The sequence below is a fragment of the Aeribacillus sp. SP014 genome, from assembly GCF_054055575.1.
The window spans coordinates 205,001-260,922 of the sequence record NZ_JBSRXI010000001.1; the positions used below are offsets into that span (position 1 = coordinate 205,001).

68 protein-coding genes, 2 tRNA genes, 2 rRNA genes, 1 pseudogene and 2 other annotated features (2 of these 75 running past the window's edge) are annotated in these 55,922 nt (G+C 41.1%); of the genes and pseudogenes, 2 read left to right on the top strand and 71 right to left on the bottom strand.

Annotated features, from left to right (window positions below):
* From ACVIJU_RS01035 to ACVIJU_RS01050, 4 genes are all read right to left on the bottom strand, one after another.
* Nucleotides 1-593 (bottom strand): 23S ribosomal RNA (locus ACVIJU_RS01035); it reaches 2,339 nt to the left of the window's first position.
* Between the two features lie 177 nt (nt 594-770).
* Nucleotides 771-846, bottom strand: a tRNA-Ala gene (locus tag ACVIJU_RS01040).
* A gap of 16 nt (nt 847-862) precedes the next feature.
* A tRNA-Ile gene (locus ACVIJU_RS01045) sits at nt 863-939 on the bottom strand.
* 137 nt (nt 940-1,076) lie between these two features.
* Nucleotides 1,077-2,630: ribosomal RNA gene (locus ACVIJU_RS01050) — 16S ribosomal RNA — on the bottom strand.
* Together the 16S and 23S rRNA genes with 2 tRNA genes alongside form the textbook arrangement of a ribosomal RNA operon.
* Nucleotides 2,631-2,978: 348 nt before the next feature.
* Between ACVIJU_RS01050 and pdaB the strand changes: the two genes are divergently transcribed.
* Nucleotides 2,979-3,749, top strand: coding sequence for a polysaccharide deacetylase family sporulation protein PdaB (gene pdaB, locus ACVIJU_RS01055; protein WP_063387199.1), 771 nt, complete (start codon nt 2,979-2,981; stop codon nt 3,747-3,749).
* Between the two features lie 87 nt (nt 3,750-3,836).
* Here the strand turns inward: pdaB and ACVIJU_RS01060 are convergent, their stop codons facing one another.
* On the bottom strand, nt 3,837-4,454 hold the full coding sequence (locus tag ACVIJU_RS01060; RefSeq protein WP_063387198.1) for a KinB-signaling pathway activation protein: 618 nt from the start codon (nt 4,452-4,454) through the stop codon (nt 3,837-3,839).
* A 148-nt stretch (nt 4,455-4,602) separates the two neighbouring features.
* Here ACVIJU_RS01060 and gerD point away from each other — a divergent pair, with 148 nt between their 5' ends.
* Nucleotides 4,603-5,205, top strand: a complete 603-nt coding sequence (gerD, locus tag ACVIJU_RS01065; RefSeq protein ID WP_063387197.1) for a spore germination lipoprotein GerD — start codon at nt 4,603-4,605, stop codon at nt 5,203-5,205.
* Nucleotides 5,206-5,222: 17 nt separating this feature from the next.
* Here the strand turns inward: gerD and ACVIJU_RS01070 are convergent, their stop codons facing one another.
* From ACVIJU_RS01070 to ACVIJU_RS01395, 66 genes and pseudogenes are all read right to left on the bottom strand, one after another.
* Complete coding sequence (locus tag ACVIJU_RS01070; RefSeq protein ID WP_063387196.1) at nt 5,223-6,266, bottom strand: Mrp/NBP35 family ATP-binding protein; 1,044 nt, start codon at nt 6,264-6,266, stop codon at nt 5,223-5,225.
* A 99-nt stretch (nt 6,267-6,365) separates the two neighbouring features.
* Nucleotides 6,366-7,079, bottom strand: coding sequence for an N-acetylmuramoyl-L-alanine amidase CwlD (cwlD, locus tag ACVIJU_RS01075; protein WP_063387195.1), 714 nt, complete (start codon nt 7,077-7,079; stop codon nt 6,366-6,368).
* A gap of 463 nt (nt 7,080-7,542) precedes the next feature.
* The gene (locus tag ACVIJU_RS01080) at nt 7,543-9,879 is read right to left on the bottom strand and encodes an Ig-like domain-containing protein (RefSeq protein WP_456687176.1); all 2,337 of its coding nucleotides are present in this window, start codon (nt 9,877-9,879) and stop codon (nt 7,543-7,545) included.
* A 611-nt stretch (nt 9,880-10,490) separates the two neighbouring features.
* Complete coding sequence (locus ACVIJU_RS01085; RefSeq protein WP_063387192.1) at nt 10,491-10,928, bottom strand: DUF2521 family protein; 438 nt, start codon at nt 10,926-10,928, stop codon at nt 10,491-10,493.
* A gap of 114 nt (nt 10,929-11,042) precedes the next feature.
* Nucleotides 11,043-11,435: a 30S ribosomal protein S9 gene (rpsI, locus tag ACVIJU_RS01090; protein ID WP_063387191.1), complete on the bottom strand. Its 393-nt coding sequence runs from the start codon at nt 11,433-11,435 to the stop codon at nt 11,043-11,045.
* Nucleotides 11,436-11,456: 21 nt separating this feature from the next.
* Nucleotides 11,457-11,894 (bottom strand): 50S ribosomal protein L13, encoded by a 438-nt coding sequence (rplM, locus tag ACVIJU_RS01095; protein WP_063387190.1) that lies wholly within the window; start codon nt 11,892-11,894, stop codon nt 11,457-11,459.
* 145 nt (nt 11,895-12,039) lie between these two features.
* Nucleotides 12,040-12,780, bottom strand: a complete 741-nt coding sequence (truA, locus tag ACVIJU_RS01100) for a tRNA pseudouridine(38-40) synthase TruA (RefSeq protein WP_117017134.1) — start codon at nt 12,778-12,780, stop codon at nt 12,040-12,042.
* An 11-nt stretch (nt 12,781-12,791) separates the two neighbouring features.
* Entirely contained in the window at nt 12,792-13,589 is a 798-nt protein-coding gene (locus tag ACVIJU_RS01105) for an energy-coupling factor transporter transmembrane component T family protein (RefSeq protein ID WP_063387188.1), read from the bottom strand.
* Entirely contained in the window at nt 13,579-14,454 is an 876-nt protein-coding gene (locus ACVIJU_RS01110; protein WP_117017135.1) for an energy-coupling factor ABC transporter ATP-binding protein, read from the bottom strand. The genes ACVIJU_RS01105 and ACVIJU_RS01110 overlap by 11 nt, the downstream gene beginning before the upstream one ends.
* The gene (locus ACVIJU_RS01115; RefSeq protein ID WP_094244885.1) at nt 14,430-15,272 is read right to left on the bottom strand and encodes an energy-coupling factor ABC transporter ATP-binding protein; all 843 of its coding nucleotides are present in this window, start codon (nt 15,270-15,272) and stop codon (nt 14,430-14,432) included. The genes ACVIJU_RS01110 and ACVIJU_RS01115 overlap by 25 nt, the downstream gene beginning before the upstream one ends.
* 183 nt (nt 15,273-15,455) lie before the next feature.
* Nucleotides 15,456-15,851: a 50S ribosomal protein L17 gene (gene rplQ, locus ACVIJU_RS01120; RefSeq protein WP_063387185.1), complete on the bottom strand. Its 396-nt coding sequence runs from the start codon at nt 15,849-15,851 to the stop codon at nt 15,456-15,458.
* Nucleotides 15,852-15,904: 53 nt separating this feature from the next.
* Nucleotides 15,905-16,849 (bottom strand): DNA-directed RNA polymerase subunit alpha, encoded by a 945-nt coding sequence (locus ACVIJU_RS01125; protein WP_063387184.1) that lies wholly within the window; start codon nt 16,847-16,849, stop codon nt 15,905-15,907.
* 183 nt (nt 16,850-17,032) lie between these two features.
* Complete coding sequence (rpsK, locus tag ACVIJU_RS01130) at nt 17,033-17,422, bottom strand: 30S ribosomal protein S11 (RefSeq protein WP_063387183.1); 390 nt, start codon at nt 17,420-17,422, stop codon at nt 17,033-17,035.
* Nucleotides 17,423-17,442: 20 nt separating this feature from the next.
* Nucleotides 17,443-17,808, bottom strand: a complete 366-nt coding sequence (gene rpsM / locus ACVIJU_RS01135; protein ID WP_063387182.1) for a 30S ribosomal protein S13 — start codon at nt 17,806-17,808, stop codon at nt 17,443-17,445.
* Between the two features lie 23 nt (nt 17,809-17,831).
* Entirely contained in the window at nt 17,832-17,945 is a 114-nt protein-coding gene (rpmJ, locus tag ACVIJU_RS01140) for a 50S ribosomal protein L36 (RefSeq protein ID WP_003156543.1), read from the bottom strand.
* Between the two features lie 35 nt (nt 17,946-17,980).
* The gene (gene infA, locus ACVIJU_RS01145) at nt 17,981-18,199 is read right to left on the bottom strand and encodes a translation initiation factor IF-1 (RefSeq protein WP_003178377.1); all 219 of its coding nucleotides are present in this window, start codon (nt 18,197-18,199) and stop codon (nt 17,981-17,983) included.
* Nucleotides 18,177-18,517, bottom strand: a pseudogene (locus ACVIJU_RS01150) (KOW motif-containing protein). The gene infA and the pseudogene ACVIJU_RS01150 overlap by 23 nt, the downstream one beginning before the upstream one ends.
* 9 nt (nt 18,518-18,526) lie before the next feature.
* Nucleotides 18,527-19,273, bottom strand: coding sequence for a type I methionyl aminopeptidase (gene map, locus ACVIJU_RS01155; RefSeq protein WP_094244884.1), 747 nt, complete (start codon nt 19,271-19,273; stop codon nt 18,527-18,529).
* Nucleotides 19,270-19,923 carry an adenylate kinase gene (locus ACVIJU_RS01160; RefSeq protein ID WP_063387179.1) on the bottom strand — a complete coding sequence of 218 codons (654 nt, stop codon included), beginning with the start codon at nt 19,921-19,923 and terminating at the stop codon, nt 19,270-19,272. The genes map and ACVIJU_RS01160 overlap by 4 nt, the downstream gene beginning before the upstream one ends.
* 58 nt (nt 19,924-19,981) lie before the next feature.
* Nucleotides 19,982-21,274, bottom strand: a complete 1,293-nt coding sequence (secY, locus tag ACVIJU_RS01165; protein WP_340732355.1) for a preprotein translocase subunit SecY — start codon at nt 21,272-21,274, stop codon at nt 19,982-19,984.
* Nucleotides 21,274-21,714 (bottom strand): 50S ribosomal protein L15, encoded by a 441-nt coding sequence (rplO, locus tag ACVIJU_RS01170; protein ID WP_063387177.1) that lies wholly within the window; start codon nt 21,712-21,714, stop codon nt 21,274-21,276. Before rplO ends, secY begins: the two co-directional genes overlap by 1 nt.
* Nucleotides 21,715-21,737: 23 nt before the next feature.
* Nucleotides 21,738-21,920: a 50S ribosomal protein L30 gene (gene rpmD / locus ACVIJU_RS01175; RefSeq protein ID WP_063387176.1), complete on the bottom strand. Its 183-nt coding sequence runs from the start codon at nt 21,918-21,920 to the stop codon at nt 21,738-21,740.
* A 13-nt stretch (nt 21,921-21,933) separates the two neighbouring features.
* Nucleotides 21,934-22,434, bottom strand: a complete 501-nt coding sequence (rpsE, locus tag ACVIJU_RS01180) for a 30S ribosomal protein S5 (protein WP_063387175.1) — start codon at nt 22,432-22,434, stop codon at nt 21,934-21,936.
* Nucleotides 22,435-22,455: 21 nt separating this feature from the next.
* Nucleotides 22,456-22,818 carry a 50S ribosomal protein L18 gene (gene rplR / locus ACVIJU_RS01185; RefSeq protein WP_063387174.1) on the bottom strand — a complete coding sequence of 121 codons (363 nt, stop codon included), beginning with the start codon at nt 22,816-22,818 and terminating at the stop codon, nt 22,456-22,458.
* 31 nt (nt 22,819-22,849) lie between these two features.
* Nucleotides 22,850-23,386, bottom strand: coding sequence for a 50S ribosomal protein L6 (rplF, locus tag ACVIJU_RS01190; protein WP_063387173.1), 537 nt, complete (start codon nt 23,384-23,386; stop codon nt 22,850-22,852).
* Between the two features lie 29 nt (nt 23,387-23,415).
* On the bottom strand, nt 23,416-23,814 hold the full coding sequence (gene rpsH / locus ACVIJU_RS01195) for a 30S ribosomal protein S8 (protein ID WP_063387172.1): 399 nt from the start codon (nt 23,812-23,814) through the stop codon (nt 23,416-23,418).
* Nucleotides 23,815-23,844: 30 nt separating this feature from the next.
* The gene (locus ACVIJU_RS01200) at nt 23,845-24,030 is read right to left on the bottom strand and encodes a type Z 30S ribosomal protein S14 (RefSeq protein WP_063387171.1); all 186 of its coding nucleotides are present in this window, start codon (nt 24,028-24,030) and stop codon (nt 23,845-23,847) included.
* 20 nt (nt 24,031-24,050) lie between these two features.
* On the bottom strand, nt 24,051-24,596 hold the full coding sequence (gene rplE, locus ACVIJU_RS01205; RefSeq protein WP_063387170.1) for a 50S ribosomal protein L5: 546 nt from the start codon (nt 24,594-24,596) through the stop codon (nt 24,051-24,053).
* A 20-nt stretch (nt 24,597-24,616) separates the two neighbouring features.
* Nucleotides 24,617-24,928, bottom strand: coding sequence for a 50S ribosomal protein L24 (gene rplX / locus ACVIJU_RS01210; RefSeq protein ID WP_063387169.1), 312 nt, complete (start codon nt 24,926-24,928; stop codon nt 24,617-24,619).
* A 35-nt stretch (nt 24,929-24,963) separates the two neighbouring features.
* Nucleotides 24,964-25,332: a 50S ribosomal protein L14 gene (gene rplN, locus ACVIJU_RS01215; RefSeq protein WP_063387168.1), complete on the bottom strand. Its 369-nt coding sequence runs from the start codon at nt 25,330-25,332 to the stop codon at nt 24,964-24,966.
* Nucleotides 25,333-25,373: 41 nt separating this feature from the next.
* Nucleotides 25,374-25,637: a 30S ribosomal protein S17 gene (rpsQ, locus tag ACVIJU_RS01220; protein WP_063387167.1), complete on the bottom strand. Its 264-nt coding sequence runs from the start codon at nt 25,635-25,637 to the stop codon at nt 25,374-25,376.
* A gap of 21 nt (nt 25,638-25,658) precedes the next feature.
* Nucleotides 25,659-25,859, bottom strand: a complete 201-nt coding sequence (gene rpmC, locus ACVIJU_RS01225) for a 50S ribosomal protein L29 (protein WP_063387166.1) — start codon at nt 25,857-25,859, stop codon at nt 25,659-25,661.
* The gene (gene rplP, locus ACVIJU_RS01230) at nt 25,849-26,283 is read right to left on the bottom strand and encodes a 50S ribosomal protein L16 (RefSeq protein ID WP_063387165.1); all 435 of its coding nucleotides are present in this window, start codon (nt 26,281-26,283) and stop codon (nt 25,849-25,851) included. Before rplP ends, rpmC begins: the two co-directional genes overlap by 11 nt.
* Before the next feature lie 2 nt (nt 26,284-26,285).
* Entirely contained in the window at nt 26,286-26,942 is a 657-nt protein-coding gene (gene rpsC / locus ACVIJU_RS01235; protein ID WP_063387164.1) for a 30S ribosomal protein S3, read from the bottom strand.
* A gap of 3 nt (nt 26,943-26,945) precedes the next feature.
* Nucleotides 26,946-27,287, bottom strand: a complete 342-nt coding sequence (rplV, locus tag ACVIJU_RS01240; protein ID WP_063387163.1) for a 50S ribosomal protein L22 — start codon at nt 27,285-27,287, stop codon at nt 26,946-26,948.
* A gap of 20 nt (nt 27,288-27,307) precedes the next feature.
* Nucleotides 27,308-27,586 (bottom strand): 30S ribosomal protein S19, encoded by a 279-nt coding sequence (gene rpsS / locus ACVIJU_RS01245; protein ID WP_063387162.1) that lies wholly within the window; start codon nt 27,584-27,586, stop codon nt 27,308-27,310.
* 57 nt (nt 27,587-27,643) lie between these two features.
* The gene (rplB, locus tag ACVIJU_RS01250; protein ID WP_063387161.1) at nt 27,644-28,474 is read right to left on the bottom strand and encodes a 50S ribosomal protein L2; all 831 of its coding nucleotides are present in this window, start codon (nt 28,472-28,474) and stop codon (nt 27,644-27,646) included.
* Nucleotides 28,475-28,501: 27 nt separating this feature from the next.
* On the bottom strand, nt 28,502-28,789 hold the full coding sequence (rplW, locus tag ACVIJU_RS01255; protein ID WP_063387160.1) for a 50S ribosomal protein L23: 288 nt from the start codon (nt 28,787-28,789) through the stop codon (nt 28,502-28,504).
* Nucleotides 28,789-29,412 carry a 50S ribosomal protein L4 gene (gene rplD, locus ACVIJU_RS01260; RefSeq protein ID WP_063387159.1) on the bottom strand — a complete coding sequence of 208 codons (624 nt, stop codon included), beginning with the start codon at nt 29,410-29,412 and terminating at the stop codon, nt 28,789-28,791. Before rplD ends, rplW begins: the two co-directional genes overlap by 1 nt.
* Before the next feature lie 28 nt (nt 29,413-29,440).
* The gene (gene rplC, locus ACVIJU_RS01265) at nt 29,441-30,070 is read right to left on the bottom strand and encodes a 50S ribosomal protein L3 (protein ID WP_063387158.1); all 630 of its coding nucleotides are present in this window, start codon (nt 30,068-30,070) and stop codon (nt 29,441-29,443) included.
* A gap of 39 nt (nt 30,071-30,109) precedes the next feature.
* Nucleotides 30,110-30,418, bottom strand: coding sequence for a 30S ribosomal protein S10 (gene rpsJ, locus ACVIJU_RS01270; protein ID WP_063387157.1), 309 nt, complete (start codon nt 30,416-30,418; stop codon nt 30,110-30,112).
* 272 nt (nt 30,419-30,690) lie between these two features.
* Nucleotides 30,691-31,878: an elongation factor Tu gene (tuf, locus tag ACVIJU_RS01275; RefSeq protein WP_063387156.1), complete on the bottom strand. Its 1,188-nt coding sequence runs from the start codon at nt 31,876-31,878 to the stop codon at nt 30,691-30,693.
* A gap of 131 nt (nt 31,879-32,009) precedes the next feature.
* Nucleotides 32,010-34,088, bottom strand: coding sequence for an elongation factor G (gene fusA / locus ACVIJU_RS01280; protein ID WP_063387155.1), 2,079 nt, complete (start codon nt 34,086-34,088; stop codon nt 32,010-32,012).
* Nucleotides 34,089-34,135: 47 nt separating this feature from the next.
* Complete coding sequence (gene rpsG, locus ACVIJU_RS01285) at nt 34,136-34,606, bottom strand: 30S ribosomal protein S7 (protein ID WP_063387154.1); 471 nt, start codon at nt 34,604-34,606, stop codon at nt 34,136-34,138.
* Nucleotides 34,607-34,648: 42 nt separating this feature from the next.
* The gene (gene rpsL, locus ACVIJU_RS01290) at nt 34,649-35,062 is read right to left on the bottom strand and encodes a 30S ribosomal protein S12 (RefSeq protein ID WP_063387153.1); all 414 of its coding nucleotides are present in this window, start codon (nt 35,060-35,062) and stop codon (nt 34,649-34,651) included.
* A 101-nt stretch (nt 35,063-35,163) separates the two neighbouring features.
* Nucleotides 35,164-35,412, bottom strand: coding sequence for a 50S ribosomal protein L7ae-like protein (locus tag ACVIJU_RS01295; RefSeq protein WP_063387152.1), 249 nt, complete (start codon nt 35,410-35,412; stop codon nt 35,164-35,166).
* A gap of 111 nt (nt 35,413-35,523) precedes the next feature.
* Nucleotides 35,524-39,126, bottom strand: a complete 3,603-nt coding sequence (gene rpoC, locus ACVIJU_RS01300) for a DNA-directed RNA polymerase subunit beta' (protein WP_063387151.1) — start codon at nt 39,124-39,126, stop codon at nt 35,524-35,526.
* A 42-nt stretch (nt 39,127-39,168) separates the two neighbouring features.
* The gene (gene rpoB / locus ACVIJU_RS01305; RefSeq protein ID WP_063387150.1) at nt 39,169-42,747 is read right to left on the bottom strand and encodes a DNA-directed RNA polymerase subunit beta; all 3,579 of its coding nucleotides are present in this window, start codon (nt 42,745-42,747) and stop codon (nt 39,169-39,171) included.
* A 254-nt stretch (nt 42,748-43,001) separates the two neighbouring features.
* On the bottom strand, nt 43,002-43,604 hold the full coding sequence (locus ACVIJU_RS01310) for a class I SAM-dependent methyltransferase (RefSeq protein ID WP_063387149.1): 603 nt from the start codon (nt 43,602-43,604) through the stop codon (nt 43,002-43,004).
* A gap of 104 nt (nt 43,605-43,708) precedes the next feature.
* Complete coding sequence (rplL, locus tag ACVIJU_RS01315) at nt 43,709-44,074, bottom strand: 50S ribosomal protein L7/L12 (protein WP_063387148.1); 366 nt, start codon at nt 44,072-44,074, stop codon at nt 43,709-43,711.
* Between the two features lie 54 nt (nt 44,075-44,128).
* Complete coding sequence (rplJ, locus tag ACVIJU_RS01320; protein ID WP_063387147.1) at nt 44,129-44,629, bottom strand: 50S ribosomal protein L10; 501 nt, start codon at nt 44,627-44,629, stop codon at nt 44,129-44,131.
* 43 nt (nt 44,630-44,672) lie between these two features.
* Nucleotides 44,673-44,816, bottom strand: a sequence feature (ribosomal protein L10 leader region).
* A 55-nt stretch (nt 44,817-44,871) separates the two neighbouring features.
* Nucleotides 44,872-45,570, bottom strand: a complete 699-nt coding sequence (gene rplA, locus ACVIJU_RS01325) for a 50S ribosomal protein L1 (protein WP_063387146.1) — start codon at nt 45,568-45,570, stop codon at nt 44,872-44,874.
* 103 nt (nt 45,571-45,673) lie between these two features.
* Entirely contained in the window at nt 45,674-46,099 is a 426-nt protein-coding gene (gene rplK, locus ACVIJU_RS01330; RefSeq protein WP_063387145.1) for a 50S ribosomal protein L11, read from the bottom strand.
* Between the two features lie 180 nt (nt 46,100-46,279).
* Nucleotides 46,280-46,813: a transcription termination/antitermination protein NusG gene (gene nusG, locus ACVIJU_RS01335; protein WP_063387144.1), complete on the bottom strand. Its 534-nt coding sequence runs from the start codon at nt 46,811-46,813 to the stop codon at nt 46,280-46,282.
* Between the two features lie 116 nt (nt 46,814-46,929).
* Nucleotides 46,930-47,112 (bottom strand): preprotein translocase subunit SecE, encoded by a 183-nt coding sequence (gene secE / locus ACVIJU_RS01340; RefSeq protein WP_063387143.1) that lies wholly within the window; start codon nt 47,110-47,112, stop codon nt 46,930-46,932.
* 34 nt (nt 47,113-47,146) lie between these two features.
* A complete protein-coding gene (rpmG, locus tag ACVIJU_RS01345) occupies nt 47,147-47,290 on the bottom strand; it encodes a 50S ribosomal protein L33 (protein WP_082830258.1) in 144 nt (47 codons plus the stop codon).
* A gap of 63 nt (nt 47,291-47,353) precedes the next feature.
* Nucleotides 47,354-48,007 carry an RNA polymerase sporulation sigma factor SigH gene (sigH, locus tag ACVIJU_RS01350; RefSeq protein ID WP_117017140.1) on the bottom strand — a complete coding sequence of 218 codons (654 nt, stop codon included), beginning with the start codon at nt 48,005-48,007 and terminating at the stop codon, nt 47,354-47,356.
* A gap of 79 nt (nt 48,008-48,086) precedes the next feature.
* Complete coding sequence (locus ACVIJU_RS01355; protein ID WP_456687177.1) at nt 48,087-48,602, bottom strand: NYN domain-containing protein; 516 nt, start codon at nt 48,600-48,602, stop codon at nt 48,087-48,089.
* A gap of 3 nt (nt 48,603-48,605) precedes the next feature.
* Nucleotides 48,606-49,349: a 23S rRNA (guanosine(2251)-2'-O)-methyltransferase RlmB gene (rlmB, locus tag ACVIJU_RS01360; protein WP_327857008.1), complete on the bottom strand. Its 744-nt coding sequence runs from the start codon at nt 49,347-49,349 to the stop codon at nt 48,606-48,608.
* A complete protein-coding gene (locus ACVIJU_RS01365) occupies nt 49,339-49,767 on the bottom strand; it encodes a Mini-ribonuclease 3 (protein WP_456687178.1) in 429 nt (142 codons plus the stop codon). The genes rlmB and ACVIJU_RS01365 overlap by 11 nt, the downstream gene beginning before the upstream one ends.
* Before the next feature lie 2 nt (nt 49,768-49,769).
* Entirely contained in the window at nt 49,770-51,167 is a 1,398-nt protein-coding gene (gene cysS / locus ACVIJU_RS01370; RefSeq protein ID WP_339198292.1) for a cysteine--tRNA ligase, read from the bottom strand.
* A complete protein-coding gene (gene cysE, locus ACVIJU_RS01375) occupies nt 51,164-51,844 on the bottom strand; it encodes a serine O-acetyltransferase (protein ID WP_327863047.1) in 681 nt (226 codons plus the stop codon). Before cysE ends, cysS begins: the two co-directional genes overlap by 4 nt.
* A gap of 35 nt (nt 51,845-51,879) precedes the next feature.
* Nucleotides 51,880-52,113: a binding site (T-box leader), on the bottom strand.
* Between the two features lie 42 nt (nt 52,114-52,155).
* Nucleotides 52,156-53,616 (bottom strand): glutamate--tRNA ligase, encoded by a 1,461-nt coding sequence (gene gltX, locus ACVIJU_RS01380; RefSeq protein WP_063387136.1) that lies wholly within the window; start codon nt 53,614-53,616, stop codon nt 52,156-52,158.
* Nucleotides 53,617-53,687: 71 nt separating this feature from the next.
* Entirely contained in the window at nt 53,688-54,167 is a 480-nt protein-coding gene (ispF, locus tag ACVIJU_RS01385) for a 2-C-methyl-D-erythritol 2,4-cyclodiphosphate synthase (RefSeq protein WP_063387135.1), read from the bottom strand.
* The gene (gene ispD, locus ACVIJU_RS01390; RefSeq protein WP_063387134.1) at nt 54,164-54,856 is read right to left on the bottom strand and encodes a 2-C-methyl-D-erythritol 4-phosphate cytidylyltransferase; all 693 of its coding nucleotides are present in this window, start codon (nt 54,854-54,856) and stop codon (nt 54,164-54,166) included. Before ispD ends, ispF begins: the two co-directional genes overlap by 4 nt.
* 15 nt (nt 54,857-54,871) lie before the next feature.
* Nucleotides 54,872-55,922 carry the 3' portion of a PIN/TRAM domain-containing protein gene (locus ACVIJU_RS01395; protein ID WP_063387133.1) on the bottom strand. The gene runs 44 nt beyond the window's last position, so only the last 1,051 of its 1,095 coding nucleotides appear in the window; its start codon lies beyond the right edge, outside the window; the stop codon is at nt 54,872-54,874.

Here is a 55,922-nt window from a genome sequence, read left to right on the forward strand (position 1 = left end):
GTTAATGGGCTCTGACTACTTGTAGGCACACAGTTTCAGGTTCTCTTTCACTCCCCTCCCGGGGTGCTTTTCACCTTTCCCTCACGGTACTGGTTCACTATCGGTCACTAGGGAGTATTTAGCCTTGGGAGATGGTCCTCCCTGCTTCCGACGGGATTTCACGTGTCCCGCCGTACTCAGGATCCACTCGGGAGGGAACGGAGTTTCGACTACAGGGTTGTTACCTTCTCTGACGGGCCTTTCCAGACCTCTTCGTCTACCCCGTTCCTTTGTCACTCCTTAATCGAGTGTCCTACAACCCCAAGAGGCACGCCTCTTGGTTTGGGCTGTTCCCGTTTCGCTCGCCGCTACTCAGGGAATCGCTGTTGCTTTCTCTTCCTCCGGGTACTTAGATGTTTCAGTTCCCCGGGTTGCCCTCCATACCCTATGGATTCAGGTATGGATACTGCCCCATTACGGACAGTGGGTTCCCCCATTCGGACATCTCCGGATCGACGCTTACTTACAGCTCCCCGAAGCATTTCGGTGTTTGTCCCGTCCTTCATCGGCTCCTAGTGCCAAGGCATCCACCGTGCGCCCTTTCTAACTTAACCGTTTCTTCCTAACATGAGCGATCTATTCGTGAATGTCTTTCCGTTATCCAGTTTTCAAAGAACAATGCTTTTTCTTTCAATGAGCTCCCTTGCTGCTTGAGTTGCTTCGAGCCGAACATCCGATCCTTCGAATGGGCTCTCGCATAGGAGCAATGCTTCCAATATTCATCAAACTTATGGTGGAGCCTAGCGGGATCGAACCGCTGACCTCCTGCGTGCAAAGCAGGCGCTCTCCCAGCTGAGCTAAGGCCCCAGGATGGTCTTATTTATGGTGGGCCTGAGTGGACTTGAACCACCGACCTCACGCTTATCAGGCGTGCGCTCTAACCGGCTGAGCTACAGGCCCATCCTGTATTTTTTTATTCAGCTTCTATTCGCTGGGAAATCGACTTTGCGAATTCACCAGCAAACGGGGAAGGATGTGATCCTTCAAAACTAAACAAAACGGAAAAGCGTACCCTATTTCAATGTATATATCCTTAGAAAGGAGGTGATCCAGCCGCACCTTCCGATACGGCTACCTTGTTACGACTTCACCCCAATCATTTGTCCCACCTTCGGCGGCTGGCTCCCGTAAGGGTTACCCCACCGACTTCGGGTGTTACAAACTCTCGTGGTGTGACGGGCGGTGTGTACAAGACCCGGGAACGTATTCACCGCGGCATGCTGATCCGCGATTACTAGCGATTCCGGCTTCATGCAGGCGAGTTGCAGCCTGCAATCCGAACTGAGAGTGGTTTTTTGGGATTCGCTCCACCTCGCGGTTTCGCTGCCCTTTGTACCACCCATTGTAGCACGTGTGTAGCCCAGGTCATAAGGGGCATGATGATTTGACGTCATCCCCACCTTCCTCCGACTTTTAGCCGGCAGTCACCTTAGAGTGCCCAACTGAATGCTGGCAACTAAGGTCAAGGGTTGCGCTCGTTGCGGGACTTAACCCAACATCTCACGACACGAGCTGACGACAACCATGCACCACCTGTCACCCTGTCCCCGAAAGGGGAACGCCCTATCTCTAGGGTTGTCAGGGGATGTCAAGACCTGGTAAGGTTCTTCGCGTTGCTTCGAATTAAACCACATGCTCCACCGCTTGTGCGGGTCCCCGTCAATTCCTTTGAGTTTCAGCCTTGCGGCCGTACTCCCCAGGCGGAGTGCTTAATGCGTTTGCTGCAGCACTAAAGGGTGGATACCCTCTAACACTTAGCACTCATCGTTTACGGCGTGGACTACCAGGGTATCTAATCCTGTTCGCTCCCCACGCTTTCGCGCCTCAGCGTCAGTTACAGGCCAGAGAGCCGCCTTCGCCACTGGTGTTCCTCCACATCTCTACGCATTTCACCGCTACACGTGGAATTCCGCTCCCCTCTCCTGCACTCAAGTTCCCCAGTTTCCAATGGCCGCTCGCGGTTGAGCCGCGAGATTTCACATCAGACTTAAGGAACCGCCTGCGCGCGCTTTACGCCCAATAATTCCGGACAACGCTTGCCACCTACGTATTACCGCGGCTGCTGGCACGTAGTTAGCCGTGGCTTCCTCGTCAGGTACCGTCAAGGTACCGCCCTGTTCGAACGGTACTTGTTCTTCCCTGACAACAGAGCTTTACGATCCGAAGACCTTCTTCGCTCACGCGGCGTTGCTCCGTCAGACTTTCGTCCATTGCGGAAGATTCCCTACTGCTGCCTCCCGTAGGAGTCTGGGCCGTGTCTCAGTCCCAGTGTGGCCGGTCACCCTCTCAGGTCGGCTACGCATCGTCGCCTTGGTGAGCCGTTACCTCACCAACTAGCTAATGCGCCGCGGGCCCATCCTGCAGTGACAGCTAAAAGCCGCCTTTCAACCGAAAACCATGCGGTTTTCGGTGTTATCCGGTATTAGCTCCGGTTTCCCGAAGTTATCCCAGTCTGCAGGGCAGGTTGCCCACGTGTTACTCACCCGTCCGCCGCTAACCTAAAGGAGCAAGCTCCCTTCGGTTCGCTCGACTTGCATGTATTAGGCACGCCGCCAGCGTTCGTCCTGAGCCAGGATCAAACTCTCCAAAAAAAGTTTGTCACCAAATGCTCTTGTCAGAATCAACAGGCACGCTTTTCGTTTTGTTCAGTTTTCAAGGATCATGTAACTACTTCGACGAAATAACATTATAACAAAACAATTGTGTCCAGTCAATGTTTTTTATTTTTTTTCACAATGACTTTCATAATATATCATGGCGTCAAAATGTTTGTCAATACATTTTTTAAAACACTTAACAAACAGCGACGATTAATAATATATCAACTTTAAACTATTTCGTCAACACCTTTTTAAAATTATTTTTAATTCTCCATCCTTATTCATAATTAAAAGTTCAATTCATACAATTTTACAAGATAAGGACAAGGAGGAGCATCAATGAACCGTTTTTACATCATCCATATTAAAAAAATCAAACAATTACTTTTTTTAATCATAATCGCTTTTTTTACTGCTGTCTTTATGTACTTTCAAACAATACCAAATATCCCAGTTTTCACTACAAAGAACGGGCCGAAAGCAATTTATAAAGGAGACGGAAGCGGTAAGAAAGTTGCCTTGACATTTGATATTAGCTGGGGAGATGAAAAAGCAATTCCAATTTTAAATACTTTGAAAAAATATGGACTAACCAATGCAACATTTTTTGTATCCGCCTCATGGGCCGAACGCCATCCTGAAGTAGTCAAAAGAATTATCGATGACGGTCATCAGCTCGGCAGCAAAGGATATGCTTATAAAAACTATACTGAGTTGGACACTAACGAAATTAAGCGTGATTTATCTTTAGCCCAGCATACATTTCAAAAGCTTGGTATCAAGGATATAAAATTGCTGCGGCCTCCAACCTGCCAATTCGATCAAAACGTTTTAAATATTGCTGAACAATATGGATTAACTGTCGTCCATTACAGCGTAAATTCAAATGACTGGCAAAACCCGGGAGTCAACAAGATTATCCAAAATGTTACGAAACACTTAAAACCAGGTGATATTATCCTGCTTCACGCATCAGATTCAGTTAAACAAACTAACCAAGCGTTGCCGGCGATTATTCAACATTTGAAACAAAACGGCCTTAAAAATGTAACCGTACAAGAATTAATTGAAAACAGCAATGCAAGAACGAAAGAACTATCATTCAAATGAAAAGAACTTTGGAAGTAAATTCAAACCAATCGTTTTCAATATTTTGGAAATCAATAAGCATTTTAAAGAGCTATAAGGAAAACTCCTTCAGCTCTTTTTTGCTTTTGGCGAGTCATTTGTCATTTTCGGCAAAATCAACAATTGGTAAGCATTGCAAATTAAAATTGGAAACAGCATTAAATACAGCCAATCTCTATCATTGACACGAAGGGCCGGCATCCACTCAATCACTGAAACAACAACCATAAAAAACAATGCAGGGACAAACGCATCTTTATTCGTCTGTTTTTGCTTAAAATAAGCAATTACAGCAGAAAACAACAAAATGACAACAGCTACTAAAATATACGGGACAATGGAATCTCCAGTTTGCGCAAAAAATTGATATCGAAAATAAACTAAATCAAACAACACAAAAATGATTAACAAGATTTGAACAGAGTTCCATAACGAAACTGAGCGAAAAATGCCTAGGCCAAACCTGTGCACAGTCAAATAAGCGAAAAAGCCCATTTGGCTGATGATGCTGAAAATAAAACCTACTCCGATCAGCCAAAACAATACTGCAACAATTTCAACAATATTAAAAGACAAAAACAATTTTTCATACTCGCTCCATCTTAAGATAAAACCAACAATACTTGTCGCAACTCCACCTACAATGAGAGTAGAAAGGAAAAATCGTACCCAATTTCGGCTTTTCACTGCCAACCCCTCCATATTTCGTAAAATATCATATGATTTTATCAATCCAACTTGTATATTACCATATGGCAAAACTTTTTTCGCATAAAAAACAGTTGGTTTCTCAACATAATGGTAGAAGTTATTATTGAAAGGAGCTAAATGAAATATGAGAGGTAGAAATTGTTCGCTCCTCATCATGATGCTTATATGGATGATCGTTGCAGGATGTGCGGATCGGCAGCAAAGTGAACCAATGAATTATGATGAAACAAAAAAAATGGTTGTAGACATATTAAAATCTGACGAAGGAAAAAAAGCCGTTCAAGAAATTATGAAAGATGAAGAAGTTCAACGAAACCTCATTTTAGATCAAAAAACCGTCAATAATACGATTGAAAAAACGTTAACATCAGAAAAAGGGAAGGAATTTTGGAAAAATACATTTGAAGATACAAAATTTGCGGAAGGATTTGCGAAAACATTGCAAACAGAACATGAAAAAGTGATCAAACGTTTAATGAAAGATCCGGAATATCAAGGAATGCTTATGGATGTGCTGAAAAATCCTCAAATGGAAGAAGAACTATTGAAGGTTTTAAAAAGCAAAGAATACCGCCAATATTTACAGCAGCAAATTACAGATGTTCTATCAAGTCCGCTCTTTCAACCGAAAATTGAGGAGGCGCTATTGAAGGCTGCTCAGCAAGCTCAAAGTAAACAACAAGGCGGGGGCAGCTCCGGAAACGAAGGCGGGGGCGGAGGCCAATAGACCTCCTCTCCCTTCCTTTACTTTTCTGTTATCTCAATCACTTTTCTTGCTATATCTAAATAAATTTTCCCTATTGGATGGTTTTCATTATAAACAGACGGAGCAAAGTCCTCTTCATCCCAGTCCGGCTGCTCAAGCGGAATTTGCCCTAATAGAGGGACCTGCAAATCCTCTGCAAGCTTCTGACCTCCGCCTTTCCCAAATACATACTCTTTTTGGCCTGTTAATTTACTTTCAAAATAGGACATATTTTCAATAACTCCTAAAATTTCGTGCTCCGTTTTAATGGCCATTGCACCAGCCCTTGCAGCAACAAATGCAGCTGTTGGATGAGGCGTAGTTACAATGATTTCTTTACTAGTTGGAAGCAATGTATGCACATCTAATGCAACATCACCTGTACCAGGAGGCAAATCAAGGAGTAAGTAGTCCAACGATCCCCATTCAACTTCTTGGAAAAAGTTATTCAGCATTTTTCCGAGCATCGGACCTCTCCAAACAACAGGCGCATTATCTTCAACAAAAAAAGCCATTGATATGACTTGCACACCAAACCGCTCAACTGGAATAATTTTATCCCCGCGAACGATCGGCCGGTTCATGATCCCCATCATATCAGGAACGCTAAAGCCGTAAATATCTGCATCAATAAGACCAACTTTTTTTCCTAGACGAGCAAGGGACACAGCCAAGTTGACAGATACGGTTGATTTGCCGACCCCGCCTTTTCCGCTTGCTATTGCAATAAAGGTTGTTTTTTCATTCGATAAAATGGAAGGGCTTGTACTATCAGAATAATACTTTTGGACAATTTCCTTTGGAAGCTCCGAAAAACGCAGCCCAACAGTCTCGGCACCCGCTTGTTTAAGCTTTGCAACAATTTGCTGCTGGAGTGTTAACTGCTCGCTTGTTCCCGTTTTGGCAATTGCTATTTTTAAACTAATATGTTTTTTTTCGGGCTTGATTTTTATTTCTTCAATCGCATTCAATTCTTTTAAAGATTTATGTAAAAATGGATCTTCCAACTGTTCGACAATGGACCTTACATCTTCTTCCCGCATCGTATCCACAACCACCTTTTTTCCATAAGACTTTTAATAGTATATAGTATAACACATTTCCAACAGTCCATTGAAAATAGATGCCTGAGAAGAATCCATTTATTCCGGTATTTGCTGTTCATTGGAAAAATAACGCAAAACCCCGTTGTAAATGGCGGCTGCCACTTTTTTCTGATATTCTTCAGAAGCAAGAAGCTCTTCCTCAGAAGGATTGGATAAAAATCCTACCTCCACAAGCGCACCCGGTTTTTTTGCATGCTTTAGTAAATAGACACCGCTTATTGGCTTTGCTTTTCGATCTGTATTTCTTAAATTTTTCCTTAATTCATCTTGGATAAATTTCGCAATAGCTTCATTCTCCTGATATTTTCCGTCATAAAATGTTTGCGCTCCCCTCCATTTTGGAGATGGAATAGCATTTAAATGGATGCTCAAAAACAAATCGGCGTCTGATTCATCAATTAGGCGAACGCGCTTTCGAATATCTTCTGATTTTCTCCGGCTATATCCGTGTGTATCGTCCGAAGCCAAATCTTCATCTTTTTCTCTTGTCAATAACACTAACGCTCCCTGCTCTTGTAAATAATCTCGAGCAATATTGGCAATTTTTAAAGTTATATCTTTTTCCAGTAGTTTTTTTCCTACTGCTCCTCCATCGGGACCTCCGTGACCGGGGTCTAAGTAAATGATTTTTCCTGATAACGGAAGATTCCATGATTTCCATGAATTGAAAAGGGAGAATTGATATTGAATGATAAATACGAGAATTAGAAACCCAGCAATAAACAGTGCCCATTTCAGCTTTTTTTTCACTCCTCATCCCTCCTGCTCGTCCCTTCAATTCAATATATGGAAAAGCATAAGGATTTATGATTACTGCAATTTTAATTTATATCTCTTTTTTCCAGCCAATTCCCACCAGAAAATTGGCGCATTCAAAATTTAACTAATCTGCTCAAACTCGTCATTCTCCCCAACAGATAATATAGCTGTAGAAGCCGTCAACTTTCTGCCATACAGCTGTTTGTGCTTTAATGATAAATCGCCTTATCACTTTTCGGTCCTAGATATGAAGTTTAAATTAGGGGCAATTGGGGATAATGGAATGCTTCACTTGAAAATAAAATTGTATGTCTGATTCAGTTTTTATACAGCGCTTTTTTTCAAAAAGAAACATTTTAAGAGTCATAAAAAAAGCTCCCGCAAATATGGGAGCTAAGATGAATGTTGCGTTTCAGTTATAACGAGACCGATCAGGCTGGCACGGTCAATTTTATTATTTGTATTTGACGGTAACTTTCGTGCTTTTTCCTACATTTCCAGCCTTATCTTTTGCATACACTAGGAGAACTGTTCCGGCTTTTTGTTTTTTGATTGAAACGGAGAAATTTCCGTTTTTATTCGCTTTGCCCGAACCGATTACTTTCTTTCCTGCTTTGACATACACCGTTGAATACGCCTCTGCTTTTCCTGTCACCGAGGAAGATTTTCTTGTTACTTTGTTCACTTTAGGAGCACCCGGCGGTATTTTATCGAGTACCGTCACTTTTCGCGCCGGACTCACATTCCCCGCTTTATCCGTCGCTGTTACGTAAAGAATTGTTCCGGCTTTTTGAGCCGTTTTTAACGAAATTGCGAATTTCCCATTTTTATCTGTCGTGCCGGTGCTCAATACTTTGCTGCCGGCCTTTATTGTTATTTTTGATCCTGCCTCCGCTGTCCCTCTGACCGTTTTATCTTTATTGCTGACCGAATTTACACTCGGAGTACGCGGCGGTGTTTTATCAATTACCGTCACTTTTCGCGCCGGGCTCACATTCCCCGCTTTATCCGTCGCTGTTACGTAAAGAACTGTTCCAGCTTTTTGAGCTGTTTTTAACGAAATCGTGAATTTCCCATTTTTATCTGTCGTGCCGGTGCTCAATACTTTGCTGCCGGCCTTTATTGTTATTTTTGATCCTGCCTCCGCTGTCCCTCTGACCGTTTTATCTTTATCGCTGACCAGGTTTACGCTTGGAATGCTAGGAGGCGTTTTATCGAGCACCGTTATTTGAACCGACTCGCTTTTATTTCCTTCCTGACTCTTGGCATATACGCTTAAGACAGTTCCAGCTTTTTGTTTACTGATGGAAATGCGGAAGGATCCATTACGATCAGCCGCTGCAGTCTTCAATATCTTTGAACCAAGCTGGACATAAACAGTCGTTCTTGGATTAGACAGGCCATTTATAAATGTATCCCTATCACTTACCGGGTTTACTATCGGTTTTGGAGGAGTGTAAGGATTTTTTTCATCTAAAAAAGTATAAGTGATGTCATTTCCTTTAGATGCAGGAACAGTTTCATTACCAACAGCCCGTTTTACTATGGCTCCGCCGCCCCGCAAGCTGGCATATTCTCCCGAAAATATTTTTGGAATTAATAAATTAAAGCCTTCTTCTCCTTTAAAGCCATATTTTCCCGTATCTTTCTTCAGTAAAAGGGCACTGCGGAAGTTCGTCATCAATTCTCCAAATGTAAGGGAAGAGTTGATATATTTTTTCGCTACATTTTCTACTGCTTTATAATCATTATGAGTATCTGTTAAAATCTCTTTGAAAATCTTGTTTCCTTGATTCGCTTGAATTCTGACATATTGTCCAAAAAGATAGGACAAGGAATAGTTTGACAAAGTATCGCCATAATAATCCCAATACAATAATGAATGACCATTTGTAATGGAGGTAGAAATATTGTAGTAATAAATGTAATTCGTTAAAGGTTTTCCCGTATATATATGTTCAGCTGCCATAGACAATGCTTCATCTAGCCATGTATCCATTTGGGAGCCGTTTTCTATAAATACATTTTGGTTAAAATTCACCATATGTTGAAATTCATGTACCAATGTTTCGTATGCAGCACTTACATCCTTTTCCGTCCCTGTTCCCATTAAAGGATACGTATCAATATAAAAAATCTCTGATTTGTTGGAGTATGGAATATCATGCAAATCTCCTCCATAAAAGTAACCAGCAATATACCCCCCGAATCCTGCAAAACCATCTTGTATATCATAACAAAGAATGTGAATTTTCCCGTTTCCGTCCACATCGGATTCGCTGGCAAAATTTTGTGTGATGAGCGGATAAATTTTTTGATCAAATTCTTGCCCTAATTTTTGCGCATCAGCTTCTGTAATTTGATTATCATAAACCCATACGTTCGCTTTTGTACCTGAATAAAGCAGCTTGGCGCTAATTTGTTTATCTTCATTGGTCGTAAAATCATGCACCCAAAATGTCTTAGTATCGCCAACTTTATTGAGAAACTTTTTGGAGAGAGATTTTTGTTGAAGTTTCTTGTCTTCATGTTTTTCTATATCAAAAGGTCTATTTACATCCAGTTTATAAGCATCCAATCCTATTTTTTTGTTTATCGTATATTGATCATTATTGATTTTGAACTTTCCAGTGGATTGAGGTTTATATACGACGACGGACTCGTTGCTGATTAATATGTATTTATTTCCTCCAGATGCTGTGCCTGAACTTCTTTCCTGTGCAAAACCGCTAGCTGGCACCAATAATAAAAAAATAAGAACAAGGCATAACGACTTTTTCAACCAACCCATTTCTCCACCTCTTTATTTATAAAAAATTGATAGAAATATTATAATGGATGATTTTGTATAAAGCACTAAAATTTTTTGAACAGTCACAAAAGTTTTAAGCCTATTCGCTTAAACGAAAAGTGCTAATAAAATCTTTGTGGTAAAGAGAAAAGAAACGTGTCAAAGCTCAGCAAAAAAAGACAAATAAAAGCTGATTTCCTCACCTGCGTTACACAATTGGAGGTTTGCTCGGCAAATGATAAAAGCTTTTTCTATCTTCGAAAATCTGGAATCGTTGAAAAGACATTCATATCGAGATGAACATTTTGAAAACCGCAATTTTTTGTTTTTTAAAAGTTTTCATAACATAGCCACAGTGCATGGATGTCGCCCAAATTGTCCTTACGAGTAATATTTCACATAAGAAATAAAAACCATTTTGCTTCATTCTTCCTTGCAAAAAATAAGCAGCACTGCCAATAAATCCTGAACTTTTCCTTTTTGAAATAAAAAAGCCAATCAAAAGGCGAATTCAGCAATGGCCCCCGTCAAATCATTTTTTCACAAGCCGTTTTTAGGCATAAAAAAAGCCCGTTCCAACGAAGTTGAAATGAGCCATGCATGAACTGCTTTTAAAGCTTTAGTTTGTATCTCTTTTTTCCAGCTAAAAACCCTTCTTCCCACCAATAATGAATAAAGTGCTGGCATGTCAAATAGATGGATTCCATAACAAAATCATCATTTGATTCCCTTGCCAAATAAAGAATATTGTCAAATAAATTGTTAATAAGCTCTTGTTCTTCCTGTATACAACGTGTATTGGCCTGCTCCATCGATTCCCCGTAATATCCGAACCGGCTGTAGGCCGCTCCCAGCAAAAAAGATTCAATGGCCGAGTGGACACACTCTTCTTCCATTGCAGTTTTATGGAAGCGTTTTTGAAAAAAAGGATTAAACCATTCATCAATCATATTTTTCAATTTGCGAATTGGGAGATCTTTTAACATTTTTCGCTCAGTGAGAAGCTTTTTTTCCTGCCGTCTTTCATTAAAGTCTGTAATTACATTCATCAAAATCTCCTCCTTGTTTTTATTTTTTTCAGTTCACGCTGTTCCATTCAACCACTCCTTTCCAATTGCAAATAAAAAACCACAACGATTTGTTGTGGTTTAAGGTTCGAATCATTAACGTTTTGAAAATTGCGGTGCACGGCGTGCTCCTTTAAGACCGTATTTCTTACGCTCTTTTACGCGAGCATCTCGAGTTAATAAGCCTGCACGCTTTAACGTTCCGCGATATTCTGGATCAGCTTGTAAAAGTGCACGAGCAATTCCGTGGCGAATAGCGCCTGCTTGACCAGTGAAACCGCCACCTCTAACATTTACTAGTACATCATAATTGCCAACTGTCTCTGTTAAAACAAGCGGTTGTTTAATATCTTCAATCAAAGCTTTTGTTGGAATGTAATCTTCAATGTTCCGTTTATTAATTACGATACGGCCTTCACCAGGAACTAACCGAACACGGGCAACAGAGCTTTTGCGACGACCGGTACCGTAGTATTGAACCTGTGCCAAAATGATAACCTCCTTATTAAATTATCCGCGAAGTTCATAAACTTCTGGTTTCTGTGCTTGATGAGGATGTTCGCTTCCTCTGTAAACATGCAATTTTTTAAACATTTGGCGTCCAAGGGAACCTTTTGGAAGCATTCCGCGAATAGCAAGTTCCAGCATTTTTTCAGGATAGTTGTTTCGCATTTCTAATGCAGTTCTTGATTTTAAACCACCAGGATGCTGGCTGTGGCGATAATAAATTTTGTCTGTTAATTTTTTTCCAGTTAATTCAATTTTTTCAGCATTAATAATAATTACGTGGTCACCTGTATCTACATGCGGTGTAAACGTTGGTTTGTGTTTTCCGCGTAAGATAGATGCAACTTCGCTTGCTAGACGTCCTAAAGTTTTGCCAGCTGCATCAACAACATACCATTTGCGCTCAACTTCATGCGGCTTTGCCATAAACGTTGTACGCATTGTTTTCCCTCCTTAATCGTTCATGTCGAAAAGTCTATTTCAAAAACACGATTATTTTCCGGGGCTAATCGTGGGGCTTGAAATACATACCATATGTTATCTTATCTTTTTAAGATATGAATGTCAAGAAAATGTTACACCTGGATTAGTTGTCATAATAAACTTTCCAAAGATATAGACCGCATCCAGAAACTGTTTTCCCGGCTCTTGATCTATCTTTGGCTGCGATAATTTGTTTTATTTCTTCCGGCTTGCGCTTCCCTTCTCCTACTTCAATCAATGTTCCGACTAAAATGCGAACCATATTGTAAAGGAAGCCGCTTCCGACAAAACGGAACGTAATTTCATCTCCTTCTTCCCATATATCCGCTTCATAAATAGTTCTCACTTTATTTTCCGTTTCTGTTTTAGAAGAGCAAAAGCTTGTAAAATCATGTGTTCCAATAATGAAACGGGAGGCAGCTCGAATCGTTTCAATATTTAACGGATTTGGAAAATGGTATGCATAATGACGCCGGAACACATCTCGTTGAAAACTGCGATACAAACGGTAGCGGTATTCTTTCTTCTTTGCAGAAAATCTAGCATGAAAATCTTGATCGGCAAGCTCTGCATTTTGAATGGAAATATCTTGAGGAAGCAGCGTATTCAAAGCAATCGGCCATTTTTCCATCGGAATTTTGAGGCTTGTATCAAAATGAAATACTTGGCCAACAGCATGCACGCCGACGTCTGTTCTGCCGGAAGCAGTAATTTTTATCCGCTCCCCTTTGTGGATTTTCATTAATGCTTCCTCAATTTCTCCTTGTACTGTCCGGAGGCCGGGCTGGCGCTGATAACCGCTAAATCCTGATCCATCATACGAAACTGTACATTTAATCCTCATTTTTAAAACTCCTAGGCACGCAATAGTAATAAAATAATTGATAACAGCAGGATAGAGGCCATCATAATGGAATCAATCGCTCCCCATTTCAGCTGCCTGATTTTCGTACGTCCTTCACTTCCGCGATACCCCCTGGCTTCCATAGCGGTAGCAAGCTCTTCCGCCCGCTTAAAAGCGCTGATGAAAAGTGGTACAAGCAAAGGAACGATTGCTTTTATTCGCTCTTTTACAGGCCCTGATGTAAAATCTACCCCTCTTGCCATTTGCGCCTTTAAAATTTTTTCTGTTTCCTCCAGCAGAGTCGGTATAAAGCGAAGAGAAATAGACATCATTAATGCTAGTTCATGGACAGGAAGTTTAAATTTTTTAAAAGGCTTTAACAGACTTTCCATTCCATCCGTTATTTCGATAGGCGTTGTTGTTAAGGTCAATGTCGTTGTCATAAAAATTAAGAAAATGAACCGAAGAGAGATGAAAAACCCTTGCCGCAAGCCTTCTTCATAAATGGAAAAAAAGCCGAAGCGGAACAGCATGTCCCCTTCTTTTGTTACTAAAATGTGCAGCAAAAATGTAAACCCAACGATCCATATAACAGGTTTTAAACCGTTCCATAAGAAAGAGAACGGAAGCTTCGTCAGCAAAATAATGATGAACGTAAATAATCCTAATAAAAAGTAAGTGATTCCGTTATTGGCAAAAAAGACGATAAAAACATATAAAAAAATCGTTAGCAGTTTTGCACGGGGATCCATTCGATGAATGACTGTGCTGCCAGGAACATATTTTCCGATGATGATATTATCGATCATATACGACACCTTCTTTTAAAAGGGCTTCAATGAAATCGGCCGTTTCCTCTAAAGTCAATGGCTTGTCTTCAACCGTTAAAGAAAATTTTTCTTCAAGCTTCATGACAAATTTAATTGATTCCGGCAAATCGAGCCCAAGCTGCTCCAGTTCCCCAGTCAACCGGAATATTTCCTTTGGCGACCCTTTCATCTTTAATTCCCCTTGGTGCAAAACGGCAATTTCATCAGCGTACTTGGCTGCATCTTCCATGCTATGCGTTACTAATATCGTTGTTAATTTTTTTTCTTTATGGAGACGATAAAAAAGCTCCATGATCTCATTTCGGCCTTTTGGATCCAATCCTGCAGTCGGTTCATCTAAAACGAGCACCTCCGGCTCCATCGCTAAAACACCTGCAATCGCCACTCTTCGCATTTGTCCCCCGCTTAGCTCAAACGGGGATTGATGAAGGATTTCTTCTCCTAGACCGACAAGCGGCAGCACTTCTTTTACCTTTTTTTTCGCTTCTTCAAACGATGCGCCAAAATTCATTGGACCGAATGCTATATCTTTTTCGACGGTTTCTTCGAATAATTGATGCTCTGGGAATTGAAAGACAATTCCGACCTTTTTTCGGATAGATTTCAAGTTTTTCTGTTTTTCTCCTGCCTTAATCAGCCGGTCTCCAAGTTGAATAGAGCCTTTCGTTGGCAAAAGCAGGCCGTTTAAATGCTGCAAAATCGTTGATTTTCCCGATCCGGTATGCCCAATCACGGCCAAATATGTTCCTTCATGGATATCCATATTGATATCACACAAAGCGAGCCGTTCAAAAGGAGTGTTCATTTGGTAACGATGTTCTAATTGTCGGATTTTAATGTCCATAATTCGTCCACCAGGCTTTCTACATTAAGGTGTCGCGTCGCTAAAGGCACTCCTTTTTCAAGAAGCCGTTTGCTCAGCTTGTAAGAAAACGGAAGATCTAAACCGATGCTTACCAGCTCCTCTTCCAAGCGAAACACTTCTTTCGGAGTTCCCTCCACAAATTTTTTGCCTCCATTCATTACAATCATCCGATCTGCTTTGGCCGCCTCTTCCAAATCATGGGTGATGGAAATGACCGTCACAAGCCCTTTTTCTTTCAATGACCAAATGGTTTCAATTACTTCCCGGCGTCCAATTGGATCAAGCATTGAAGTCGCTTCATCTAAAACAATAATGCTTGGTTGAACAGCCAAAACGCCTGCAATCGCGACCCGCTGCTTTTGTCCGCCAGAAAGATGATGAGGTTCCCGTTCTAAAAATTCATTCATTTTTACAATTTTCGTCGCCCATTCGATTCGTTTTACCATCTCTTCTCTCGGTATACCTATGTTTTCCATACCAAAAGCGACATCGTCCCGTACAGTGGCGCCGACAAATTGATTATCTGGGTTTTGAAACACCATTCCAATCCGTTTTCGAATATCCCAAATGGTTTTTTCTGATAATGTGATTCCTGATACAGTAACGGTTCCTTCGTCAGGCAGCAGCAGACCGTTTAGCATCCGGGCCAATGTTGATTTCCCTGATCCATTGTGTCCGACGATGGCCAGCCATTCCCCTTCATACACATCAAAGGAAACATCCGTTAGTGCAGGCTTTTCACTTTCTTTATTATAGCGGTATGTTACATGTTGAACTTGAATGATCGACCGTTCCACAGATGCCCTCCTCCCGCCTCAAGTACAGATGAAGTAAACGCGAATATCATGTCTATAAATATGAGATGCAGAGGCTGCCAAAAGAAAATCAATCCGCTTTGTAAAGTACTTGAAGATAAATAAAAAAGGGCATAGATGCAGTCATTACAACTGTCCCGCCCTTGAAGTTCATTTATATCTAAATTACACGAATTCAATGATAACCATTGGTGCTCCGTCACCACGGCGAGGACCCATTTTCAAAATTCGTGTGTAGCCGCCTTGACGATCTTGGTAACGTGGTGCCACTTCATCAAATAATTTTTGCAATGCATAGAAAGGTTTTTCTTTTTCCTTTCCGTCTTGGCCTGAAACTGTCACAGTTTTCGCAACCTCATTGCGAATAAACTGTGCTGCTTGGCGACGAGCATGCAAATCACCACGTTTACCTAAAGTAACCAGCTTCTCTACAACAGCACGAAGCTCCTTTGCACGGGCTTCAGTCGTTTCAATTCGTTCGTTAATAATTAAGTCCGTTGCTAAGTCACGGAGCATTGCTTTACGCTGCGCACTAGTACGTCCTAATTTTCTATAAGACATGTGATGTTCCCTCCTTTGTTGGAAGTTGATCTATATAGACTTTGAAAAATCAGTTAATCATCTTTTCGTAAACTCAAACCAAGGTCTTCTAATTTTTGTTTTACTTCTTCTAGCGATTTGCGTCCTAAATTACGCACCTTCATCATGTCCTCTTCTGTTTTGTTCGCAAGTTCTTGAACTGTATTAATACCTGCACGTTTCAAACAGTTATAAGAACGAACAGAGAGGTCAAGTTCCTCAATCGTCATTTCAAGCACTTTTTCTTTTTGGTCCTCTTCTTTTTCAACCATGATTTCAACATTTTGCGCTTCATCTGTTAAGCTAACGAAAATGTTTAAGTGCTCCATCAAAATTTTAGAGCCAAGTGCGATAGCTTCCTTTGGACCGATGCTTCCATCTGTCCAAACATCAATTGTCAGCTTATCATAATCTGTCACTTGACCAACCCGTGTATTTTCCACTTGATAAGAAACTCTAGAAACGGGTGTGTAAATCGAATCGATTGGGATGACACCTATTGGTTGATCTTCCCGTTTATTTTCTTCAGCCGGGCTGTATCCTCTCCCGCGCTTCGCCGTCATTCTCAGCCGCAAATGAGCATCTTTCGCAAGAGTTGCAATATGAAGATCAGGATTTAATATTTCAACATCGCTATCGTGAGTTATATCTGCTGCCGTAATGGGCCCTTCACCTTGTACGTCAATTTCTAGCGTCTTCTCTTCTTCTGAATAAATTTTCAGAGCAAGCTTTTTTAAATTTAAAATAATCGTTGTAACATCTTCGACGACACCATCAATAGTAGAAAATTCATGGAGGACGCCGTCAATTTGAACAGATGTTACAGCGGCACCAGGGAGTGAGGATAATAGGATACGACGTAAGGAGTTACCCAAAGTTGTACCATATCCACGCTCAAGTGGCTCGACAACGAATTTCCCATATTTCGCGTCATCACTGATTTCAACCGTTTCGATTTTTGGTTTTTCAATTTCAATCATTCTAAATAAAACCCTCCTTCAAAACGTCGAAACCCCGGCTAGACAAAGAAGAGAAAACGCGTCTAACCGAAATTCCCCAATCATAAAGTCCCGAATGTGCACAAACAACATCTTATAAATGCTAGAATCTATAACTGTATCATAACCCATTATTGACAGGGTTACAAAATATATACAGATAAATTACACACGACGACGTTTTGGCGGACGGCATCCATTATGTGGAACAGGTGTGACGTCTTTAATAGATGTCACTTCAAGACCTGCTGCTTGAAGAGCACGAATCGCAGCTTCGCGGCCTGCGCCAGGTCCTTTTACAGAAACCTCTAATGATTTCATTCCGTGCTCCATAGAAGCTTTAGCAGCTGCTTCAGCTGCCATCTGTGCAGCAAACGGAGTTGACTTACGAGAACCTTTAAATCCTAATGCACCGGCACTTGACCAAGCAATTGCATTGCCGTGCACATCAGTAATAGTGACAATCGTGTTGTTAAAGGTTGATCGAATATGTGCGATGCCTGTCTCAATATTCTTTTTTACGCGGCGTTTGCGAGTATTTGTTTTACGAGCCATTTACAGTTAACCTCCTTTACTTATTTTTTCTTGTTAGCAACCGTACGGCGCGGTCCTTTACGAGTACGTGCGTTGTTTTTCGTATTTTGGCCTCGAACAGGCAAACCACGGCGATGGCGGATACCACGGTAGCAGCCAATTTCAATGAGACGCTTAATGTTTAGAGAAACTTCCCGTCGAAGATCTCCTTCCACTTTATAAGTGTCGACAATGTCACGAATTCTCCCTAATTCTTCTTCTGTTAAATCACGAACACGAGTATCTTCGGAAACTCCAGCTTCAGCTAATATTTTTTGAGCTGTTGAACGACCGATTCCGTAAATATAAGTTAAAGAAATGACAATGCGTTTATCGCGTGGAATATCTACACCAGCAATACGCGCCATAATATGAGCACCTCCTTCAAAAATTAACCTTGTTTTTGTTTATGTTTTGGATTTTCGCAAATAACCATAACTTTTCCTTTTCTGCGAATGACTTTACATTTTTCGCATATAGGTTTCACTGATGGTCTTACTTTCATGTTTATCCAACCTCCTTAATAATCCGGAGTGCAAATTATTTATATCGATACGTAATTCTTCCGCGGGTTAAATCATATGGTGATAATTCAACCGTTACTTTATCACCCGGCAAAATACGAATAAAATGCATTCTAATTTTTCCAGAAACATGAGCCAGCACGGTATGACCATTTTCCAACTCTACTTTAAACATCGCGTTAGGCAACGTCTCAACAACGGTACCCTCTACTTCAATGACATCGTCTTTCGCCATTCAATTGTCTCCCTTCCTCAAATCAGTAACTTGTTCATTGACAAATCGGCTTATTGCATATCGAAGTTTGCCATTTGTCACACGGCCAGTTTCCAATATACTGTTCTGAACTTCCGGAGATACGCAATCAAAAAATTCAAGATGATGGATGTTTTTTTTCTTTGGAGAATGAAACTTTCGCTTTTCTCCATCGGCAATCAATACGAATCGATCATCGAGAATTTTCACGACAATCGCATATTTGCCAGCTTCTCTCCCTTTCGTAATCAAGACAAACTGACCTATTTGCGGACTCGACTCAGGATCACTCACGCACATCACCTTCACTTAGGGTGTTGTTAAAATTTCATAACCTGTATCAGTAATGGCAATTGTATGTTCAAAATGAGCACACATTTTGCCATCTACAGTCACGACAGTCCAATTATCAGCTAACGTTCTGACATAACGGCTTCCCGCATTGACCATAGGCTCAATCGCTAAAACCATACCGGGCTTCAGCCTTGGCCCTTTGTTCGGTGGACCATAATGCGGAATTTGAGGATCCTCATGCAAGTCTTGCCCTACGCCATGACCTACGTATTCACGAACAATGGAAAAACCGTGAGATTCGACGTAAACTTGAATGGCATGAGAAATGTTCGAAAGTCTTCCCCCTGGTTTTGCTTCTTCTAATCCTTTATATAAAGATTCTTTTGTAACATCAAGCAATTTCTGTGTTTCTTCGGAAATTGTACCGACAGGATAAGTCCATGCAGAGTCCCCGTGATAGCCGTTGTATTTCGCACCAATGTCAATACTAATAATATCTCCATCACGCAATACACGGTCTCCAGGTATTCCGTGAACAAGCTCTTCATTCACGGAAGTGCAAATACTGCCGCGAAAACCATTATACCCTTTAAATGAGGGGATTGCATCATGTTCACGTATAAACTTTTCAGCAATATTGTCCAGTTCTTTTGTTGTAATACCAGGCTGAATATATTTCTGGAGTTCTTGGTGAGTTAAAGCAACAATCCGTCCAGCCTCGCGCATAATTTCAATTTCGCGCTTTGTTTTGCAAATAATCATTCACCCAAGCCTCCAAGCAAGTTGCAAATATCTTCAAATACTTTGTTAATCTCTTGCTGACCGTCAATATTTTTCAAATAGCCTTTAGATTTATAGAAATCAAGCAGCGGTTTCGTCTGCTTCAAATTCACTTCCAAACGGTTTCCAACGGTTTCAGCGTTATCATCAGCTCGTTGATATAAATTTCCTCCGCACTTATCACAAATTCCTTCTTCTTTTGGCGGATTGAATACAAGATGGTACGTTGCACCGCAATTTTTGCAAATTCTTCGTCCTGTTAGCCGTTCCATTAAAATTTCTTGGTCAACATGAATGTTGATAACATAATCAATTTCTTTATTAAGCTCTTTTAAAATTTGCTCCAAAGCCTCCGCTTGAGCAACGGTGCGCGGAAAACCATCCAATAAAAAGCCTTTATCAGTATCATTCTTGCCTAATCTTTCCCGAACAATACCAATCGTAACTTCATCCGGCACTAATTCGCCTTTATCCATATAAGACTTCGCTTGTAACCCTAACTCGGTTCCATCTTTTATAGCTGCTCTGAACATATCTCCTGTTGAGATATGCGGGATATTGTATTTTTCAACAATTTTTTCAGCCTGTGTTCCTTTTCCTGCCCCAGGCAGCCCCATTAATACTAAATTCATGGACTCTCCCCCTCAAACGCTTTTCGAGGGAATGGGACATTCATCGCCCCACAACCTCTTATTTCATAAAACCTTTGTAATGACGTTTGACAAGCTGGCTCTCAAGCTGCTTCATAGTTTCCAAAGCGACACCGACAACGATCAAGAGACTTGTTCCACCTATTTGTGCTGAAGAAGGCAAGTCAGCAAATTTTATAAAAAAGACAGGAAGTATTGAGACAACTGCTAGAAAAATAGAACCGACAAATGTTAAACGGTATAAAATTTTCGTTACGTACTCTTGTGTACTTTTTCCTGGTCTTATACCCGGTATATAGCCGCCTTGCTTCTGCAAATTTTCAGCCATTTGCTCCGGGTTCACTTGAACAAATGTATAGAAATAAGCGAAAGCGATAATTAATGCAACGTAGATGATCATCCCGATAGGTTGCGTGTAATCAAATGTTTTTTGAATCCATCTTGTTACATCATTTGGTCCAAAGAACGATGCAATCGTAGTGGGGGTAACAATAAACGATACTGCAAAAATGACTGGAATGACTCCAGCAGAGTTAACCTTCAATGGGAGATGCGTTGAATGTCCCCCAACCGGACTTCTACCTGCAAGCCGCTTTGCATACTGAATCGGAATTTTTCGGAATGCTTGTTGAACGAAAATAACAGCTACAACAACTAATAAAACGGCAAGAACAAGCAAAACGACAGTTACAATTCTTAAAAATAGCTGATCGCCAACATCCGCAAATTGTTGAGCATAAATTTGGTTTACTGCCGTTGGAATGCCGGCAGCAATCCCAGCAAAGATAATAATAGAAATACCGTTCCCAACGCCTTTTGCGGTAATTTGCTCACCAAGCCACATTAAAAAGGCTGTTCCCGCAGTTAAAACAAGTGCGATCAACAAATAGTATCCAATGCCAGGGTTTATGATTAACAGACCGCCGGCCATATTATTAAAGCCATATGACATTGCCAGCGCTTGAATAAATCCTAAAATAATTGTTAAATAACGCGTGAATTGGGCAAGCTTTCTGCGGCCTACTTCACCCTGCTTCGACCACTCTGTAAATTTCGGTACAACGTCCATTTGCAGAAGCTGAACAATGATTGAAGCAGTAATGTAAGGCATAATCCCCATTGCTAAAATGGAGAAGTTTTGCAATGCCCCGCCTCCAAAAATGTTCAAAACGCCAAATACGTTCAATTGGTCTTGTGCTTTTAGTACGTCTGCGTTCACACCCGGGACAGGGATAAAAGTGCCGATCCGGAAAATTACCAGCATAAGAAGGGTGAACAAGATTCGATTGCGAATGTCACCCACGCGCATAAAATTGGAGATTGCCTTGAACATTAAATCACCTCAGCAGAACCGCCGGCGGCTTCAATTGCCTCTTTTGCTGAAGCAGAAAATTTGTGTGCTTTAACCGTTAATTTTTTCTCTAATTTACCGTCTCCAAGCACTTTAATACCTGCTTTCAGTTTGCTTACAACACCTGTTTCCAAAAGAAGCTCTGGAGTAATTTCCGTACCGTCTTCAAAACGATTCAATTTGTCCAAGTTCACAACTTGATATTCTTTGCGGTTAATGTTTGTAAACCCACGTTTTGGCAAACGACGGAATAGAGGAGTTTGACCGCCTTCAAATCCAGGCCGAACTCCACCGCCAGATCGGGCATTTTGTCCTTTTTGACCACGTCCAGCAGTTTTTCCATTACCTGAACCAATACCGCGACCAACACGATTCCGCTCTTTACGAGAACCTTCTGCCGGTTTTAATTCATGAAGCTTCATAACCTTGGCACCTCCTTATTTGATTATTGTTCTTCCACTTTCACGAGATGTGACACTTTATTGATCATTCCGCGAATTGCCGGATTGTCATTATGAACAACTGTTTGATGCAATTTCCGCAAGCCTAATGTTTTAACGGTTATTCTTTGGTCTTCAGGACGACCAATTACACTCTTTTTGAGGGTAATCGCCAATTTTTTTGCCATTGTCTTTCCCTCCTTATCCTAACAGTTCTTCAACCGTTTTTCCACGAAGTTTAGCAACATCTTCTACACGCTTCAGCTGCTTTAACCCGTCAACTGTTGCCCGAACCATATTAATCGGTGTATTGGAGCCTAAAGATTTAGATAAGATATCGTGAACACCTGCTAATTCAAGTACTGCACGGACAGGTCCTCCAGCGATAACCCCCGTACCTTCAACAGCAGGTTTCAAGAGAATCTTTCCTGCACCGAATTTACCGATTACTTCGTGTGGAATGGACGTACCTACAATTGGTACTTCAATTAAGTTTTTCTTTGCATCTTCAATTGCTTTGCGGATAGCATCAGGAACTTCTTGCGCTTTACCAGTTCCGAAACCTACATGACCGTTTTTGTCTCCGACAACAACAAGAGCAGCAAAACGGAAACGACGGCCACCTTTTACTACTTTTGCAACACGGTTTACGGTAACAACACGTTCTTCAAGTTCAAGTTTGCTTGGATCAATACGACGCATCACTTTTCCCTCCTTTGTCAATTAAAATTCAAGGCCAACTTCGCGAGCTGCATCAGCTAAAGCCTTCACACGTCCATGATATAAATATCCACCACGGTCAAACACAACAGATTTAATACCTTTTTCAAGCGCACGTTTTGCAACAAGTTCGCCGACCTTTTGAGCAGCTTCTACATTCCCAGTTGATTCCAAGTTAAGCTCTTTATCCAAAGTAGAAGCACTCACAAGCGTTTGGTGATTTGTATCATCAATCACTTGAGCATAAATGTGCTTGTTGGAGCGGTATACGTTTAAACGCGGGCGAGCGGCTGTACCGGAAACCTTTGAACGCACGCGTGCATGTCTAGTTTTGCGAACCGCATTTTTACTAGGTTTTGTAATCATCTACGTCACTCCTTTCTTTCTTTATGCGACATTACTTAGCAGTCTTACCTTCTTTGCGGCGCACATATTCTCCTTCATAGCGGATGCCTTTTCCTTTATATGGTTCAGGCGGACGAACCGCACGAATATTTGCAGCGACTGCGCCAACACGCTCTTTATCTGTACCTTTAACGACAATTTTTGTTTGAGAAGGAACGTCGATTTCAATGCCTTGTTCAGGTTCATATTCGACTGGATGAGAGTATCCGACATTCAATACTAGTTTCTTTCCTGATTTTGATGCACGGTATCCGACCCCGATCAGTTCTAAACTTTTTTCAAAGCCTTTGGAAACACCTTCGACCATATTGGCAAGAAGGCTGCGAGTCGTCCCGTGAAGAGCACGGTGCTCTTTATTGTCAGATGGACGAGTAACAGTTAATACTTGATCTTCAACTTTTATATCCATATCTGGATGAAATGTGCGGGTTAATTCTCCTTTTGGTCCTTTTACTGTTACTGTATTTCCATTAATCGTAACAGTGACACCTGAAGGAATTTCAAGCGGTTTTTTCCCTACACGTGACATGAATGACACCTCCATTTCGTGTTAAAAAATTACCAAACGTATGCGAGCACTTCTCCGCCTGTTTGCTTCGCGCGCGCTTCTTTATCAGTTAAAACGCCTTGAGAAGTCGAAACGATTGCTATTCCTAATCCATTCAACACACGTGGCACTTCATTAGCTTTTGCATAAACGCGCAAGCCTGGTTTGCTGATTCGTTTAAGGCCAGTTATAACACGTTCGTTGTTAGGCCCGTACTTTAAGAAAATGCGCAAAATACCTTGTTTATTATCTTCAATATATTCATAATCGCGAATAAACCCTTCACGCTTTAAAATTTCAGCAATTTCCCGTTTAATTTTGGAAGCAGGAACTTCCAGTTTTTCATGACGAACCATGTTCGCATTGCGAATGCGAGTAAGCATATCTGCAATAGGATCTGTCATCACCATTATAAATAACCTCCTTCCCATTTATCGATACTACCAACTAGCTTTTTTCACGCCAGGGATCTGACCTTTGTAAGCAAGTTCACGGAAACAAATACGGCAAAGCTTAAATTTGCGGATGACTGCATGCGGACGGCCGCAGCGTTCACAGCGTGTGTATTCACGCACTTTAAATTTTTGCTTGCGTTTTTGTTTCGCAATCATTGACTTTTTAGCCACATTTTCGCCTCCAATCTAAATTAGCGATTATTTTGGAACGGCATGCCGAACAGAGTTAATAGCTCGCGAGCCTCTTCATCGGTTTTTGCTGTTGTAACGATTACGATATCCATACCTCTTACTTTATTTACTTTATCGTAATCAATTTCTGGGAAAATAAGTTGTTCTCTAATACCAAGCGTATAATTGCCGCGGCCATCAAATGATTTTTTAGATACACCACGGAAGTCGCGCACACGTGGCAAAGAAACGGAAATCAATTTGTCAAAGAAATCGTACATACGCTCTCCACGAAGCGTAACTTTGCAGCCGATCGGCATTCCTTCACGAAGCCGGAAGCCGGCAATGGATTTTTTCGCACGAGTCACTACAGGTTTTTGACCAGAAATGAGAGTTAATTCTTCAACAGCACTGTCCAGCGCTTTCGCATTTTGGACTGCATCACCGACGCCCATATTGATGACAATTTTTTCGATTTTAGGAACTTGCATAACAGATTTATAGTTAAACTTGTTCATTAGTGCAGGTATGATTTCTTTTACGTATTTTTCTTTAAGGCGGTTCATAAATAGACCTCCCTTCCAAATTATTTATCTAAAATTTCACCTGATTTTTTTGCTACACGCACCTTTTTGCCGTCCACAATTTTATAACCGACACGAGTCGGTTCACCTGTTTTTGGATCTAATGGCATTACATTTGATACATGAATAGGCGCTTCTTTACTGATAATTCCGCCTTGTGGATTATCTTGAGAAGGCTTCGCATGTTTTTTCACGATGTTCACGCCTTCCACAAGCACGCGGTTCTTTTTCGGATATGCTGCAAGGATCACGCCTTGTTTTCCTTTATCTTTTCCGGCGATCACCATTACTTTGTCACCCTTCTTAACATGCATCGATTACACACCTCCTTGGTAAGCCAAACTCATAATTAAAGTACTTCTGGAGCAAGAGAAACGATTTTCATAAAGTTTTTATCGCGAAGTTCACGCGCAACCGGTCCAAAAATACGAGTACCTCTCGGGCTTTTGTCTTCGCGGATGATGACGCATGCGTTTTCGTCAAAACGAATGTACGAACCGTCAGGACGGCGCACACCACGTTTTGTACGCACAACAACAGCTTTTACTACATCACCTTTTTTAACAACGCCTCCTGGTGTTGCTTGTTTAACCGTACCGACAATAATATCACCGATATTTGCTGTTTTACGACCAGATCCGCCAAGAACTTTAATTGTTAACAATTCACGTGCACCAGAGTTATCAGCAACTTTTAAACGAGATTCTTGTTGAATCATGTTCGTGACCTCCCTTCGGAATTTTTTTCATCCGAACCAAATTAAATAATAACTGCTTCTTCTACAATTTCAACTAAACGGAAACGTTTTGTTGCAGATAGCGGGCGAGTTTCCATAATGCGAACGATATCGCCGACTTTCGCTTTGTTTTGCTCATCATGAGCTTTGAACTTTTTAGAATATTTCACGCGTTTTCCATAAAGCGGGTGTTTTTTATAAGTTTCAACAAGAACAGTGATGGTCTTATCCATTTTATCCGACACGACGCGTCCAGTATAAACTTTGCGCTTGTTGCGTTCACTCATTTGGCAAACCTCCTCTCACGATTATTTGTTTGCAGCAATTTCTCTTTCGCGAATAATAGTTTTCATTCTAGCAATCGTTTTGCGTACTTCACGGATGCGGGCAGTATTTTCAAGCTGACCAGTCGCAAGCTGGAAGCGCAAGTTAAACAATTCTTCTTTTAAAGATTTCACTTTTTGTTCAATTTCGGCAGTGGTTAGATCACGAATTTCTTTAGCTTTCATTTGATTCACCACCAATTTCTTCACGTTTTACAAATTTTGTTTTGATTGGTAATTTATGAGATGCAAGACGCAGTGCTTCACGTGCAACTTCTTCAGAAACACCCGCAACCTCGAACAATACTTTACCCGGCTTCACTACAGCAACCCAGCCTTCAGGTGCCCCTTTACCGGAACCCATCCGTACTTCTAAAGGTTTAGCCGTGTATGGTTTAGACGGGAAAATTTTAATCCAAACTTTTCCGCCACGTCTCATATAACGCGTCATCGCGATACGTGCTGCTTCAATTTGTCTGTTGGTGATCCAAGCAGGCTCAAGAGCTTGAATGCCATATTCACCGAAATGAACTTCAGTGCCGCCTTTTGCACGTCCGCGCATTTTCCCGCGATGTTCTCTACGATATTTTACGCGTTTAGGCATTAACATAATTATTTGCCTCCTTCCTCATTGTTCTTTTTAGCTGGAAGAACTTCTCCACGATAAATCCAAACTTTTACGCCCAATTTTCCGTACGTTGTATCCGCTTCTGCAGTTCCGTAATCGATGTCTGCACGAAGAGTATGAAGCGGTACCGTTCCTTCACTGTAATGTTCAGAACGTGCGATATCTGCACCACCAAGACGGCCGGATACCATTGTTTTAATACCTAATGCACCTGCGCGCATTGCACGTTGGATCGCTTGTTTTTGAACACGACGGAACGAAGCGCGGTTTTCTAGCTGACGTGCAATATTTTCCGCAACAAGTTTTGCATCTAAATCAGCTTTTTTAATTTCTAAAATATTAATGTGCACACGTTTGCCAGTTAGTTGGTTCAAAGCCTTTCTTAAAGCTTCGACCTCTGTACCACCTTTACCGATAACCATTCCTGGCTTAGCTGTGTGGATAGTGATATTTAAACGGTTTGCCGCACGTTCAATTTCAATGCGGGAAACGGATGCATCGCTTAAACGTTTATTAATGTATTCACGAATTTTGAGGTCTTCATGTAACAGGTCTGCATAATCTTTTTCTGCATACCATTTCGATTCCCAATCACGAATGATGCCAATTCGAAGACCGACTGGATTTACCTTTTGACCCACTAATTATCCCTCCTTTTTTTCCGAAACAATGATCGTAATATGGCTTGTGCGTTTGTTGATTTGGCTCGCTCTACCTTGTGCACGTGGTCTAAAGCGTTTCAAAGTTGGTCCTTCATCAACATAAGCCTTTTCAATATATAAATTGTTTCCGTCCATGTCATAGTTATGCTCTGCATTTGCAACAGCCGATTTTAACACTTTTTCAATAATTGGTGAAGCAGCTTTAGGTGTATGGCGAAGAATGGCAATTGCCTCACCAACTTGCTTTCCTCGGATTAAGTCAATAACTAAACGAGCTTTACGAGGAGCAATTCGTACTGTTCTCGCAACAGCTTTAGCCTGCATCCTAAAATCCTCCTCTCATATTAGCGTTTTGTCTTCTTGTCATCGCCGGCATGGCCTCTGTAAGTACGAGTTGGAGCAAACTCTCCAAGCTTATGTCCTACCATGTCTTCAGTAATGTATACCGGAACATGTTTTCTTCCATCATAGACCGCAATGGTATGACCGATGAAAGATGGGAAAATAGTTGAACGGCGAGACCAAGTTTTGATGACTTGTTTGCTTCCAGTTTCATTTAATTTTTCGATTTTTTTCATTAAATGATCATCGCAGAATGGTCCTTTTTTTAAGCTACGACCCATAATGTTACCTCCCTTCGTGATTGCGCTACGGTTCTGATGAACCGTAGAACAACCCCGTTATTTTTTACGACGGCGAACGATAAATTTATCGGATTTGTTTTTCTTTTTGCGAGTTTTAAACCCAAGAGTCGGTTTACCCCAAGGCGTCATAGGAGATTTACGACCAATAGGTGCTTTTCCTTCTCCCCCACCGTGCGGGTGATCGCTAGGGTTCATAACAGATCCGCGAACTGTTGGACGTTTGCCTAACCAGCGGGAACGTCCTGCTTTACCAATATTAATTAATTCATGCTGCTCATTCCCTACTTGGCCGACAGTGGCACGGCAAGTTGCCAAAATCATGCGGACCTCACCAGAAGCTAAACGAACTAATACATATTTTCCTTCTTTACCAAGCACTTGAGCTGAAGTACCTGCAGAACGAACCAATTGTCCGCCTTTTCCTGGTTTTAATTCGATGTTATGAATGACAGTACCTACTGGGATATTTTGAAGAGGAAGTGCGTTTCCAACTTTAATATCAGCTGTAGGTCCTGACATTACTTCCATTCCTACTTTTAAGTTTTTAGGAGCCAGAATATAGCGTTTTTCTCCGTCAACATAGTTAATTAATGCAATGTTTGCGGAGCGGTTTGGATCGTACTCAATAGTAGCAACGCGTCCTGGTATTCCATCTTTATCGCGCTTAAAATCAATAATACGATATTGACGTTTATGGCCTCCGCCTTGATGACGAACAGTTAGCTTACCTTGGTTGTTGCGTCCTGCTTTTTTATGAAGCGGAGCAAGCAACGACTTTTCCGGCTTGTCAGTAGTGATTTCAGCAAAATCAGATACTGTCATGCCGCGGCGACCGTTAGAGGTTGGTTTATATTTTTTAATCGCCATCTCAGTTTCCCTCCTTCACTTTCAAAATTATGCTTCGAACAATTCGATTTCTTTGCTGTCTGCCGTTAATTTCACGATTGCTTTTTTACGGCGATTTGTCAAACCGCTGAACCGGCCAACACGTTTAAGTTTTCCTTTGTAATTCATAATGTTGACTTTTTCAACTTTGACATCGAAAATTTTTTCAATAGCGTCCTTCACTTCTGTTTTGTTTGCTTTCACATCTACTTCGAATGTATATTTTTTGTCAGCTACTAGATCCATTGAACGTTCAGTGATGATGGGGCGCTTAATAATATCTCGAGGATCCTTCATTATCCAAGCACCTCCTCTACTTTTTCCACCGCTGCTTTTGTAATAACAAGTTTATCATGGCTCAACACATCCAACACGTTGATTCCATTAGCCGTAACAACTGTTACACCTGGAATATTGCGTGCAGACAGGATTACATTTTCGTTTTCGTCTCCTGTTACAATCAGCGCTTTTCTGTCAACGGAAAGCCCTTTGAGAATTCCAGCCATTTCTTTCGTTTTTGGAGCTTCCAACACTAAATCTTCTAATACAACAATATTGTTCTCTTGAACTTTAGAAGATAAAGCTGATTTGATTGCTAAGCGGCGGACTTTTTTCGGTAATTTGTATGCATATGTGCGAGGTGTTGGTCCAAATACTGTCCCACCTCCGCGCCATTGAGGTGAACGGATGGATCCCTGACGTGCGCGTCCTGTACCTTTTTGACGCCATGGCTTACGGCCACCGCCACTAACTTCAGAACGGTTTTTTACTTTATGAGTGCCTTGTCTTTGAGAAGCTCTTTGCATAATGACAGCTTCAAATAATACGTGTTTATTCGGCTCAATACCAAAAACAGAATCATTTAATTCGATTTCGCCAACTGCTGATCCGTTTTGGTTATATAACGTAACTTTCGGCATTTTTCCGTTTCCTCCTTTCCTGTTGAAATTACTTCGCTTTTACTGCAGATTTAATAATAACTAATGATTTTTTCGGTCCCGGAACATTCCCTTTGATTAAAAGAAGATTGCGTTCAGCATCTACTTTTACAACTTCAAGATTTTGAACGGTTACGCGTTCACCGCCCATTCTTCCAGGAAGTTCTTTTGATTTAAAAACACGGTTTGGTGCAATGGCTCCCATTGAACCAGGACGACGGTGGTACCGTGAACCGTGAGACATTGGGCCACGTGATTGTCCGTGACGTTTAATCGCACCTTGAAATCCTTTCCCTTTAGAAATACCTGTCACATCAACAAGTTCCCCAGCAGAAAAAATGTCTACTTTAACCTCTTGACCAATTTCATACTCGTCTACATTAGCACCTCTAACTTCACGAATGAAGCGCTTAGGAGCAGTATTTGCTTTTGCAGCGTGACCTTTTTCCGGCTTGTTTGCAAGCTTTTCACGCTTGTCTTCAAAACCCAGTTGAATAGCATCGTAGCCGTCTGTTTCAACAGTCTTCTTTTGAAGAACGACGTTTGGGGATGCTTCAACTACAGTAACAGGAATTAATTCACCGTTTTCTGCAAATACTTGCGTCATTCCAATTTTTCTTCCTAAGATTCCTTTGGTCATGAGTCACACCTCCTAAATTTCAAATGTTTTAATCTATCGTTACAGTTTAATTTCAATGTCTACACCAGAAGGCAAATCTAAACGCATTAACGCATCAACCGTTTGCGGTGTAGGGTTGACAATATCGATTAAACGTTTATGTGTACGCATTTCAAATTGTTCACGAGAATCTTTATATTTGTGCACTGCTCGAAGAATTGTATAAACTGTTTTTTCAGTCGGTAGCGGAATTGGACCAGAAACATTTGCTCCCGAACGTTTTGCAGTTTCTACAATTTTTTCGGCAGATTGATCAAGGATTCTGTGATCATACGCTTTTAATCGAATTCGAATTTTTTGTTTTGCCATTATTTTCCCTCCTTTTCGCCTACTTTCCATAGACAATTCTCCACGAGAATTTCCTGTACGCCCGCCATGGCAAAGCGGCCGGGTGTATCAGCAACCTCCCGCTTCATCGCAGTCAAAGACCAACGTTATACATTATATAAAAAACAGGTGTCTAATGCAAGAAAAATTCAGGATTTCCTATAAAATTTAGTGTTGTTTCTTTAAAAGTTAAAGCGTTGCAGACTTCATATTTATAATAAAAAAAGCGAGCCTATTCGACTCGCTTTTTTCAATTAGTCAAGGATAGCTGAAACAGATCCTGCACCTACAGTACGACCGCCTTCGCGGATAGAGAATTTCGTACCGTCTTCAATCGCAACTGGAGAAATGAGTTCAACAGTCATTTCAACGTTATCTCCAGGCATTACCATTTCTACGCCTTCTGGAAGAGTGATAATTCCAGTTACGTCTGTAGTACGGAAATAGAATTGTGGACGGTAGTTAGAGAAGAATGGAGTATGACGTCCACCTTCTTCTTTAGAAAGAACGTAAACTTGTGCTTTGAATTTTTTGTGCGGTGTGATAGAACCAGGTTTTGCTAAAACTTGACCGCGTTCTACTTCGTCACGTGCGATACCGCGAAGTAAAGCACCGATGTTGTCTCCAGCTTCAGCTTGATCAAGAAGCTTACGGAACATTTCAACACCAGTAACAGTTGTTTTCTTAGATTCTTCAGCTAAACCAACGATTTCTACTTCGTCACCAACTTTTACAACGCCGCGTTCTACACGACCAGTTGCAACTGTACCGCGACCAGTGATAGAGAATACGTCTTCAACAGGCATCATGAAAGGTTTTTCTGTATCGCGTTCTGGAGTTGGGATGTATTCGTCAACTGCGTTCATTAATTCAATGATTTTTTCTTCCCATTCAGCATCTCCTTCAAGTGCTTTAAGCGCAGAACCTTTGATAACAGGTACATCGTCGCCAGGGAAGTCATATTCAGAAAGAAGGTCACGAACTTCCATTTCAACTAGTTCTAATAATTCTTCGTCGTCTACCATGTCGCATTTGTTTAAGAATACAACGATGTAAGGCACACCTACTTGGCGAGATAAAAGAATGTGCTCACGAGTTTGCGGCATAGGACCGTCAGCAGCAGAAACAACTAGGATAGCGCCGTCCATTTGAGCAGCACCAGTGATCATGTTTTTAACATAGTCTGCGTGTCCAGGGCAGTCAACGTGTGCATAGTGGCGGTTGTCAGTTTCGTATTCTACGTGTGCAGTTGAAATCGTGATTCCGCGTTCACGCTCTTCTGGAGCACCGTCAATTTGATCATATGCACGAGCTTCAGCTTTACCTTGTTTTGCAAGAACAGTAGTAATAGCTGCAGTCAAAGTAGTTTTACCATGGTCAACGTGGCCGATTGTACCAATGTTAACATGTGGTTTAGAGCGTTCATATTTCGCTTTAGCCATAAGTAATTTTTCCTCCTTAAAAAAATATGTTTCATTTTAAATAAATATATAGAATACTTGGAGGCGGCGCAAGTGCATCCGCATCCAAGGGCTACATAAGTATTTATACTTGAACAATGGTTGAAAATCAATTATTCGCCTTTATTTTTTTTGATAATTTCTTCTGCAATGTTTTTAGGCACCTCTTCGTAATGATCGAAGTGCATCGTAAATGTACCGCGTCCTTGTGTATTGGAACGAAGTGCGGTTGCATAACCAAACATTTCAGCAAGTGGAACCATTGCTTTTACAACTTGTGCATTTCCACGTGCTTCCATTCCTTCCACACGTCCACGGCGTGAAGTGATATCACCCATGATGTCTCCCATGTACTCTTCAGGTACAATTACTTCAACTTTCATAATTGGCTCAAGGAGTACCGGGTTACATTTTTGAGCAGCATTTTTAAGGGCAAGTGAAGCGGCAATTTTAAACGCCATCTCACTTGAGTCAACATCGTGGTAAGACCCATCAAAAAGTTTAGCTTTAATGTCAATTAACGGATAGCCTGCAAGCACACCGTTTTGCATTGCATCTTCCAAACCAGCCTGAACCGCTGGGATGTACTCGCGTGGAACGACACCACCGACAATTGCGTTTTCGAATTCAAATCCTTTTCCTTCTTCATTTGGACTGAATTCGATCCAAACGTGACCGTATTGTCCGCGTCCGCCTGATTGACGTACGAATTTACCTTCAACTTGTGCGGATGAGCGGAATGTTTCGCGATACGCAACTTGTGGCGCACCGACATTACACTCAACTTTAAATTCACGTTTCATACGGTCAACGATAATGTCAAGGTGAAGTTCACCCATACCGGCAATAATTGTTTGGCCAGTTTCCGGATCCGTATGCGATTTGAATGTTGGGTCTTCTTCAGATAGTTTTTGCAATGCTGTTGACATTTTGTCTTGGTCTGCTTTTGATTTAGGTTCAATCGCAACTCTGATAACAGGCTCTGGAAACTCCATCGATTCTAAAATAACCGGATGGTTTTCATCACATAGAGTATCTCCAGTTGTTGTATCTTTTAAACCAACTGCAGCAGCAATATCACCTGCATATACCATTGGAATTTCTTCGCGGTGATTCGCGTGCATTTGTAGAATACGTCCAATCCGTTCACGTTTACCTTTTGTGGAATTGGATACGTATGAACCGGAACTTAATGTTCCTGAATATACGCGGAAGAAAGTTAATTTTCCTACATATGGGTCTGTCATTACTTTAAACGCCAATGCAGCAAATGGTTCATCGTCGCTTGATTTGCGAACTGTTTCTTCCTCTGTATCAGGGATGACGCCTTTTATCGGTGGCACATCGATTGGCGATGGCAAGTAATCAATTACCGCATCCAGCATTAGCTGCACGCCTTTGTTTTTGAAAGCTGAGCCGCATAAAACAGGATAAAACTCAACGTTACAAGTACCTTTACGGATAGCTGCTTTAAGCTCGTCAACGGAAATTTCCTCTCCTTCAAGGTACTTCATCATCAATTCTTCATCAAGCTCTGCAACTGCTTCAATCAATCGAGTGTGCAGCTCTTCTGCTTGTTCTTTATACTCGTCTGGAATTTCACGAGCTTCCGAACGCGTACCTAGATCATCCAGATAGTAATATGCTTTCATTTCCACAAGGTCAATGATACCTTCAAATTGATCTTCTGCTCCAATCGGGAGCTGAATAGGGTGTGCGTTAGCCTCTAAGCGATCGTGAAGTGTTTTGACAGAGTATAAAAAGTCTGCGCCGATTTTATCCATTTTGTTAACAAATACAATGCGCGGCACTCCGTATGTTGTTGCTTGGCGCCAAACTGTTTCCGTTTGCGGCTCAACACCAGACTGAGCATCAAGAACTGCAACTGCTCCGTCTAGGACTCTCAAAGAACGTTCAACTTCAACCGTGAAGTCTACGTGCCCTGGCGTATCAATAATATTGATCCGATGTCCCTTCCATTGAGCTGTTGTAGCGGCAGATGTAATGGTAATACCGCGTTCTTGTTCTTGCTCCATCCAGTCCATTTGGGAAGCTCCTTCGTGAGTCTCCCCGATTTTGTGAATGCGGCCTGTATAGAACAAAATTCTCTCAGTTGTTGTCGTCTTACCAGCATCAATGTGCGCCATAATACCGATATTGCGAGTTTTTTCTAAGGAGAACTCTCTTGGCATCGGGTAATTTCTCCTTCCTTCATGGGTATTGATAAATATTATGTTTATTACCAGCGATAATGTGCAAATGCTCTATTCGCTTCAGCCATTTTATGTGTATCTTCACGCTTTTTCACTGCCGCACCTGTGTTGTTTGCTGCGTCAATGATTTCAGCCGCAAGACGTTCTTCCATCGTTCTTTCACCACGAAGGCGGGCATAGTTTACTAACCAGCGAAGACCCAAAGTTGTGCGGCGTTCAGGACGAACCTCTACAGGTACTTGGTAGTTTGCGCCCCCTACTCGGCGTGCACGAACTTCTAATACTGGCATAATATTTTTCAATGCTTGTTCAAACACTTCCATTGGATCTTTGCCAGTTCGTTCTCTCACGATATCAAATGCATTGTAAAGAATTTTTTGCGCTTTGCTTTTTTTACCGTCAATCATGATTTTATTAATCAGACGAGTTACTAATTTTGAATTGTAAATTGGATCTGGTAGTACGTCACGTTTTGGTACAGGTCCTTTACGTGGCATCACTAAATTCCTCCCTTCATTCTGTATTTATTATATTATCTTTTAGTTTTTAGGACGTTTCGTTCCATATTTGGAACGGCCTTGCTTACGGTTTTCAACTCCAGCTGTGTCAAGAGCTCCGCGTACGATATGATAGCGGACACCAGGCAAGTCTTTTACACGTCCGCCGCGGATTAGCACAACGCTGTGCTCTTGCAGGTTATGTCCGATCCCCGGAATATAAGCTGTTACTTCAATTCCGTTTGACAAGCGGACACGTGCATATTTACGAAGAGCTGAGTTTGGTTTTTTAGGTGTCATTGTTCCAACACGTGTACATACTCCTCGTTTTTGCGGCGAAGATAAATTTGTTTGTTCTTTTTTGAAGCTGTTGTATCCTTTGTTTAACGCAGGAGATTTTGATTTTACTACTTTGCGCGTGCGGCCTTTTCGCACTAATTGGTTAATTGTAGGCATATACATTTCCTCCCTTCAAACGTTTTTTCAAACCCACACATCCAGGCGGTTCATAATTTGGTAAAAACAATTGTTTTTGCAGAAATCTACAAAAACAATGTTTATTTTATAATTGCAACAGCTGCCGCTCCAACTTCTATTCCGCAAGCTTTTCCGAGCTTCTTCATAGAATCGACCTTAATTAAAGGAACTTCTTTCTCTTCAGCCAGCTGAACCACTTTGTTTGTCACTTTCGGGTCAGCATCCACTGCAATGATAACTTCCTTTACAGTGTCATTTTTCAGAGCTTTCACTGTTTGCTTTGTACCAATAATAATCTTTTCAGCCTGTGCTACTTTTTCATAAGACATATTTCATATCCTCCAAAGTGACAGGTGATATTTACACACCTTGATAATATTAACATTGGAAAAGATGGATGTCAACTGTGCATTTTACGGCATCCATCTTTTCCCCGACAATTATTCAACCGAAATCGTTTCGTCAACGGATTTTTTATTCATGACCGGTTTTATTTTTCTATAGAGCTGCATTCCTGTTCCAGCCGGAACAAGCTTACCGATAATAACATTTTCCTTCAAGCCTAACAGTTCATCCCGTTTTCCTTTAATGGCCGCATCCGTTAATACGCGTGTTGTCTCTTGGAATGATGCGGCAGACAAGAAGGACTCCGTTTCAAGCGATGCCTTCGTAATACCGAGCAATACCGGCCGTCCTGTTGCAGGGCGTTTTCCTTCCAAAAGCACCTTTTTATTCGCTTCTGTAAATTGATGAACGTCAAGGAGTGTTCCCGGCAGAACATCCGTATCGCCGGAATCGATGACACGGACTTTCCGCAGCATTTGCCGCACCATTACTTCAATATGCTTATCGCCGATTTCCACACCTTGCATTCTGTACACTTTTTGCACTTCACGAAGCAAATATTCTTGAACGGCTAAAATGTCTTTTACTTTCAACAATTCTTTTGGATCTATTGAACCTTCCGTAATTTCTTGGCCGCGCTCTACACGATCCCCCACAGCTACTTTTAAGCGGGCGTTAAATGGCGCCGTGTATGTGCGTGTTTCCACTTCACCGCGGACGACAATTTCTTGCTGCTTATCTCTCACTTCATTAATTTCAGCAACTACCCCGTCAATTTCTGAAATAACCGCTTGCCCTTTTGGATTACGGGCTTCAAACAATTCTTGAACACGCGGCAAACCTTGGGTAATGTCGTCGCCGGCAACCCCACCGGTGTGGAAAGTACGCATCGTCAGCTGTGTACCCGGCTCTCCGATCGATTGAGCTGCGATAATTCCTACCGCTTCGCCTACTTCGACATCAGTGCCGGTAGCCAAGTTCCGTCCATAACATTTTTTACATACACCATGTCTTGTATTACATGTGAATGCAGAGCGAATCCAAACTTCTTCTATCCCTGCATTGATAATTTGAGCTGCTATGTCTTCGGTAATCATTTCATTTTCCCTGACAAGCACTTCACCCGTTTCAGGATGAATAACCGATCTTCTTGCATATCGTCCGATAATCCGTTCCTCGAGTTTTTCGATAACTTCTGAACCGTCTTTCAGCGCTCTCGCTAAAATTCCTCTGTCTGTTCCGCAGTCTTCCTCACGAATAATCACATCTTGCGCAACATCTACAAGGCGGCGTGTTAAATAACCGGAGTCAGCAGTTTTTAATGCTGTATCTGCCAGACCTTTTCTGGCACCATGGGTCGAGATGAAGTATTCTAACACTGTCAAACCTTCTCTAAAACTCGATTTAATCGGAAGCTCAATAATTCGTCCAGCAGGGTTAGCCATCAGTCCGCGCATTCCCGCAAGCTGCGTGAAGTTAGATGCATTTCCGCGAGCTCCTGAATCGCTCATCATGAAAATCGGATTCCGCTTATCTAATGAATTCATCAACTTGCTTTGAATGGTGTCTTTAGCAGCACTCCAAATAGAGATAACACGATCGTACCGCTCATCTTCAGTGATTAATCCGCGTCTGAATTGCTTCAAGACATTGTCAACTTTAGCTTGCGCCTCTTTTAAAATTGCTTCTTTTTCCGCCAACACAACAATATCAGAAACACCGATTGTAATTCCGGCTTTAGTCGAATATTTAAAGCCTAAATCTTTTAAGCGGTCAAGCATTTTCGATGTTTCAGTAATATGGAATCTCTTAAAGACTTCGGCAATAATTTTTCCTAAAATTCCTTTTTTAAATGGCGGAATGATTTCTTGGTTTTTAATGTGCTCCCGCACATCTACCTGTGCCGGATCAACAAAATATTTATCAGGCGTGCATTCTTGAATGTTCTTAGTTGACGGCTCATTAATATACGGGAACGAATTCGGCAGTATTTCGTTGAATATTAATTTTCCTACCGTTGTGATCAGAAGCTTTTTATTTTGTTCTTCTGTAAATGTTTCGTTCTTTAAGGAACCGGCATGTACTGCAATTCGTGTATGCAAATGTACATGGCCGTTTTGATAGGCAATGAGCGCCTCATCAGGATCTTTGAAAATTTTCCCTTCTCCGATCGCTCCTTCACGTTCCATTGTTAAGTAATAGTTCCCCAACACCATATCTTGTGAAGGCGTAACAACCGGTTTTCCGTCTTTCGGATTTAAAATGTTTTGAGCCGCAAGCATTAACAGCCTTGCTTCTGCTTGTGCTTCTGCCGATAACGGAACGTGAACAGCCATTTGGTCACCGTCGAAGTCAGCATTATAGGCTGTACATACCAACGGATGTAGACGAATGGCACGCCCTTCGACTAACGTCGGTTCGAACGCTTGGATTCCTAATCTGTGCAAAGTCGGTGCCCGGTTAAGCAGAACCGGATGTTCTTTAATGACTTCCTCCAACACATCCCAAACTTCAGGATGGACGCGTTCAATTTTCCGTTTGGCGCTTTTAATGTTATGTGCCAGCCCTTTTTCAACAAGCTCCTTCATGACAAAAGGCTTAAAGAGCTCAAGCGCCATTTCCTTTGGCAAACCGCATTGATACATTTTCAGATTTGGGCCGACAACGATAACGGAACGTCCAGAGTAGTCAACCCGTTTTCCTAACAGGTTTTGACGGAAGCGTCCTTGCTTTCCTTTCAGCATATGAGAGAGTGACTTCAGTGGACGATTTCCCGGTCCAGTAACTGGACGACCACGGCGTCCATTGTCAATAAGTGCGTCAACAGCCTCTTGAAGCATCCGTTTCTCATTTTGCACGATGATACTTGGCGCTCCAAGATCCAACAATCTTTTTAAACGATTGTTTCGGTTAATAACACGGCGATACAAATCGTTCAAATCGGAAGTTGCAAAGCGTCCGCCATCCAATTGAACCATCGGCCGCAATTCAGGCGGAATGACAGGAAGTACATCCAACACCATCCATGAAGGGTCATTTCCGGAATTTCTGAATGCCTCCATCACTTCAAGGCGTTTAATCGCTCTTGTGCGCCGCTGGCCTTGAGAAGATTTAAGCTCTTCTTTTAACGCTTCTACTTCTTTATCAAGATTGATATCTTGCAATAATTTTTTAATTGCTTCCGCACCCATTGATGCTTGGAAGGCATTTCCGTATTTCTCGCGGTATGTGCGATACTCTTTTTCAGATAAAAGCTGTTTCTTTTCAAGTGGTGTGTCCCCAGGATCTGTCACGACGTAAGAGGCAAAATAAATAACTTCTTCCAATGCTCGAGGTGACATGTCAAGAACTAGTCCCATACGGCTTGGAATCCCTTTGAAATACCAAATATGAGAGACAGGGGCTGCAAGTTCGATATGCCCCATTCTCTCCCGACGCACTTTTGCTCGCGTAACCTCAACACCGCATCGATCGCATACTACGCCTTTATAGCGAACCCGTTTATATTTTCCGCAGTGGCATTCCCAATCTTTTGTCGGACCGAATATACGTTCACAAAACAAACCGTCTTTTTCAGGCTTTAAAGTACGATAGTTGATCGTTTCTGGTTTTTTCACTTCACCATATGACCATGAACGAATTTTATCAGGTGAAGCAAGACCGATGTGCATATACTCAAAATTATTTACATCCAGCAAGGGGCCTACCTCCCTTTTTATCTTCCGTAGCAAAAAATTCCTTTACTCTTTGGCAACTGCATCTTTTTCTTCTTTATCAACAATTTCCTCTTCGATTGTATCAGTCGTTAAAGAGAGGCCATCTGACTGGGTGGAATTTACCTCATCTTCCAATTCTCTCATTTCGATTTCTTGTTCATCGCTTGAAAGAATTTTAACATCCAGTCCTAAGCTTTGAAGCTCCTTAATTAATACTTTGAAAGATTCAGGAACTCCAGGTTCAGGCACATTTTCGCCTTTTACGATTGCCTCGTATGTTTTTACACGACCAACAACATCGTCTGATTTTACAGTAAGGATTTCTTGCAATGTATATGCTGCTCCATAGGCTTCTAAAGCCCAAACCTCCATTTCTCCGAACCGCTGTCCACCGAACTGTGCTTTACCGCCGAGCGGTTGCTGTGTAACAAGCGAGTATGGACCTGTGGAACGAGCATGCAGTTTATCGTCAACCATGTGCGCCAGTTTGATCATATACATGATTCCGACAGACACGCGATTATCGAAAGGTTCCCCAGTGCGGCCGTCGTAAAGGACCGTTTTCGCATCACGGGCCATCCCAGCTTCTTCAATTGTTGACCATACATCTTCTTCTGTCGCACCATCGAATACCGGAGTTGCAACATGAATGCCCAACTTCTTAGCCGCCATTCCTAGGTGCAATTCCAATACTTGCCCGATGTTCATCCGGGAAGGTACTCCTAATGGATTTAACATGATGTCAACTGGTGTTCCATCCGGCAAAAACGGCATGTCCTCCTCAGGGAGAATTCGGGAAATAACCCCTTTGTTTCCATGGCGGCCTGCCATTTTATCTCCTTCAGAGATTTTACGCTTCTGTACAATGTATACACGCACCAGCTGGTTGACACCTGGAGGCAGTTCATCTCCGTCTTCACGGTTAAACACTTTTACATCAAGAACAATACCTCCGCCCCCATGCGGAACACGAAGTGATGTATCACGAACCTCACGTGCTTTTTCTCCAAAAATAGCGTGCAATAATCGTTCTTCAGCAGTCAGTTCTGTAACTCCTTTTGGCGTTACTTTCCCAACAAGCAAGTCGCCGTCTTTAACTTCTGCTCCAATGCGGACAATGCCTCGTTCATCCAAGTTGCGAAGAGCGTCTTCTCCGACATTTGGAATATCACGAGTTATTTCTTCAGGACCCAATTTTGTATCACGGGATTCAGACTCATATTCTTCAATATGGATGGAAGTATAGACGTCTTCTTTTACAAGACGCTCGCTCATGATGATGGCATCTTCATAGTTATATCCATCCCATGTCATAAAGGCGACAAGTACATTTCGGCCTAAAGCAAGCTCTCCCTTTTCCATGGAAGGACCGTCAGCTAAAATTTCGCCTTTCTCGACTTCGTCTCCAACAGATACAATTGGGCGCTGATTGTAGCACATTCCTTGGTTGGAACGGACGAATTTCAACAATTTGTACTCGTCGAGATCACCTTTAACCTTTTGGCCGTCCACTTCTTCATAACGGCGAACTAAAATTCTGTTGGCTTCAACTCGTTCAACAACGCCTGCGTGCTTGCAGATGACAGCTGCTCCAGAGTCTCTAGCCGATACATACTCCATTCCGGTACCAACAATAGGCGCTTCTGGTTGAAGCAAAGGAACAGCTTGGCGCTGCATGTTCGCACCCATTAATGCACGGTTGGAGTCATCGTTTTCCAAGAACGGGATACAAGCTGTTGCTGCTGATACAACTTGTTTAGGCGAAACGTCCATGTAGTCGACACGGTCTTTTTTCACCACTATGTTTTCCCCGCGGAAACGGGCAACAATATTATCTTCTAAAAACGTGCCATCCTCTGCTACTGGCACGTTAGCCTGAGCAACAACATAGTTATCTTCTTCGTCAGCTGTCAAATAGTCAATTCGGTCTGTTACCTTCCCTGTTTCAGGGTCAACTCTTCTATACGGTGTTTCAATAAAACCGAAACGGTTTACTTTTGCATATGTTGATAATGAGTTAATCAATCCGATATTTGGACCTTCAGGCGTTTCAATTGGACACATGCGTCCATAATGGGAATAATGGACGTCGCGAACTTCAAAGCCTGCTCGTTCACGTGTGAGTCCACCAGGTCCCAATGCAGATAAACGGCGCTTATGCGTCAGTTCTGCAAGAGGATTTGTTTGATCCATGAATTGGGACAATTGGGAGCTGCCAAAAAATTCTTTAATGGCCGCAATTACTGGACGGATGTTGATTAATTGCTGCGGAGTAATCGTATTGGCATCCTGAATGGACATTCTTTCCCTCACAACACGCTCCATCCGTGAAAGTCCGATTCGGAACTGGTTTTGCAAAAGCTCCCCTACCGAACGAAGACGGCGGTTTCCTAGATGGTCAATATCATCTGTATTTCCTACTCCATATAGCAAATTAAAGAAGTAGCTGATGGACGCAATAATGTCTGCTGGCGTAATGTTTTTTACACTTTCATCAATGTTTGCGTTGCCAACAACGTTGAGAATTTTTTCTCCATCCGGATCGTTTGGAGCATAAATTTTAATAGATTGGTACGTGATGTCTTCATCAACTACTCCACCATCAGGAGTGAATTTTTTAAACCCTATTCCTTTTTCAAGGTAAGGCAAAATTTTATCCAGCGTTCTTCTATCAATAATAGTTCCTTTTTCAGCAATGATTTCTCCAGTTTCAGGGTCGACTAGAGTTTCTGCTAATCGTTGATTAAAGAGTCGGTTTTTGATATGAAGTTTCTTGTTAATTTTATATCTGCCGACACTTGCTAAATCATATCTTTTTGGATCAAAGAAACGGGAGATCAATAAGCTTTTTGCGTTTTCAACTGTTGGCGGTTCACCAGGACGCAGGCGTTCGTAAATTTCAAGAAGCGCCTTTTCTGGGCTTTCGGTATTGTCTTTATCCAACGTATTTCTTAAATATTCATTTTCTCCGAACACATCGATGATTTCTTGATCAGAGCCAAACCCAAGGGCACGTAAAAGAACCGTAACTGGTAATTTGCGAGTGCGATCAATGCGGACATATATAACATCTTTTGCATCTGTTTCGTACTCTAACCAAGCGCCACGGTTTGGAATGACGGTAGCTGTAAAGCCCTTTTTACCGTTTTTATCAATTTTGTCGCTGTAGTAAACACTAGGTGAACGGACTAATTGGGAAACAATTACTCGTTCTGCACCATTGATCACAAATGTGCCGGTTTCCGTCATAAGCGGAAAATCGCCCATAAATACATCTTGATCTTTCACTTCGCCTGTTTCTTTATTAATTAGGCGCACTTTTACCCGCAGCGGGGCAGAATAAGTAACATCGCGTTCTTTTGCTTCTTCAACGGAGTATTTCGGTTCACCTAAGCTGTAGTCAATAAACTCAAGCGAGAGGTTACCAGTGAAATCTTCGATAGGAGATATGTCTTGAAACATTTCACGAAGACCCTCATCAAGAAACCACTGATACGAAGAGGTTTGGATTTCAATAAGATTAGGTAATTCCAACACTTCTTTAATACGCGCATAACTTCTGCGTTGGCGGTGTCGTCCGTACTGAACTAGTTGACTTGTCAACTGAGTCACCCCTCAAATCAGCATAATAATATCTTGTAAATAGCATTCCATGTTTTATATAATAAAATAAATACTATTACAAGTAAAAAGAAAAAGGATTTTCTTTATGAAAAAAGAAAACCACTGCGCAGAAATAGTTGATTTTATTATTTTTTCCTTAATGGATTGGTTCTATACATCCAAGAAAAAATTTAGCTACAAATGGAAAATAATATATTGGCATTTTATAATGTTAACATATCCTGGATTGCAGGTCAATCTTTTTTTGCTTTAAAAATATAATAGCCTTTTTTTCTCTCTGCCACTTCCACCGAACGAAACAGAGTCTCCAGCTTTTGTTTAGCAGAAGGAGCCCCCTGCTTTTTTTGGATAACGATCCAAAGCTCTCCATGGTCTTTTAAATGATCAAAGCTTTTTTCAAATATATGATGGACGACTTGTTTTCCAGCCCGAATGGGAGGGTTTGCTAAAATAGCAGCATACCATTTCCCTTCCAGCTTTTCAAACAAATTGCTTTGAAACACGCGGACATTTTGAATGTTGTTTATTCGAGCATTCAGTTCTGCAAGTTCGACTGCTCTTTCATTTATATCGATCATATCAATCATTCTATCGGGTTCCGATTTTGCAATTGACAATCCGATCGGTCCGTATCCGCAGCCTACATCCAAAATATCTCCTGGAATTTCGGGAGCAGCGAAAGTTTCAATTAATAGCTGCGTTCCAAAATCAACCTCCCGTTTTGAAAAAACTCCGCGGTCGGTCATAAACGCAAATGGATGATTTCTCAACGTGCACTCAATTTTTCTCCTATTGCTTTCCACTTCCGGTTTTTCCGAAAAATAATGTTCGCTCATTTTCTGCACCCCTTTTTTAGGAGTATTTTCTACGGGCAGAAATTCATACATAAAAGAAAAGCCCGCCAATGAATCAGCGAGCTTTTCTATTTATTTAACAGCTTTTACTTAACTTCAACTTCTGCTCCAACTTCTTCAAGTTTTGCTTTAAGTTCTTCAGCTTCTTCTTTAGATACGCCTTCTTTTAATGGTTTTGGAGTGTTGTCAACTAATTCTTTTGCTTCTTTTAAGCCAAGGCCAGTGATTTCACGAACAACTTTGATAACTTTAATTTTTTGTGCACCTGCATTAGCAAGAATAACATCGAATTCAGTTTTTTCTGCAGCAGCTTCACCGCCGCCAGCGCCACCAACCACAGCAACAGGAGCAGCAGCAGTTACGCCAAATTCTTCTTCGATTGCTTTTACTAAGTCGTTAAGTTCAAGAACAGTCATTTCTTTTATCGCTTCAATAATTTGTTCTTTTGTCATTTGTTTTTCCTCCTTATGTTTTAAATTGCTAATAGTTTAATACGAAAATTTGCTTTAAGCGCCTTGCTCTTCTTTTTGATCTGCAACTGCTTTTGTTGCAAGTGCAAAGTTGCGAATAGGAGCTTGCAGTACAGAAAGCAACATAGAAAGCAAGCCTTCGCGAGATGGAAGGTCAGCAATCGCTTTAATTTCATCAACTGTTGCAACATTGCCTTCGATGACGCCAGCTTTAATCTCTAGCGCTTCATGCTCTTTTGCAAAATCATTCAAAATTTTAGCAGGCGCCACGACATCTTCAGTGCTAAATGCGATAGCGTTTGGACCAGTCAGCACTTCTTCTAATCCAGAAATTTCTGCTTGTTCAACAGCACGGCGAGTTAACGTATTTTTGTAAACCTTGAACTCTATATTTGCTTCACGAAGTCTTTTGCGCAATTCCGTTACTTCCGCTACATTAAGACCGCGGTAATCTACGATAACAGTAGAGACGCTTTCACGGAATTTGGCTGCAATTTCTTCAACGATCTGTTTCTTCTTTTCAATTGCGCTGCTCATTTGTTTACACCTCCTGCAAATTGAAAATGAACACTTATACCGCCGGTGAAATGAAATACCTCCATGCCCGCAGACATGGAGGTATCGTACAAATAAGCAAAACGTTCCGCTTAATCTATATCATACACCTCGGTAGGATATTAAGCCTTTCGGCACCTACTGTCTACGGTATAAATGAATTCTATTTAATTACACAACATTTTTATTTTACTAAAATACACCCTGCTTGTCAAACCGGTTTATTATTTCACGACAAAGCTGGAAGGATCCACTTTAATTCCAGGGCCCATTGTAGACGTTACAGAAACGTTTTTCATGTAAGTGCCTTTTGCCGCTGCCGGTTTTGCTTTTAATAGCGCATCGTAGATTGTTGTAAAGTTTTCAACTAATTTTTCGCTGTCAAAAGAAGTTTTTCCGATTGGAACATGAACGTTCCCAGCTTTATCTACACGGTATTCAACTTTACCAGCTTTAATTTCTTTGACAGCTTTTTCAACTTCAAATGTTACCGTTCCTGTTTTAGGGTTCGGCATTAAACCTTTAGGACCTAAAATACGTCCAAGTTTACCGACTTCACCCATCATATCAGGGGTAGCCACAACAACATCGAAGTCAAACCAGCCTTGTTGAATTTTATTGATGTAGTCGCTGTCGCCGACATAATCCGCACCAGCAGCTTCCGCTTCTTTTGCTTTTTCCCCTTTAGCGAACACTAATACACGTTGTGTTTTACCTGTACCGTTCGGCAGCACAACAGCCCCGCGGATTTGCTGATCGTTTTTACGAGGATCAACGCCAAGGCGGAATGCAACTTCAACTGTCGCATCAAAGTTTGCGATATTCGTTTTCTTTACTAATTCAATTGCTTCTTTTACGTCATAAGCTTTTGAACGATCAACAAGCTTTGCAGCTTCTAAATATTTTTTACCTCTTTTTGCCATATCATTTTCCTCCTTATGTGGTTTTAGCGGAATAACCTCCCACGAATAAAGGTTGCGAACTTGAATAAACAAACTCGCAACCTACTACACCAATGCATATTGATTAGTCTTCGATCACAATGCCCATGCTTCGGGCTGTGCCTTCAACCATACGCATTGCTGCTTCAACGCTAGCTGCATTTAAGTCAGGCATTTTCGTTTCGGCAATTTCGCGAACTTTATCGCGTTTAATTGTTGCCACTTTATTACGATTCGGTTCACCAGAACCCGATTCAATTCCAGCTGCTTTTTTCAAAAGAACGGCAGCAGGCGGAGTTTTCGTAATAAATGTAAATGAACGGTCTTCAAATACCGTAATTTCAACAGGAATAATTAAGCCAGCTTGATCAGCCGTGCGAGCGTTGAACTCTTTACAGAATCCCATGATATTAACCCCAGCTTGACCGAGAGCAGGTCCTACTGGCGGCGCAGGATTAGCTTTACCTGCAGGAATCTGCAATTTCACAATTTTAATCACTTTTTTAGCCACGAGACACACCTCCTTAAGTCCGTGATGTGGTAATAGGGTAAAACCCTCCCACTCATGCAACATCCTTCTTTATATGAATGAGAGAAAGATTAATGCATCATTCAGTCTCTTTCAGAGACATATCGACTTAAGAAATATTACCATTTTTAATTAATGATTTCAAGTTTGTTTTTCTACATTTTACAATTTGGAAACTTGGGAAAAATCTAGTTCAACTGGTGTTTCACGCCCAAACATATTGACGAGAACTTTGACTTTTTTTCTATCTGTATCGATTTCTTCGATAACACCCGTGAAATTAGCAAACGGGCCGTCATTTACTTTTACCGTTTCTTTTAATTCAAAATCAACTTCCACACGAGCCTCTTCTATTCCCATGCGTTTGAAAATTGCCTGTACTTCTTCCGGCAAAAGCGGAGTTGGTTTAGATCCAGACCCTGCAGAGCCGACGAATCCGGTAACTCCGGGAGTGTTGCGAACCACATACCATGAATCATCCGTCATGATGAGCTCTACTAAAACATACCCAGGGAAAACCTTTTTTTTCGTCACTTTTTTCTTTCCGCTTTTCATATCCATTTCTTCTTCTTCAGGGACGATCACACGAAAAATTTTGTCCTGCATGCCCATTGACTCTACGCGTTTTTCTAAATTCGCTTTTACTTTATTTTCATAGCCGGAATATGTATGCACAACATACCAGTTCTTTTCCATATCAGAGGACCTTGTCCTTCCCTCCCCATTTCATTTTTAGGCAATGAAAAAACCCGTTTACCGGGTTTACTGACGGACTTATGAATAATATCTATTATATCATGGATAAAAGGCTTTTATTCAAGAATAAGCCTTAATAACTCAGAAATTCCTAAGTCGACAATAGCAAAAAATATAGCAAAAAAGGCTACCGTTGTAATGACCGTAATCGTATAGCGAACCAATTCCTTTCTTTTCGGCCAGCTGACCTTTTTCATTTCTTTTACGACATCTCGAAAAAATCCAGTCAAGCGCTGCATTTGTTTACCTCCAGAAATCCAAGAATCGTGCAATTTACTTTGTTTCCCGATGAGTGGTATGAGCTTGGCACGTTTTACAAAACTTTTTGATTTCCAACCGTTCTTCGATCGCCTTTTTCATCGTTGAATAATTTCGGCTGCCGCATTGAGAACAAGCTAGAACTATTTTTTTCCTCATATTACACCTACCGATACTTACTCTATTAAACAGTAACATAATGGCAATTTTTATGTCAATGAGTTATGAAGTAAATTCCCTCAGCTCTAAGTATCTTTCTAGCTTTCTTTTCACCCGCTGCAAGGCATTGTCAATAGATTTTACATGCCTGTTTAATTCTTCTGAAATTTCTAAATAGGAACGACCTTCCAAATAAAGGGACAACACTTTCCGTTCAAGATCAGATAATATTTCCCCCATTTTCAATTCTATATCATCAAACTTTTCCTGGTTAATGATGAGCTCTTCTGGGTCCATTACTTTTGCTCCAGATATTACATCCATCAGTGTGCGATCTGACTCTTCATCATAAATAGGTTTATCCAATGAAACATACGAGTTTAGAGGAATATGTTTTTGACGGGTAGCAGTTTTAATGGCAGTAATCATTTGGCGGGTAATGCACAACTCGGCAAAAGCCTTAAAGGAGGTAAGCTTGTCCTCTTTAAAGTCACGAATCGCTTTATATAATCCAATCATCCCCTCTTGAATTATATCCTCACGATCCGCCCCGATGAGGAAGTAGGATCTTGCCTTGACCCGCACAAAGTTCCGGTATTTTGTGATCAAGAAATCCAATGCAGCGCTGTCGCCTTTGTGGACGAGCTCTACAATTTGTTCATCTTCAAGCTTCTGCAATTTTTTTATTTTTTCCCCCTTGTTGTCTTGAACACTCATGCAAATCACCCCGACCGCGCATACAATTATTAGAAATATTATACTGCAAGATTTCCATAAACGTCAACTTATGTCAAAATTACGATAAATCTCCTCTTCTCCATTTTTCGAACCTTTCGGCAACTTCATAAGAAAGGCGAATCTTCGAAGCGGGGCGCTCGCCCTGAATTTGCTGAATTTTTTTTCGAATGCTTTCTTCAATAGACATCACTTCGTTATATAGCTCGCGCGCCGATTTTCTCAAAGCTCCCTGGGAAAAAATCGTCCATTGTTCTATATAGTCGGACGTTGCTACATAAATTTTCGTCTTAATATTTTTTAATGTTTTGGCCAGCTTTTCAATCCGTTCATCAGCGGTTTCATTTTCTCTCGTGAAAATAATTTCCACGCGATTATCCAAATATTTTTTTTCAATTCCTTTCACTAAATGAGCATCAAAAACGACAATCACCTTCATCCCTGTGTATGCTTGATATTCGGCCATCTTGTTGATCAGGATCTTCCTTGCATCCTCCAAATTGTTTTCATCTTTTAATTTTTGCAGATCAGGCCAAGCACCAATAATGTTGTATCCATCGACTAATAAAATATCCATTGGCTACTCTCCTGATGGCCGCCGTTTACGAAAAACTTCATACATTAATAGACTGGCAGCAACGGAGGCGTTCAAAGAAGTAACATGACCAACCATCGGGATTTTCACAAGGAAGTCGCACTTTTCTTTTACTAAGCGGCTGATTCCTTTCCCTTCACTGCCGATTACTAATGCAACAGGCAGTTTTCCATCAATTGTCCGATAATCGTCTTCCCCTTTTGCATCAGTGCCGTAAATCCATATACCTCTGTTTTTCAGCTCGTCAATCGTGCGCGCCAAATTTGTCACGCGGACTACGGGAACATATTCAATTGCTCCCGTTGACGTTTTTGCCACTACATTGGTTAAACCGACCGCCCGGTTTTTTGGAATAATAATGCCGTGCACTCCAGCAGCATCAGCTGTTCTCATAATCGACCCGAGATTAGCTGGATTTTCAATTTCATCTAGAATCAGAAAAAAGGGCGCTTCCCCGCGTTCGTCAGACAATTTGAACAAATCTTCAAAATCCGTATACTTATACGCAGCAACTTGTGCAATGACTCCTTGGTGGCTGCCCGAAACGATCTGATCGAGCTTTTTCTTTGGAACGAATTGAACTGCTACCCCTTTATTTTTCGCCAGCATTATAATTTGCTGCGCTTGTTTAGTATATGAATTTTCCGCAATAAACACTTTGTTAATATCCCTGTTCGATTTCAATGCTTCGATAACCGAATTCTTCCCGTATATATATTCATCCGCCACGTTCAACTCCCCCTTTCTCGTATGTTGCAGCGATTGCAGCATCTATGACGTTGTTTAGCCGATCTTGATCACCTGTTAAAAAAAGATAGCCGATTAAAGATTCGAAAGCCGTGCTGTATCGGTATGTTTGTACATCGGTATTTTTCGGCACCGTGTTTGATTTGGCATTTCGCCCTCTTTTCATTATTTCCAGCTCTTCTTCATTGAAAAAGCCGCTGTCAGTTAATGTTTTTAAAATCGCTGCCTGCGCTTTGGCTGAAACAAACGACTTCGCCAATTTATGAAGCTGGCCCGGTTTGACAGTTCCTTTTGATAACAGATGATGCCTGACAAATACTTCATATACAGCATCGCCCATATATGCTAAAACAAGACCGTTAAGCTGCCGTGCTTCTTTTATTTTTTCAAGCTCAATCATATTTATCCTCTTTTCCACCTTGTTCCTTGAGGCGTATCTTCCAATATAATGTTCATTTCCTTGAGCTGATCTCGAATTTTGTCGGCTAAAGCAAAATTTCTTTCTTTTCTAGCTTGATTTCGCTCGTTTATCAGCCTTTCAATGTCTTCGTCCAGCAGCTCTTGAACATCAAATGTCAAACCTAATACATCGCCAAATTCATTAAATAGCTGCAAAAACGCCTTAATTACTTTTTCGGAGGTGTTTTTTCTTTCCAAATAATAGTTTGCATTTTTCACTAAATCGAAAATGACAGATATAGCATTCGCCGTATTGAAATCGTCGTCCATTTCATGAATAAATTCCTTCTTTAGCCGGCTGATTTCTTCCAGCCATTTTTCATCATCATTAGTGAGATTCGCACTACTTTCCAGACGATGCTTTAAATTGATATATGAGGTGCGGATTCTTTCCAATCCGTTTTTTGTACTATCCAAAAGTTCTTTCGAATAATTGATAGGATGTCGGTAGTGTACAGATAGCATAAAAAATCGAAATACTTGTGGGTCATACTGCTTTAAAACATCTTGAACAAGAATAAAATTGCCAAGTGATTTAGACATCTTCTCATTGTTGATATTAATATAACCGTTATGCATCCAATATTTCGCAAAAGGTTTGCCGGTAAGCGCTTCGGATTGTGCGATCTCATTTTCATGATGCGGAAAAGTTAAATCTTGGCCGCCTGCATGAATATCAATTGTATCCCCTAAATATTTTCTTGCCATTGCGGAGCATTCAATATGCCATCCAGGACGTCCTTTTCCCCAAGGGCTATCCCATGAAATTTCCCCTTCTTTTGCTGCTTTCCAAAGTGCAAAATCAAGCGGATCTCTCTTTTTTTCGCCAATTTGTATTCTGGCACCGGCATGAAGCTCATCTATTGATTGATGCGAAAGCTTTCCGTATTCCTTAAAATACCGTGTTTTATAATACACATCTCCGTCGACTTCATAGGCATAATTTTTGTCAATGAGAGCTTGGATGAATTCAATGATTGTCTCCATATTTTCCGTCACACGAGGATGAACATCCGCTCTTTTGCATCCCAGTGCATCAATATCAGAAAAATAGGCCTTAATAAATCGTTCTGCAATCTCCGGAACCGTTTCGCCCAAATCATTTGCAGCTTTAATCAATTTATCATCCACATCGGTAAAATTCGACACATATTTCACATCGTACCCTCTGTACTCCAAATATCGACGAACTGTATCATATACAATGGCTGGTCTAGCATTTCCGATGTGAATATAGTTGTAAACGGTAGGACCGCAAACATACATCTTTACCTTGTTGTCCTCTAAAGGAATAAATTCTTCCTTTTTCCTGGATAATGTATTATAAATTTTGATACTCATTGAACGCCCTCCTTTTTTTTCAGATTATCTAATTCTGCCTTTAATTTTCCTATTTCTTTTTCAAGCTCTTTGAATTTATCTGAAATAGGATCCGGCAAATCTCTATGATTTAAATCTTTTCTCACCTTTTTCCCGTTTTGCACAACAACTCTCCCCGGAATGCCTACAACAGTCGAATTATCCGGAACATCGCGCAAAACGACGGAACCTGCGCCAATTTTCGAGTTTTCTCCAATCGTAATAGATCCTAATACCTTCGCGCCAGCTGCAATGAGAACATTATTTTTGATGGTAGGATGCCGTTTCCCCTTTTCTTTACCTGTTCCGCCTAATGTAACTCCTTGATATACAGTAACATTATCGCCAATTTCACAAGTCTCGCCAATAACGACACCCATGCCATGATCGATGAAAAAACGACGACCGATTTTGGCACCAGGGTGGATTTCAATTCCCGTGAAAAAGCGGCTTATTTGCGAAATGACCCTGGCGATAAAGTATAATTTCCGTTTGTAAAACGCATGCGCCAACCGATGAGCCCATATGGCGTGAAGGCCTGAATAAGTTAAGATCACTTCTAAATAAGATCTCGCAGCAGGGTCTTGGTCAAAAACGACTTCCACATCTTCTTTTAATATTTTCCACATATTTTTCTCCCTCCCATAAAAAGTAATCATAATACCCTACTGAAAAAGAAATGCGCCTCTGTAGATACAGAGACGCAAATAAGCGCGGTTCCACTCTGTTTAGGGAAAAGTATAGCTTTTCTTTTCCCTCAACTTTAACTCTTATAACGGTGAGTCTCCGCTTTTGTCTACTCCCGCTGGTTTCGACAAAAGACTCGAAGGGGCATTTCAGAAAGCGCGTGCTTAAACCTCTTTCAGCCAAAGGAGGTTCTCTCTGAAAAGCCGTTTGCTTTCTTACTTCTCCTTCTCAACGTTTTTCCGTCATCTGTTCATCAATACTATATTACAATTTTTTTAAAAAGTTAATCTAGTGCTTTTTCCAGCCTTGTGATAATCTTTTCTTTTCCTAAGAGCTCAAGGGCAAGCGGCAGCTCAGGACCGTGTGTCTGCCCGGTCGTCGCAACGCGAATCGGCATGAACAATTTTTTCCCCTTTTGACCTGTCGCCTTTTGAACTGACTTAATCGCTTTTTTGATTTCATCTGCTTTGAAATCTTGAATTGCTTTCACTTCTTCCAAAAATGCGCTTAACACGGAAGGAACTTGTTCTTCTTGAAGCACAAGCTTTCCTTCTTCATCGATCTCTATCTCTTCCTTAAAAAACATTTCGCTTAATTCGACAATTTCTGCACCGTAGCTCATTTGCTCTTGATACAGGGAAATGAGACGTTGCACCCAATCTCTTTCATCTTCTGACATATTTTCACTGATGCGCCCGGCTTTTACAAGGTGGGGCAGCGAAAGGTCGACTACTTTTTCGAGATCAAGCTTTTTCATGTACTGATTGTTCATCCATTTTAATTTCAGTGTATCGAAAACAGCAGGTGATTTTGATAATCGGTTTGGATCAAAAATTTTAATAAACTCTTCTTTGCTGAAAATCTCTTCTTCCCCAACAGGAGACCATCCTAACAAACCGATAAAATTAAAGAGCGCTTCAGGCAAATACCCTAATTCAGCATATTGTTCAATAAATTGAATGATGCTCTCATCACGCTTGCTTAATTTTTTTCTGTTTTCATTGACGATTAACGTCATATGACCAAAAACAGGCGGCTCCCATCCAAAAGCTTCATAAATCATCATTTGCTTCGGTGTATTGGAGATATGGTCTTCTCCGCGCAACACATGACTGATTTCCATTAAATGATCGTCGACGGCGACGGCAAAATTATAAGTCGGTGTTCCGTCTTTTTTCACGATGACAAAATCCCCAAAATCATCGGACTCAAAAGAAATATCTCCTTTTACGATATCGTTCCATTTATATATTTTTCCTTTTGGAACCCGGAAACGAATGCTTGGTTTCCGTCCTTCTTTTTCGAGTGCCTCTTGCTGTTCTTTAGAAAGGTGCGCGCATTTCCCTGAATATCTTGGCATTTCACCGCGATCGATTTGCGCTTGACGCTCGTTTTCAAGCTCCTCTTCCGTACAATAACATTTATACGCCAAGTCTCTTTCCAAGAGCTCTTCATAATATTTTTTATAAATGCTTGTCCGCTCCGATTGTCGATAAGGACCGTAATCTCCGCCCTTGTCTATGCTTTCGTCCCAATCAATTCCAAGCCATTTTAAATAAAAAAGCTGGCTTTGTTCTCCTCCTTCGATATTCCGCTTTTGATCGGTATCTTCAATTCGGATAATAAATTTCCCATTTTGGCTTCTAGCGAACAAATAATTAAATAATGCAGTGCGTGCGTTTCCAATATGTAAATGCCCCGTCGGACTCGGTGCATAGCGAACCCGTATTCCGTTGTCAGCCATATTTTGTCCCTCCAATAATCAAACCGTAATTCTTTAAAATATTGTACCACCAAACCATTGATGTTCAAAGATTACTTTTTCTTTTGCAATAAAACGATTGACTGTGCAGCGATTCCTTCCCCGCGTCCTGTAAACCCAAGCTCCTCCGTCGTCGTTGCTTTAACATTCACTTGGTCAAGTTCAGCCTCCAAGAGCTCCGCAATTCTAGTACGCATTTGATGGATGTAAGGCGCCATTTTTGGTTTTTGAGCAATAATTGTACAATCCGCATTGCCTAATATATAGCCTTTCTCCTTTACCAAGTTCCATACCTCTTGAAGCAATTTCGCCGAGTCAATATCTTTATATGCAGGATCCGTATCAGGAAAATGCTTGCCGATATCTCCTTCTCCAATCGCTCCCAAGCAGGCATCTGTCAATGCATGAAGAAGAACATCAGCATCAGAATGTCCAAGCAATCCTTTTTCATAAGGAATGTTGACTCCACCGATCACAAGCGGTTTTCCTTCCACAAGCTGATGAACATCAAAACCTTGTCCAATCCGAATCATTCCCTTTCCCCTCTTTCACTCTCTAAAATCGCACGGGCAAAAATCAAATCTTCAGGGGTTGTAAGCTTTATATTTGAATAATCCCCATGTACAATACAAACTTTTTCGCCAATTCTTTCTACAAGACTTGCATCGTCTGTTCCTACAAATTGATCCCTATTGGCCGCTTCATGAGCTTTTAATACGATGGAAAGACGAAAAGCTTGTGGCGTTTGAACTGCCCACAAGCTAGAACGTTCAACAGTATCAATGACTTCCATATTGCGAACCCTTTTCACAGTATCCTTTACAGGAACGGCTACGACCGCTGCGCCCTCTAAATGAGCCTTTTCAACAAGCTGATGAATGGTTTCCCTGCGAATGAAAGGCCTTGCACCGTCGTGAATTAATATTATACCATCTTCTTCAACAGCTTTTAACCCGTTGTAAACACTATATTGGCGTTCCTGTCCTCCGGGAACTAGTTTTTGCACTTTTTTTATTTTATATTTTTTCAGTAAAGAAAGAAATTCTTCACGCTCTTTCTCGTTTATGACTAGAACAATTTCGGTGCATTGAGGATCTTTTTCAAACACCATTAAAGTATGAACAATCACAGGTAAAGAATTAAGTTTGATAAACTGTTTATTTTTTCCTGCCCTCATTCTTTTCCCTTGCCCTGCAGCTGGTATGACAACCCGATATTCCATCTTCTTTCTCCCTTATTACAATGCTTTTTCCAGCAGCTTTGGCTTTGCAAAAATCATTCGTCCGGCAGATGTTTGAAGAACGCTTGTAACGAGAATATCAATATTTTTCCCGATATAGTCCCTTCCGTCCTCGACAACAATCATCGTGCCATCATCAAGATAAGCAACACCTTGGTTATGCTCTTTTCCATCCTTAATTACTTGGACATTTAACTCTTCCCCTGGTAGTACAATCGGTTTTACCGCATTGGCTAAATCGTTGATGTTCAAAACAGAGACGTTTTGGAGCTCACATACTTTATTTAAATTGAAATCGTTTGTGACCACAACGCCTTGAATGATTTTTGCCAGTTTTACAAGCTTGCTGTCGACTTCTTGTATATCTTCGAAGTCGCCTTCCCATATTTCCACTTTAATGTCCAGCTCTTTTTGGATTTTATTTAAAATATCCAGACCTCTTCTTCCTCGATTTCTTTTTAGCACATCTGAAGAATCCGCTATATGCTGAAGTTCCTCCAACACAAATTGAGGAATAATAATGGTCCCTTCTAAAAAACCTGTTTGACAAATATCTGCAATCCTGCCATCTATAATAACACTTGTATCTAATATTTTTAAGCTTTTCTTTTCAACATTTTCCTCTTCTTCTTGAGAGGCTTTCTTCTTGCTGATTCTTGCTGTAATCGAAAACAAGTTCAACAGTTCGTCGCGCTTTTTATATCCGATTTGAAAACCTAAATATCCTAAAATTATGGTTAAAAAGATCGGAACAATGTTATTGATAATTGGGTATGGAAGTTCAGATAATGAAATTCCAATCAAATAAGCAATAATCAGACCAAAAATTAATCCTAAACTGCCAAATAATACATCCGTAACCGGAGCTTTCACTAATTTCTCTTCTATAAATTTTATCCAATTCACCACATAATCCACTAGCCAGAAGGAGGTTATATAAAATAAAATTGCACCTAATATCGCCAATGTATATGGTGTCATCAGAAATGGAACATCATCAAGATTTAAGAGAAATAATAATTCCGGTATAAACAAAACACCTAACGTT

Coding starts and splice junctions, on each gene's coding strand:
- rplA (WP_063387146.1), bottom strand. CDS start 45,570: ATGGCAAAAAGAGGTAAAAAATATTTAGAAGCTGCAAAGCTTGTTGAT.
- rplM (WP_063387190.1), bottom strand. CDS start 11,894: ATGCGTACAACGTTTATGGCAAAGCCGCATGAAGTTGAGCGCAAATGG.
- sigH (WP_117017140.1), bottom strand. CDS start 48,007: ATGAGTGTTCAAGACAACAAGGGGGAAAAAATAAAAAAATTGCAGAAG.
- ispD (WP_063387134.1), bottom strand. CDS start 54,856: ATGGAATATCGGGTTGTCATACCAGCTGCAGGGCAAGGGAAAAGAATG.
- rplJ (WP_063387147.1), bottom strand. CDS start 44,629: ATGAGCAGCGCAATTGAAAAGAAGAAACAGATCGTTGAAGAAATTGCA.
- rpsJ (WP_063387157.1), bottom strand. CDS start 30,418: ATGGCAAAACAAAAAATTCGAATTCGATTAAAAGCGTATGATCACAGA.
- ACVIJU_RS01160 (WP_063387179.1), bottom strand. CDS start 19,923: ATGAATTTAGTATTAATGGGGCTGCCTGGGGCAGGAAAAGGAACACAG.
- rpsQ (WP_063387167.1), bottom strand. CDS start 25,637: ATGAGTGAACGCAACAAGCGCAAAGTTTATACTGGACGCGTCGTGTCG.
- secY (WP_340732355.1), bottom strand. CDS start 21,274: ATGTTCAAGGCAATCTCCAATTTTATGCGCGTGGGTGACATTCGCAAT.
- rplL (WP_063387148.1), bottom strand. CDS start 44,074: ATGACAAAAGAACAAATTATTGAAGCGATAAAAGAAATGACTGTTCTT.
- ACVIJU_RS01110 (WP_117017135.1), bottom strand. CDS start 14,454: ATGGACATTAAAATCCGACAATTAGAACATCGTTACCAAATGAACACT.
- rplC (WP_063387158.1), bottom strand. CDS start 30,070: ATGACCAAAGGAATCTTAGGAAGAAAAATTGGAATGACGCAAGTATTT.
- ACVIJU_RS01310 (WP_063387149.1), bottom strand. CDS start 43,604: ATGAGCGAACATTATTTTTCGGAAAAACCGGAAGTGGAAAGCAATAGG.
- tuf (WP_063387156.1), bottom strand. CDS start 31,878: ATGGCTAAAGCGAAATATGAACGCTCTAAACCACATGTTAACATTGGT.
- ACVIJU_RS01365 (WP_456687178.1), bottom strand. CDS start 49,767: ATGATTGAGCTTGAAAAAATAAAAGAAGCACGGCAGCTTAACGGTCTT.
- rpsL (WP_063387153.1), bottom strand. CDS start 35,062: ATGCCTACAATTAACCAATTAGTGCGAAAAGGCCGCACGCGCAAAGTA.
- rplD (WP_063387159.1), bottom strand. CDS start 29,412: ATGCCGAAAGTTACGTTATATAACCAAAACGGATCAGCAGTTGGCGAA.
- cysS (WP_339198292.1), bottom strand. CDS start 51,167: ATGAGTATCAAAATTTATAATACATTATCCAGGAAAAAGGAAGAATTT.
- ACVIJU_RS01085 (WP_063387192.1), bottom strand. CDS start 10,928: ATGAATGTAATTACAGACTTTAATGAAAGACGGCAGGAAAAAAAGCTT.
- rpsG (WP_063387154.1), bottom strand. CDS start 34,606: ATGCCACGTAAAGGACCTGTACCAAAACGTGACGTACTACCAGATCCA.
- truA (WP_117017134.1), bottom strand. CDS start 12,780: ATGAGGATTAAATGTACAGTTTCGTATGATGGATCAGGATTTAGCGGT.
- cysE (WP_327863047.1), bottom strand. CDS start 51,844: ATGATTACTTTTTATGGGAGGGAGAAAAATATGTGGAAAATATTAAAA.
- rpsK (WP_063387183.1), bottom strand. CDS start 17,422: ATGGCTCGTAAAACAAATACTCGCAAACGCCGCGTAAAAAAGAATATT.
- nusG (WP_063387144.1), bottom strand. CDS start 46,813: ATGGAAAAGAACTGGTATGTTGTGCATACATATTCCGGCTATGAAAAT.
- ACVIJU_RS01070 (WP_063387196.1), bottom strand. CDS start 6,266: ATGCGGGAAGAAGATGTAAGGTCCATTGTCGAACAGTTGGAAGATCCA.
- ACVIJU_RS01355 (WP_456687177.1), bottom strand. CDS start 48,602: ATGGATATTTTATTAGTCGATGGATACAACATTATTGGTGCTTGGCCT.
- rplW (WP_063387160.1), bottom strand. CDS start 28,789: ATGAAGGATCCTCGAGATATTATTAAGCGCCCCATCATCACTGAACGT.
- rpsM (WP_063387182.1), bottom strand. CDS start 17,808: ATGGCGCGTATTGCTGGTGTAGATATTCCACGCGATAAACGCATTGTC.
- pdaB (WP_063387199.1), top strand. CDS start 2,979: ATGAACCGTTTTTACATCATCCATATTAAAAAAATCAAACAATTACTT.
- secE (WP_063387143.1), bottom strand. CDS start 47,112: ATGCAGCGCTTGACTGGATTTTTTCGAGATGTCGTAAAAGAAATGAAA.
- rplE (WP_063387170.1), bottom strand. CDS start 24,596: ATGAACCGCCTTAAAGAAAAATACGTAAAAGAAATCATACCTGCACTA.
- rplQ (WP_063387185.1), bottom strand. CDS start 15,851: ATGTCTTATAGAAAATTAGGACGTACTAGTGCGCAGCGTAAAGCAATG.
- rplP (WP_063387165.1), bottom strand. CDS start 26,283: ATGTTAATGCCTAAACGCGTAAAATATCGTAGAGAACATCGCGGGAAA.
- ACVIJU_RS01125 (WP_063387184.1), bottom strand. CDS start 16,849: ATGATTGAAATTGAAAAACCAAAAATCGAAACGGTTGAAATCAGTGAT.
- rpmD (WP_063387176.1), bottom strand. CDS start 21,920: ATGGCAAAAAAATTGGCGATTACCCTCAAAAAGAGTGTAATTGGTCGT.
- rplF (WP_063387173.1), bottom strand. CDS start 23,386: ATGTCACGTGTAGGGAAAAAACCGCTTGAAATTCCTTCAGGTGTCACT.
- rplN (WP_063387168.1), bottom strand. CDS start 25,332: ATGATTCAACAAGAATCTCGTTTAAAAGTTGCTGATAACTCTGGTGCA.
- rplV (WP_063387163.1), bottom strand. CDS start 27,287: ATGCAGGCTAAAGCTGTTGCGAGAACAGTACGAATTGCTCCTCGTAAA.
- rpsE (WP_063387175.1), bottom strand. CDS start 22,434: ATGCGTCGTATTGATCCAAGCAAACTTGAACTTGAAGAACGTGTTGTT.
- rpsH (WP_063387172.1), bottom strand. CDS start 23,814: ATGGTGATGACAGATCCTATTGCAGATATGCTTACTCGCATTCGCAAT.
- gerD (WP_063387197.1), top strand. CDS start 4,603: ATGAGAGGTAGAAATTGTTCGCTCCTCATCATGATGCTTATATGGATG.
- ACVIJU_RS01105 (WP_063387188.1), bottom strand. CDS start 13,589: ATGATCGATAATATCATCATCGGAAAATATGTTCCTGGCAGCACAGTC.
- fusA (WP_063387155.1), bottom strand. CDS start 34,088: ATGCCAAGAGAGTTCTCCTTAGAAAAAACTCGCAATATCGGTATTATG.
- ACVIJU_RS01295 (WP_063387152.1), bottom strand. CDS start 35,412: ATGTCTTATGAAAAAGTAGCACAGGCTGAAAAGATTATTATTGGTACA.
- rplB (WP_063387161.1), bottom strand. CDS start 28,474: ATGGCGATTAAAAAATATAAACCAACCTCTAACGGTCGCCGCGGCATG.
- ACVIJU_RS01080 (WP_456687176.1), bottom strand. CDS start 9,879: ATGGGTTGGTTGAAAAAGTCGTTATGCCTTGTTCTTATTTTTTTATTA.
- rpmC (WP_063387166.1), bottom strand. CDS start 25,859: ATGAAAGCTAAAGAAATTCGTGATCTAACCACTGCCGAAATTGAACAA.
- rplX (WP_063387169.1), bottom strand. CDS start 24,928: ATGCATGTTAAGAAGGGTGACAAAGTAATGGTGATCGCCGGAAAAGAT.
- map (WP_094244884.1), bottom strand. CDS start 19,273: ATGATTATTTGCAAAACAAAGCGCGAAATTGAAATTATGCGCGAGGCT.
- gltX (WP_063387136.1), bottom strand. CDS start 53,616: ATGGCTGACAACGGAATACGGGTTCGCTATGCACCGAGTCCGACGGGG.
- rplR (WP_063387174.1), bottom strand. CDS start 22,818: ATGATTACAAAACCTAGTAAAAATGCGGTTCGCAAAACTAGACATGCA.
- rplO (WP_063387177.1), bottom strand. CDS start 21,714: ATGAAGCTTCATGAATTAAAACCGGCAGAAGGTTCTCGTAAAGAGCGG.
- rpsS (WP_063387162.1), bottom strand. CDS start 27,586: ATGGGTCGTAGCTTAAAAAAAGGACCATTCTGCGATGATCATTTAATG.
- ispF (WP_063387135.1), bottom strand. CDS start 54,167: ATGATTCGGATTGGACAAGGTTTTGATGTTCATCAGCTTGTGGAAGGA.
- rpmJ (WP_003156543.1), bottom strand. CDS start 17,945: ATGAAAGTAAGACCATCAGTGAAACCTATATGCGAAAAATGTAAAGTC.
- rpmG (WP_082830258.1), bottom strand. CDS start 47,290: ATGAGGAAAAAAATAGTTCTAGCTTGTTCTCAATGCGGCAGCCGAAAT.
- infA (WP_003178377.1), bottom strand. CDS start 18,199: ATGGCGAAAGACGATGTCATTGAAGTAGAGGGTACCGTTGTTGAGACG.